General features: G+C 66.4%; 50 protein-coding genes (1 of these 50 cut by a window edge). 33 read left to right on the forward strand and 17 right to left on the reverse strand.

What is annotated here, in order from left to right; translation table 11 throughout:
- The 6 genes from NTD82_RS22635 to NTD82_RS22660 all read left to right on the forward strand — a co-directional run.
- On the forward strand, positions 1–513 hold a 513-nt coding region (locus tag NTD82_RS22635; RefSeq protein WP_262130333.1), incomplete at its 5' end, for a nitronate monooxygenase.
- Entirely contained in the window at positions 510–1,262 is a 753-nt protein-coding gene (locus NTD82_RS22640; protein ID WP_095158429.1) for an enoyl-CoA hydratase family protein, read from the forward strand. The genes NTD82_RS22635 and NTD82_RS22640, both read left to right, overlap by 4 nt.
- Before the next feature lie 9 nt (positions 1,263–1,271).
- On the forward strand, positions 1,272–2,435 hold the full coding sequence (locus NTD82_RS22645; RefSeq protein WP_262130334.1) for an acyl-CoA dehydrogenase family protein: 1,164 nt from the start codon (positions 1,272–1,274) through the stop codon (positions 2,433–2,435).
- A 9-nt stretch (positions 2,436–2,444) separates the two neighbouring features.
- Positions 2,445–3,503: an acyl-CoA dehydrogenase family protein gene (locus tag NTD82_RS22650; protein WP_262130336.1), complete on the forward strand. Its 1,059-nt coding sequence runs from the start codon at positions 2,445–2,447 to the stop codon at positions 3,501–3,503.
- Positions 3,504–3,506: 3 nt separating this feature from the next.
- Positions 3,507–4,658, forward strand: coding sequence for an acetyl-CoA C-acetyltransferase (locus tag NTD82_RS22655; RefSeq protein WP_262130337.1), 1,152 nt, complete (start codon positions 3,507–3,509; stop codon positions 4,656–4,658).
- 15 nt (positions 4,659–4,673) lie between these two features.
- Complete coding sequence (locus tag NTD82_RS22660; protein WP_262130338.1) at positions 4,674–5,552, forward strand: SDR family oxidoreductase; 879 nt, start codon at positions 4,674–4,676, stop codon at positions 5,550–5,552.
- A gap of 141 nt (positions 5,553–5,693) precedes the next feature.
- On the opposite strand, the gene NTD82_RS22665 is transcribed toward NTD82_RS22660, so the two are convergent.
- Both NTD82_RS22665 and NTD82_RS22670 read right to left on the reverse strand, forming a co-directional pair.
- Complete coding sequence (locus tag NTD82_RS22665) at positions 5,694–6,845, reverse strand: acyl-CoA dehydrogenase family protein (RefSeq protein WP_262130339.1); 1,152 nt, start codon at positions 6,843–6,845, stop codon at positions 5,694–5,696.
- 16 nt (positions 6,846–6,861) lie between these two features.
- Positions 6,862–7,947, reverse strand: a complete 1,086-nt coding sequence (locus NTD82_RS22670) for an enoyl-CoA hydratase/isomerase family protein (RefSeq protein WP_262130341.1) — start codon at positions 7,945–7,947, stop codon at positions 6,862–6,864.
- Between the two features lie 340 nt (positions 7,948–8,287).
- Here NTD82_RS22670 and NTD82_RS22675 point away from each other — a divergent pair, with 340 nt between their 5' ends.
- The 3 genes from NTD82_RS22675 to nahK all read left to right on the forward strand — a co-directional run bounded on the left by NTD82_RS22675 (position 8,288) and on the right by nahK (position 13,401).
- Positions 8,288–9,469: a porin gene (locus tag NTD82_RS22675; RefSeq protein ID WP_095158436.1), complete on the forward strand. Its 1,182-nt coding sequence runs from the start codon at positions 8,288–8,290 to the stop codon at positions 9,467–9,469.
- A 193-nt stretch (positions 9,470–9,662) separates the two neighbouring features.
- Complete coding sequence (gene nosP / locus NTD82_RS22680) at positions 9,663–10,826, forward strand: nitric oxide-sensing protein NosP (protein WP_095158533.1); 1,164 nt, start codon at positions 9,663–9,665, stop codon at positions 10,824–10,826.
- Entirely contained in the window at positions 10,756–13,401 is a 2,646-nt protein-coding gene (gene nahK, locus NTD82_RS22685; protein ID WP_262130343.1) for a hybrid sensor histidine kinase/response regulator NahK/ErcS', read from the forward strand. The genes nosP and nahK overlap by 71 nt, the downstream gene beginning before the upstream one ends.
- On the opposite strand, the gene NTD82_RS22690 is transcribed toward nahK, so the two are convergent.
- Together NTD82_RS22690 and NTD82_RS22695 are read right to left on the reverse strand one after the other, a co-directional pair.
- Positions 13,379–14,386 (reverse strand): aldo/keto reductase, encoded by a 1,008-nt coding sequence (locus NTD82_RS22690; RefSeq protein WP_262130344.1) that lies wholly within the window; start codon positions 14,384–14,386, stop codon positions 13,379–13,381. The two genes, nahK and NTD82_RS22690, sit on opposite strands and share 23 nt — an antisense overlap.
- 122 nt (positions 14,387–14,508) lie before the next feature.
- Positions 14,509–15,837 carry an MFS transporter gene (locus tag NTD82_RS22695; RefSeq protein ID WP_095158439.1) on the reverse strand — a complete coding sequence of 443 codons (1,329 nt, stop codon included), beginning with the start codon at positions 15,835–15,837 and terminating at the stop codon, positions 14,509–14,511.
- Positions 15,838–15,998: 161 nt separating this feature from the next.
- On the opposite strand from NTD82_RS22695, the gene NTD82_RS22700 reads away from it, so the two are divergent.
- Complete coding sequence (locus NTD82_RS22700; protein WP_262130346.1) at positions 15,999–17,096, forward strand: sugar diacid recognition domain-containing protein; 1,098 nt, start codon at positions 15,999–16,001, stop codon at positions 17,094–17,096.
- A 170-nt stretch (positions 17,097–17,266) separates the two neighbouring features.
- Positions 17,267–18,406 carry a glycerate kinase gene (locus NTD82_RS22705; protein ID WP_262130348.1) on the forward strand — a complete coding sequence of 380 codons (1,140 nt, stop codon included), beginning with the start codon at positions 17,267–17,269 and terminating at the stop codon, positions 18,404–18,406.
- 1 nt (position 18,407) lies between these two features.
- Here NTD82_RS22705 and NTD82_RS22710 read toward each other — a convergent pair whose 3' ends face one another.
- Together NTD82_RS22710 and NTD82_RS22715 are read right to left on the reverse strand one after the other, a co-directional pair.
- Positions 18,408–19,364: a site-specific integrase gene (locus tag NTD82_RS22710; RefSeq protein WP_262130349.1), complete on the reverse strand. Its 957-nt coding sequence runs from the start codon at positions 19,362–19,364 to the stop codon at positions 18,408–18,410.
- Complete coding sequence (locus NTD82_RS22715) at positions 19,361–20,254, reverse strand: LysR family transcriptional regulator (RefSeq protein WP_095158443.1); 894 nt, start codon at positions 20,252–20,254, stop codon at positions 19,361–19,363. Before NTD82_RS22715 ends, NTD82_RS22710 begins: the two co-directional genes overlap by 4 nt.
- 157 nt (positions 20,255–20,411) lie before the next feature.
- Between NTD82_RS22715 and NTD82_RS22720 the strand changes: the two genes are divergently transcribed.
- The 10 genes from NTD82_RS22720 (at position 20,412) to NTD82_RS22765 (ending at position 29,172) form a co-directional block, all read left to right on the forward strand.
- Positions 20,412–21,197 (forward strand): fumarylacetoacetate hydrolase family protein, encoded by a 786-nt coding sequence (locus NTD82_RS22720; RefSeq protein WP_262130350.1) that lies wholly within the window; start codon positions 20,412–20,414, stop codon positions 21,195–21,197.
- Between the two features lie 17 nt (positions 21,198–21,214).
- Positions 21,215–22,003, forward strand: coding sequence for a 2-oxo-3-hexenedioate decarboxylase (gene dmpH, locus NTD82_RS22725; RefSeq protein WP_095158445.1), 789 nt, complete (start codon positions 21,215–21,217; stop codon positions 22,001–22,003).
- Positions 22,004–22,024: 21 nt separating this feature from the next.
- Positions 22,025–22,216, forward strand: a complete 192-nt coding sequence (locus NTD82_RS22730; RefSeq protein WP_095158446.1) for a 2-hydroxymuconate tautomerase — start codon at positions 22,025–22,027, stop codon at positions 22,214–22,216.
- A 54-nt stretch (positions 22,217–22,270) separates the two neighbouring features.
- On the forward strand, positions 22,271–23,197 hold the full coding sequence (locus NTD82_RS22735) for an acetaldehyde dehydrogenase (acetylating) (RefSeq protein WP_262130353.1): 927 nt from the start codon (positions 22,271–22,273) through the stop codon (positions 23,195–23,197).
- Between the two features lie 129 nt (positions 23,198–23,326).
- Positions 23,327–23,632 (forward strand): 2Fe-2S iron-sulfur cluster-binding protein, encoded by a 306-nt coding sequence (locus tag NTD82_RS22740; RefSeq protein WP_095158448.1) that lies wholly within the window; start codon positions 23,327–23,329, stop codon positions 23,630–23,632.
- 29 nt (positions 23,633–23,661) lie between these two features.
- The gene (locus NTD82_RS22745; protein ID WP_262130355.1) at positions 23,662–24,585 is read left to right on the forward strand and encodes a catechol 2,3-dioxygenase; all 924 of its coding nucleotides are present in this window, start codon (positions 23,662–23,664) and stop codon (positions 24,583–24,585) included.
- An 11-nt stretch (positions 24,586–24,596) separates the two neighbouring features.
- On the forward strand, positions 24,597–26,057 hold the full coding sequence (locus NTD82_RS22750; RefSeq protein ID WP_262130357.1) for a 2-hydroxymuconic semialdehyde dehydrogenase: 1,461 nt from the start codon (positions 24,597–24,599) through the stop codon (positions 26,055–26,057).
- Between the two features lie 7 nt (positions 26,058–26,064).
- Positions 26,065–27,081, forward strand: coding sequence for a 4-hydroxy-2-oxovalerate aldolase (gene dmpG, locus NTD82_RS22755; RefSeq protein ID WP_262130358.1), 1,017 nt, complete (start codon positions 26,065–26,067; stop codon positions 27,079–27,081).
- 18 nt (positions 27,082–27,099) lie between these two features.
- Complete coding sequence (locus NTD82_RS22760; RefSeq protein WP_262130359.1) at positions 27,100–28,191, forward strand: hypothetical protein; 1,092 nt, start codon at positions 27,100–27,102, stop codon at positions 28,189–28,191.
- A gap of 93 nt (positions 28,192–28,284) precedes the next feature.
- Positions 28,285–29,172, forward strand: coding sequence for a transporter (locus NTD82_RS22765; RefSeq protein WP_262130360.1), 888 nt, complete (start codon positions 28,285–28,287; stop codon positions 29,170–29,172).
- A gap of 50 nt (positions 29,173–29,222) precedes the next feature.
- On the opposite strand, the gene NTD82_RS22770 is transcribed toward NTD82_RS22765, so the two are convergent.
- The 3 genes from NTD82_RS22770 to NTD82_RS22780 form a co-directional block, all read right to left on the reverse strand.
- Entirely contained in the window at positions 29,223–29,990 is a 768-nt protein-coding gene (locus NTD82_RS22770; protein WP_262130362.1) for a hypothetical protein, read from the reverse strand.
- Between the two features lie 88 nt (positions 29,991–30,078).
- Entirely contained in the window at positions 30,079–31,653 is a 1,575-nt protein-coding gene (locus tag NTD82_RS22775; protein ID WP_262130364.1) for an alkaline phosphatase D family protein, read from the reverse strand.
- A gap of 9 nt (positions 31,654–31,662) precedes the next feature.
- Entirely contained in the window at positions 31,663–33,948 is a 2,286-nt protein-coding gene (locus tag NTD82_RS22780) for a TonB-dependent receptor (RefSeq protein WP_262130366.1), read from the reverse strand.
- Positions 33,949–34,277: 329 nt separating this feature from the next.
- Between NTD82_RS22780 and NTD82_RS22785 the strand changes: the two genes are divergently transcribed.
- Entirely contained in the window at positions 34,278–35,354 is a 1,077-nt protein-coding gene (locus tag NTD82_RS22785; RefSeq protein ID WP_262130367.1) for a sigma-54 interaction domain-containing protein, read from the forward strand.
- Positions 35,355–35,397: 43 nt separating this feature from the next.
- On the opposite strand, the gene NTD82_RS22790 is transcribed toward NTD82_RS22785, so the two are convergent.
- The 7 genes from NTD82_RS22790 to NTD82_RS22820 form a co-directional block, all read right to left on the reverse strand.
- Positions 35,398–36,531, reverse strand: coding sequence for an LLM class flavin-dependent oxidoreductase (locus tag NTD82_RS22790; protein WP_095158457.1), 1,134 nt, complete (start codon positions 36,529–36,531; stop codon positions 35,398–35,400).
- Positions 36,521–37,534, reverse strand: a complete 1,014-nt coding sequence (locus tag NTD82_RS22795; RefSeq protein WP_262130369.1) for an LLM class flavin-dependent oxidoreductase — start codon at positions 37,532–37,534, stop codon at positions 36,521–36,523. Before NTD82_RS22795 ends, NTD82_RS22790 begins: the two co-directional genes overlap by 11 nt.
- 39 nt (positions 37,535–37,573) lie before the next feature.
- Positions 37,574–38,602, reverse strand: coding sequence for an LLM class flavin-dependent oxidoreductase (locus NTD82_RS22800; protein WP_262130370.1), 1,029 nt, complete (start codon positions 38,600–38,602; stop codon positions 37,574–37,576).
- Complete coding sequence (locus NTD82_RS22805) at positions 38,599–39,615, reverse strand: LLM class flavin-dependent oxidoreductase (RefSeq protein WP_262130371.1); 1,017 nt, start codon at positions 39,613–39,615, stop codon at positions 38,599–38,601. Before NTD82_RS22805 ends, NTD82_RS22800 begins: the two co-directional genes overlap by 4 nt.
- Entirely contained in the window at positions 39,612–40,550 is a 939-nt protein-coding gene (locus NTD82_RS22810) for a 5'/3'-nucleotidase SurE (RefSeq protein ID WP_262130373.1), read from the reverse strand. The genes NTD82_RS22805 and NTD82_RS22810 overlap by 4 nt, the downstream gene beginning before the upstream one ends.
- Positions 40,547–41,890 carry an LLM class flavin-dependent oxidoreductase gene (locus NTD82_RS22815; RefSeq protein ID WP_095158462.1) on the reverse strand — a complete coding sequence of 448 codons (1,344 nt, stop codon included), beginning with the start codon at positions 41,888–41,890 and terminating at the stop codon, positions 40,547–40,549. The genes NTD82_RS22810 and NTD82_RS22815 overlap by 4 nt, the downstream gene beginning before the upstream one ends.
- A 61-nt stretch (positions 41,891–41,951) precedes the next feature.
- Positions 41,952–44,372, reverse strand: coding sequence for a TonB-dependent receptor plug domain-containing protein (locus NTD82_RS22820; protein WP_262130374.1), 2,421 nt, complete (start codon positions 44,370–44,372; stop codon positions 41,952–41,954).
- Positions 44,373–44,679: 307 nt separating this feature from the next.
- Here NTD82_RS22820 and NTD82_RS22825 point away from each other — a divergent pair, with 307 nt between their 5' ends.
- Positions 44,680–45,684 carry a P1 family peptidase gene (locus tag NTD82_RS22825; protein WP_262130375.1) on the forward strand — a complete coding sequence of 335 codons (1,005 nt, stop codon included), beginning with the start codon at positions 44,680–44,682 and terminating at the stop codon, positions 45,682–45,684.
- On the opposite strand, the gene NTD82_RS22830 is transcribed toward NTD82_RS22825, so the two are convergent.
- Positions 45,671–47,038, reverse strand: a complete 1,368-nt coding sequence (locus NTD82_RS22830) for a tetratricopeptide repeat protein (protein ID WP_095158465.1) — start codon at positions 47,036–47,038, stop codon at positions 45,671–45,673. The two genes, NTD82_RS22825 and NTD82_RS22830, sit on opposite strands and share 14 nt — an antisense overlap.
- Positions 47,039–47,304: 266 nt before the next feature.
- Between NTD82_RS22830 and NTD82_RS22835 the strand changes: the two genes are divergently transcribed.
- The 10 genes from NTD82_RS22835 to NTD82_RS22880 form a co-directional block, all read left to right on the forward strand.
- A complete protein-coding gene (locus NTD82_RS22835) occupies positions 47,305–48,924 on the forward strand; it encodes an ABC transporter substrate-binding protein (protein ID WP_262130376.1) in 1,620 nt (539 codons plus the stop codon).
- Positions 48,921–49,913 (forward strand): ABC transporter permease, encoded by a 993-nt coding sequence (locus NTD82_RS22840; protein ID WP_262130377.1) that lies wholly within the window; start codon positions 48,921–48,923, stop codon positions 49,911–49,913. Before NTD82_RS22835 ends, NTD82_RS22840 begins: the two co-directional genes overlap by 4 nt.
- Complete coding sequence (locus tag NTD82_RS22845) at positions 49,910–50,758, forward strand: ABC transporter permease (RefSeq protein ID WP_095158468.1); 849 nt, start codon at positions 49,910–49,912, stop codon at positions 50,756–50,758. Before NTD82_RS22840 ends, NTD82_RS22845 begins: the two co-directional genes overlap by 4 nt.
- Positions 50,755–52,392, forward strand: a complete 1,638-nt coding sequence (locus NTD82_RS22850) for a dipeptide ABC transporter ATP-binding protein (protein ID WP_262130378.1) — start codon at positions 50,755–50,757, stop codon at positions 52,390–52,392. Before NTD82_RS22845 ends, NTD82_RS22850 begins: the two co-directional genes overlap by 4 nt.
- Entirely contained in the window at positions 52,389–53,612 is a 1,224-nt protein-coding gene (locus NTD82_RS22855) for an LLM class flavin-dependent oxidoreductase (protein ID WP_262130379.1), read from the forward strand. The genes NTD82_RS22850 and NTD82_RS22855 overlap by 4 nt, the downstream gene beginning before the upstream one ends.
- Positions 53,605–54,444 carry an alpha/beta fold hydrolase gene (locus tag NTD82_RS22860; RefSeq protein WP_262130380.1) on the forward strand — a complete coding sequence of 280 codons (840 nt, stop codon included), beginning with the start codon at positions 53,605–53,607 and terminating at the stop codon, positions 54,442–54,444. Before NTD82_RS22855 ends, NTD82_RS22860 begins: the two co-directional genes overlap by 8 nt.
- Before the next feature lie 255 nt (positions 54,445–54,699).
- Positions 54,700–55,308 (forward strand): helix-turn-helix domain-containing protein, encoded by a 609-nt coding sequence (locus tag NTD82_RS22865; RefSeq protein WP_256587834.1) that lies wholly within the window; start codon positions 54,700–54,702, stop codon positions 55,306–55,308.
- 38 nt (positions 55,309–55,346) lie between these two features.
- Positions 55,347–56,153, forward strand: coding sequence for a ubiquinol-cytochrome C chaperone family protein (locus NTD82_RS22870; RefSeq protein WP_262130381.1), 807 nt, complete (start codon positions 55,347–55,349; stop codon positions 56,151–56,153).
- A 36-nt stretch (positions 56,154–56,189) separates the two neighbouring features.
- Positions 56,190–56,330 (forward strand): hypothetical protein, encoded by a 141-nt coding sequence (locus NTD82_RS22875; RefSeq protein WP_177454471.1) that lies wholly within the window; start codon positions 56,190–56,192, stop codon positions 56,328–56,330.
- Between the two features lie 26 nt (positions 56,331–56,356).
- Positions 56,357–57,148, forward strand: the 5' portion of a protein-coding gene (locus tag NTD82_RS22880) for a hypothetical protein (RefSeq protein WP_262130382.1). 438 nt of this gene lie beyond the right edge of the window; only the first 792 of its 1,230 coding nucleotides appear in the window; it begins with the start codon at positions 56,357–56,359; its stop codon lies beyond the right edge, outside the window.

The raw sequence follows: 57,148 nt of genomic DNA on the forward strand, positions 1-57,148 counted from the left end.
ACCCGCGAATCACCCACGCCGAAAGCGACGCTGGAACGCTACCTGAAGGTCAACGACCCGCAACAGGTGCGGGTCACCACGGCGGTGGACGGCATGCGCCACCGCATGATCGAAAACCGCTTCATCAATCACCTCGAACAGGCCGGGCCCTTCGGCCGCCTGCGTATTGCCCTCGGCAGTGCCTGGCAATGGAAACAGCACACCGGCATGAGCCTCGGCCACATGGCCGGGGTGTTCCTGCGTGCGCTGCGGGAAGACCCCTCGGCGCTGTCGCAGGTGGTCATGGCCGCCAACCAGCCGGTGCTGTTGCAGCGCTCGATGGTCGACGGCCAGCCCGACGACGGCATCCTGCCCAGCGGCCAGGTGGCCGCTGCCATCGGTGAACTGCTCAGTTGCCAAGAGGTGATCGAAGGCATCGCCCGCGAGGCCGAACAGTGCTTCGACAGCTTGCTCGCCCGACAAGGCAGCCAACGTCCAGCGAATCAGCCCATCAGTATTGGAGAACCCCTGTGACCCAGGCATTCAGCACTCAGCTTCAACAGGGGATCGCGGAACTCGTGATCGCCAAACCCCCGGTCAACGCCCTCGACAGCCAGGAATGGAACGCCCTGGCCCGTGAAATCGACAGCCTTGGGGCCAACCCCGAGGTGCGGGTCATCGTCATCCGTGCCGAAGGCCGCGGCTTCTGCGCCGGTGTCGATATCAAGGAACTGGACGCCCATCCCGAGCGCATCGTCGAGGTCAACGCCGGCAACTACGCCACCTTCAAGGCCGTGCACCGTTGCCCGGTGCCGGTGATCGTCGCGGTGCACGGCTTCGTCCTCGGTGGCGGCATCGGCATCACCGGCGCGGCGGATATCGTCGTCGCCGCCGAGTGCGCGACCTTCGCCTTGCCGGAAGTGGACCGCGGCGCGATGGGCGGCGGCGCCCACCTGCAACGCTTGTTCCCGCTGCAGAAGGTTCGCTACCTGTTCTTCACCGGTGACACCATCGGCGCCCGCGAAGCCATGCAATACGGCTTTATCGAGCGCTTGGTCAGCAAGGAGCAACTGCGCGAAACCGCCCTGGAAATCGCCGCGCGCATCGCCGCGAAAAGCCCGGGCATGATCCGCATCGCCAAGGAGGCCCTTAACGGCATCGAGGACGGCAACCTGGAAGACAAGTACCGCTGGGAGCAGGGTTTCACCCTGCAGGCGTACACCAGCCCGGACTCGGCGGAAACCCGTCGCGCCTTCGTCGAAAAACGCGAAGCGAAGTTCTGAGGAGGCGCCATGGAACTGACCTATACCCCCAAACAACAAGCCTTCCGCGCCGAAGTGCGTGCCTGGCTGGCGAATAACCTGCCACGCGAACCGCTGGCCAGCTACGACACCCGCGAAGGTTTCGAACAACACCGGGCCTGGGAAGCGAAGCTGTTCGACAGCCGCTGGTCGATGGTGATGTGGCCGGCCGAACTCGGCGGGCGCGGCTGCGACCTGATCGAATGGCTGATCTTCGAGGAAGAGTATTACGGCGCCGGCGCGCCGATGCGGGTCAACCAGAACGGCCAATTGCTGCTGGGCCCGACCCTGATGGAATTCGGCACCGAGGCGCAGAAAAAACACTTCCTGCCGCGCATGTCCGCCAGCGTCGACATGTGGGCCCAGGGCTGGTCCGAGCCCAACGCCGGCTCGGACATGGCGGCGATCACCAGCAAGGCGGTGCGCGACGGCGATCACTACGTGATCAACGGCCAGAAGACCTGGTCCACCCGCGCCACCTTCGCCGACTGGCTGTTCGGCCTGTTCCGCAGCGAGCCGGGCTCCAGCCGCCACCATGGCCTGTCGTTCCTGATGGTGCCGCTGAATGCCGAGGGCGTGAGCATTCGCCCGATCAAGGCGCTGAACGGCAAGGACGCCTTCGCCGAAGTGTTCTTCGACGATGTGCGGGTGCCGGTGGGCAACCTGATCGGCGCCGAAGGGCAGGGCTGGCACGTGGCGATGGCCACCGCCGGTTTCGAGCGCGGCCTGCTGCTGCGTTCGCCCGCCCGCTTCCAGTACACCGCGCGCAAGCTGGTCGAACTGTTCAAGGCCGAGCCCGACGCCGCCGAGCGTGATCCGGGGCTGCGCGACGCGGTGCTGGAATGCTGGATGGGCGCCGAAGCCTATGCGCTGTCGGCCTACCACACCGTGGGCCGGCTGGGCCGCGGCGAGCAGATCGGCGCCGAGTCGAGCATCAACAAGATCATCTGGTCGGAACTCGATCTGAAGATGCACGAGACCGCCATGCGCCTGCTCGGCGCCCGTGCCGAACTGATTGCCGGCGCACCGGCCGCCGGCGACGCGGCGCACTGGCTGGAGGGCTTCCTGTTTGCCCAGGCCGGGCCGATCTATGCCGGCACCAACGAGATTCAGCGCAACATCATCGCCGAGCGCATGCTCGGCCTGCCGAAGTAAGGAGCGGCCATGGACTTCACTTTCAACGATGACCAGCTCGCCTTCCGCGAGGCCATCAGCCGTTTCCTGATGACCGAAGCCGCTCCGGAAATGCTCCGCGAGATCTGGGAAACCGACGCCGGGCGTTCGCCCGACCTGCGCAACAAGATTGCCGCCCAGGGCCTGACCGCCCTGTCGATCCCCGAAGAGGACGGCGGCCTGGGCATGGACGACGTGGCCTGGGCACTGATGACCCAGGAGCTGGGCTACTACGCCATTCCCGATTCCCTGGCCGATACCGCCTACGTCGCCGTCGGCCTGCTGGCCGCGCTCGACCCGGGTCATCCGGCCCGCGCCAGCCTGCTGCCGCGTATCGGCGAAGGCAGCCTGCGCCTGGCCATCGGGCATTCGATCAACCCGCTGGTCAGCGACGCGCAATTGGCCGAGGTGCTGATCCTGCCCCATGGCGATGAAATCCACCTGCTGCAGCGGGCGGCGGTGGACGTCGAGGCCAACCCGAGCATCGACGCCTCGCGCCGGCTCGGCCGAGTCACCTGGAACCCGACGCCGGCGACCTTGCTGGTCGGTGGCGCGAAGGGCAGGGCGGTGCAGGCGCAACTGCTCGATCGCGGCGCGTTGTCGGTGGCCGGGCAACTGCTCGGCCTGGCCCAGCGGATGCTCGACCTGTCGGTGGACTACGTGGCCCAGCGCAAGCAGTTCGGCAAGCCGATCGGCAGCTTCCAGGCGGTCAAGCACCACCTGGCCGACGTTGCGCGGCAGATCGAACAGGCCAAACCAGTGCTCTACCGCGCCGCCCACGGCCTGGCGCGCGGCGATGCCTCGGCCTCGCTGTGGGTGTCGCAGGCGCGCCTGGCCTGCTGCGAAGCCAGTTGGCTGGCGGCGCGCAAAGGCATCCAGGTGCATGGCGCCATGGGGTACACCTGGGAAGTCGACTTGCAGATGTTCATGAAGCGCGCCTGGGCCCTCGATGCGTCGTGGGGCGATCGCGGTTTCCATAAATCCCGTGTCGGCGAGTACCTGTTCGCCGATGCCGCCCGGCTGGGTCCGGGCCACACCTTCGAGGACTGAGCGATGCCAGAAGCCTATATCGTCGATGCCCTGCGCAGCCCCACCGGCAAGCGCAAGGGCGCGCTGTCCGAGGTGCACGCCATCGACCTCGGCGCCCATGTGCTTAAGGCGCTGGTGCAACGCAATGCGATCCCGGCGGAAGACTATGACGACGTGATCTTCGGTTGCGTCGACACCATCGGCGCCCAGGCCGGCGACATCGCCCGCACCAGTTGGCTGGCCGCCGGCCTGCCGCTGTCGGTGCCGGGCACCACGGTGGATCGCCAGTGCGGATCGTCGCAGCAGGCCGTGCATTTCGCCGCCCAGGCGGTGATGAGCGGCACCCAGGATGTGGTCGCCGTCGGCGGCGTGCAGACCATGACCCGCATCCCGATTTCCTCGGCGATGCTGGCCGGCCAGCCGCTGGGCTTCGCCGATCCGTTCTCCGGCAGCCACGGCTGGCGCGCCCGTTTCGGCGCGCAGCCGGTGGACCAGTTCTACGCCGCGCAGCGGATTGCCGATCACTGGGGAATCAGCCGCGAGCAGATGGAAGCCTTCGCCCTGGAAAGCCATCGGCGCGCCCTGGCGGCCCGGGACAGCGGACGCTTCGCCCGCGAGATCGTCGCCTGTGAAGGGCTGAGCGAAGACGAAACACCACGGCAGACCAGCCTGGCGAAAATGGCCGAGCTGCAACCGGTGGACCTGCGTTTCCCGTCGATCACCGCCGCGGTATCGAGCCAGACCTGTGATGCCTCGGCGGCGCTGCTGGTGGTGTCGGAGGCGGCGCTCAAACGCTATGACCTGACCCCGCGGGCGCGCATCCATCACCTGACGGTGCTCGGCGACGACCCGATCTGGCACCTCACCGCGCCGATCGCGGCGACCCGTCGCGCCCTGGCAAAGACCGGGCTGCGCATGAGCGACATCGACCGGGTGGAGATCAACGAGGCGTTCGCCTCGGTGGTCATGGCCTGGGCCAAGGAACTGGATTACGACCCGGCGCGGACCAACGTCAACGGCGGCGCCATCGCCCTCGGTCACCCCCTGGGCGCCACCGGTGCGCGGCTGATGACCACGCTGCTCAACGAACTGGAATGCAGCGGCGGTCGCTACGGCCTGCAAACCATGTGCGAGGGCGGTGGCCAGGCCAACGTCACCCTCATCGAACGTCTTTGAATCAAGGAGTCAGACATGGCTATCTGTAACGGCCGGACGGTGATCATCACCGGTGCCGGCGGCGGCCTCGGCCGCGCCTACGCCCTGGCCTTCGCGGCCGAGGGCGCCAATGTGGTGATCAACGACATCCGTGCCGAGGCGGCGCAGGATGTGGCGGGCGAAATCGTCGGCAATGGCGGCCGCGCCATCGCCAACAGCGACGACATCACCAGCCTCGACAGCGCCCAGCGCATCGTCGACGCGGCACTGGCGGCGTTTGGCGAAGTGCATGTGCTGGTCAACAACGCCGGCGTGCTGCGGGATCGCATGTTCATCAGCCTGTCGGAAGAAGACTGGGACCTGGTAATGCGCGTGCACCTGAAAGGGCATTACTGCCTGGCGAACATTCTTGGTCGGCGCTGGCGCGACCTGGCCAAGGCCGGCACGCCGGTGGCCGCGCGCATCATCAACACCAGCTCCGGTGCGGGGTTGCAGGGTTCCATCGGCCAGTCCAACTACTCGGCGGCCAAGGGCGGGATTGCCGCGTTGACCTTGGTGCAGGCGGCGGAACTGGCGCGTTACGGCGTCACCGCCAACGCCCTGGCCCCGGCGGCGCGCACCGCAATGACCGAAAGCGCCATGCCGGACGTGGTGCGCAAGCCCGATGACGGCAGCTTCGACGCCTGGGCCCCGGAAAACGTCGCACCGCTGGTGGTGTGGCTGGGCAGCGAACAGTCGGCGCATGTCAGCGGCCAGGTGTTTGAAAGCCAGGGCGGACGGATTTCGCTGGGCGATGGCTGGAGGACCGGCGTGACCCGGGACAAGGGCGCGTTGTGGCGAGTGGACGAGGTCGGGTCCGCGGTGAATGCCATTCTCGCCGAGGCGCCCAAGGCGCAGAAGGTGTGGGGGAGCTGAGGACGCTATCGCCGGCAAGCCGGCTCCCACAGGGATCTGCCCCGTGAGAGCTGGCTTGCCAGCGATGAGGCCATCAGCAACACCGCCGCTGATGGCGATTCGCGAGCAAGCTCGCTCCTACCGGGAGGGGGGAGGTCGTGGTCACAGCGGATAGTTTTTCAACTCCCGCGCAATCAACATCCGTTGAATCTCGCTCGAGCCTTCATAGATCTGGGTAATCCGCGCATCCCGGTAGTAACGCTCCACCGGGTAATCCTCCAGATACCCATAACCGCCATGCACCTGAATCGCCTTCGAGCAGACCCGCTCGGCCATTTCCGAGGCGAACAGCTTGGCCTGGGAGGCTTCGCTCAGGCAGGGTTTGCCGGCGCTGCGCAGGCGGGCGGCGTGGAGGATCAGCAGGCGGGTGGCGTTGATCTGCACCTGCATGTCGGCCAGCAGGTTGGCGATGCTCTGGTGTTCGTTGATCGGTTTGCCGAACTGGATGCGCTCGCGGGAATACACCAGCGCCGCTTCGAACGCGGCGCGGGCGATGCCCAGGGCCTGGGCGGCAATGCCGATGCGGCCACCCTCGAGGTTGGACAGGGCAATCGCCAGGCCTTTGCCGCGCTGGCCGAGCATGTTGGCCTCGGGAATGCGGCAGTTGTTCAGGGTCACCGCGCAGGTGTCGGAGGCGCGGATGCCCATCTTGTGTTCGCTGCGATCGACCACGAAGCCGGCATTGTCGGTGGGCACGAGGAAGGCCGAGATGCCTTTCTTGCCCAGGTCCGGGTCGGTCACCGCGAAGACGATGGCCAGCTTGGCCCGGCGGGCATTGCTGACGAACTGCTTGGCGCCATTGATGACCCAGTGGCCATCCTGCAGTTCGGCGCGGGTGCGCAGGTTGTGGGCTTCGGAACCGGCCTGCGGTTCGGTCAGGCAGAAGCAGCCGATCACTTCACCGCTGGCCAGGCGTGGCAGCCAGGTCTGTTGCTGTTCATCGCTGCCGTAGGCCAGCAGCGGACCGCAGCCCACCGAGTTGTGGATGCTCATCAGTGCGCCGGTGGCGCCGTCGCCGGCGGCGATTTCTTCCACCGCCAGGGCGTAGGCGACGTAGTCGGTGTAGCTGCCGCCCCAGTCTTCCGGCACCACCATGCCGAGCAGGCCCAGTTCGCCCATCTTGGCGACCACGCCATCGTCGATCCAGCCGGCCTTTTCCCAGGCCTGGGCATGGGGCGCGATCTCGCCACGGGCGAAGTCCCGCGCCATGTCGCGGATCATGATCTGTTCTTCAGTCAGTTCCAGGTCTTGCATGTGCGTACTCCAGCCTTCACAGGCCTTCGAAGAATTGGTCGACCCGCTGAGGCTTCAGACCGGCGACAGTGGCGGGGTTCCAGCGTGGCTGTTTGTCCTTGTCGATGAGCAGGGCGCGCACGCCTTCGATCAGGTCGCCGTGATCGAACCATTGCTGGTCCAGGTGCAGCTCCATTCTGAAGCACTCTTCAAGGCTCAAGCGCCGGCCCCGACGAAGCAGCTCCAGGGTCACCGCCATGCCCAGCGGCGAGCGGGTCTCCATCAGGTCGGCGGTCTTCAGCGCCCACTCATGGCTGTCGCCGACGGTCACGCTACGCAGTTGTTCGATCATGCTGGCGACATCGGGCAGGGCGAAGAAGTGGTCGATGGCCGGGCGCAGGTCGGCCAGCGGCGGATCGACCAGGGTCTGGGTGCCAAGGCTGGCGAGCACGCCTTGCAGGTCCTTGAGCGGGTATTCGCTCCACTTGATGCCATCGAAACCCTGGTCGAGGGCGCCCAGTTGGTCACTGTCGACGTACCAGTCGGCCAGGCCGCAATACAGGGCATCGGCGGCCTGGACCTGCACGCCGGTGACGCCCAGGTAAGTGCCGAGTTCGCCGGGAATGCGCGACAGGAAATAGCTGCCGCCGACATCCGGGAAGTAACCGATGCCGACTTCCGGCATCGCCAGGCGGCTGCGTTCGGTGACCACGCGCAGCTCGGCGCCCTGGGCCAGGCCCATGCCGCCGCCGAGGGTGAAACCGTCCATCAACGCCACGATCGGCTTGCGATAGTGATGGATGAACAGGTCGAGGTCGTATTCCTCGATGAAGAAGTCGCGGTGCAGCGTGGCGCCGCTTTTATAGCTGTCGTACAGCGAACGGATGTCGCCACCGGCGCAGAAGCCCTTGGGCCCCGCACCGCGCAGCACCACGGCGTGGATCTGCGGGTCGATGGCCCAGGCTTCCAGTTGCAGGCGCAGGCTGCGAACCATCTGCAGGGTCAGGGCGTTGAGGCCGGCGGGGCGGTTGAGGGTCAGGTGGCCGATATGGTTGCGGACATCGGCCAGTACCTGGGCGTTGTCGGTGTCTGAAGTGGCCGGTGCTTGAGCTTGCGCGGTCATCGCTGTCTCCCTGCTTTGTTATTGATTTTCCACGTGATTTGTCACGGTGTGGACGAGCGGTCAAGGATCGTCCGGATCGTAACAGTGCAAATTTGCCGAGTTCAATCCGCAAAACTGCAATAGCAATCTGCATTTTTGCATGTGCAACCGCGACCTTCGTCAGCGGTGTCGACACTTTAGCCTTGTGACCCGCTAGCACAGGGGATTAGTTCCCTCGGCCGGCGCGTTCCCGGCCCCGGCCAAAGCAGCGCCCGCTTGCGTCCAATGCAGCGTAGGGCACCGGCTGTCGGCTTTCGATAATCCCTCCCGTCAACCGTCCCCAACGTTCGCGGAGAGCGTCATGCACAACAATAAGAATGCCAATGCCCGTTTCCTGCCCTTTTTGGCTGGCCTCGCCACCTTTGGCCTGGTCCCGCTGGCTCAAGCCGAAATCATGCTGTACGACAAGGATGAGACGACCTTCTCCACCGACGGCTACGTCAACGCCTTCTACGTCAACAGCGATGTCGACCGTGATGGCGAGCAGTACGACCGTCGCCAGTCGCGGGTGAAGATGGGCTTCCTGCCCAACTACCTGGGTTTCAACATGACCAAGCAGATGGGCGACCTGAAGCTGGGCGGTCGCGCCTCCTTCTGGGTAACCATCAACGACAGCGAACAGAACGGCACCGACACCGCCATCGACGTTCGTCAGTTCTACGGCACCGTGGCCAACCCCGAGTGGGGTGAAGTGCTGATCGGTAAGGACTTCGGCCTGTTCGCCCGCTCCAACATCCTGCTCGACGAACTGCTGGCCGGTTATGGCCAGGTCAGCGACACCCTCGGCCTGGTGGACGGCGGCGGCGTGTCCTTCGGCAACATCGGCAGCGGCTACCCGTACCCGTTCCCGACGTCGCAGATCACCTACCGCACGCCCGTGATGGAAGGGTTGCGGGTCGCCGTGGGCATCATGGACCCGGTCGATACCAACGACGACAGCGCGGTCGGCAAGGCTTACCAGAAGAACCCACGCACCGAGAGCGAGATCACCTACCAGTTCGATCTGGGGGGCGCGAAGATCTATAGCTGGCTCAACGGCAGCTACCAGACCTCGGACAACACCGACCACAACGTTGACAGCGTGACCTCCAAAGGCGTGGGTTACGGCGTGCAGGCCAAGATGGGTGACTTCTCGCTGACCGGCTCTGGCTTCACCGCCAAAGGCATCAACCCGTTCTTCACCAACAACGCCGGCGAAGCCACGCTGCGCGAAGTGGACAGCAAGGGCTACCTGCTGCAGGGCTCGTACACCCTGGGCAAAAACCGCCTGGCACTGTCCTACGGCAAGACCAAGGATGACGGCAACGGCGCGGTGAACACCGGCGCCGACTACGAAACCCGTGGTATCGCGCTGTTCCACACCATCAACGACAACCTCAAGCTGGTGGCCGAGTACAACCAGTTCGAAATCAACGGCCATGAAGGCAACACGCAAAACGAAGACACCGACACCTTCGCCGTCGGTGCTGTTCTGACCTGGTAAACCCCACCACCGCGTGACAGGGCTTCAGCTCGGCAAGGCGCATCCTGCTGGCTGGAGTTCTGTCGCGCGGTGTTTTTCCTGGCCTGCGCTCTACAACCAATGCCACCACCACCCCCTACCCAAGTAGCATTCGGCCCCATCCCCTCGCTTCGTACACTGCCGGCATCCATTCCCAATACGCTGGAGGCTGCTTATGTCGCAGTCCAACGCCGAAGGCGTCCTCAGTGCTGTATCCCGTGCCATTGACGCCGAGGAGGCTGCCCAGGACCTCGCCCGGCAATTGATGCACCCGCACCTGGGCTTCGTCTTGTTCTTCTGTTCCGCCGAATACGACCTGCCGGCCCTGGCCCAGGCGCTGCAGGAAAGTTTTGGCGGGATCCGCCTGGCCGGCTGCACCAGCGCCGGTGAAATCACCCCGGAAGGCTATGGTCGCGGCTGCATCACCGCACTGGGCTTCGACCATCGGCAGTTTTCCATCGCCGCTGAACTGATCGCGCCGATGCACGACTTCAGCCTGATCGACGCCCAGCGCTGCGTCGAACGGCTGGTCAACGAGTGCCGTGGCAACACCCTGGCGCCGATCAAAGGCCACAGCTTCGCCCTGACCTTGCTCGACGGCCTGTCCAGTCGCGAAGAAATGCTCCTCGCTGCGCTCAACGCGGCCCTGGGCGACATCCCCCACTTTGGCGGCTCGGCCGGCGACGACAATTACCTCAATCGCACCCACGTCTACTACGACGGCGTCTTCCACAACAGCGCGGCGGTGGTGCTGCTGGTCAACACCTGGCTGGATTTCGAGGTGTTCACCACCCACCACATCCAGCCCCGCGCCGAAAAACTGGTGGTGACCCGCGCCGACCGCACCCTGCGCCGGGTCTACGAACTGAACGCCGAGCCCGCCGCCCTGGAATACGCGCAACTGATCGGCGTGCCGGTGGACCAGCTTGACCTGCGCACGTTCGCCGCCCACCCGCTGGCGGTGCGGATCAACGAGCGCTATTACGTGCGCGCCATCCAGCGGGTGCACGACGATTTCAGCCTGAGCTTCTACTGCGCCGTGGAGAACGGCATCGTCCTCACCGCCATGAGCCCCGGGCCGCTGGTGCCGAACCTGAATACCTTGTTCGACGGCCTCTGCGAGCGGCTCGGCGACCTGCTGCTGACCATCGGCTGCGACTGCTTCCTGCGCCGCCTGGAACTGGACGGCACGCCGCAGACCGACCACGTCGAGGCGATCCTGCGCAAGCACGCGGTGGTGGGTTTCAACTCCTACGGAGAACAGTTCAATGGCATGCACATCAACCAGACCTTCACCGGCGTTGCCATCGGACGGTCCCGTGCCCGGCGATTTGACTGAAGCGCGGTTGCTGATCGAGCAACTACGCCACGAAAACCACAAGCTCAGCCGCATCAACGCGGCGTTGATCGAGCGCCTGGAGTCGGGAGCGGCGCGCCCGGACGACTCCTACGCGGCGTTCCAGCACTCGGTGACCCTGGCCGAGCAGGTGCGCGAACGTACCGACGCACTCAACCAGGCCATGGCCGAACTCAAGGCCAGCAACCATCTGCTCAGCGATGCGCGGATGCGCGCCGAGACCGCGCACCAGTACCTGGTGGACGCCATCGAGAGCATTTCCGATGCCTTCGTGCTGTTCGACACCGACCTGCGCATCGTCCTGTTCAACCAGCGCTTCAAGGCGCTTTGGGCCAACAGCCGGATCCGCATCATCAGCGGCATGCACCTGTCGGAGGTGCGCCGGCTGATGCTGCGCACCGGGCTGTTCACCGAAGAGTCGCGCAATATCAACGACGAAAACCTGCTGTACCGGCTCAAGGACGGGCGCTGGCTGCAGGTCAGCGAACGCCCGACCCAGGGCGGCGGGCGCGTGGTACTGCTGACCGACATCACCGAGGTCAAGCACAGCGAAACCCAGCGCCGCGAGCAGGCGGTGGCGCAGAAATCCCACCTGTTGCAGCGCGCGGTGGACAACCTGTCCCAGGGCGTGGCGATGGTCAATGCCGACGGCGTGCTGGAGCTGTGGAACCGGCGCTTCCTGGAACTCAGCGGGCTGGCGCCGATCGCCGCGCACCGGCAGTTCGCCGACGTGATCGGCGACAGCGAGCTGGCCTTGCTGACCCCGGCCACCCGTGACTGCAACGGCCGGCCAACGCGGGAACTGGAGCAGCGCCTGTACGACGGACGCATGCTGGAAATCCGCACCCATCCGCTGCCCACCGGCGGCTTCGTCAACACCTTCACCGACATCACCGAGCGCTACCAGCACGCCGAGGCCCTGAGCGAAAGCGAGCGCTGGATCCGCCTGATTACCGACCAGGTGCCGGCGCTGATCGCCTACCTCAATGCCGATCTGGTCTACGAATTCACCAACAAGGTCTACGAGCAGTGGTACTGCTGGCCGCACGCGGCGATGCTCGGCCAGCGCCTGCGCGACGTGCACAGCGCCGAGCATTACCAGCGCCTGGAAACCTACATCGGCCAGGCCCTGGCCGGGGAGAGCGTGACCTTCGAGTTCGCCGAGACCAACGCCCACGGCCAGGAGCGCTACATGCTGCGCTCCTATGTGCCCAACAGCCTGCCCAATGGCGAGGTGGTCGGGATTTTCGTGCTGATCCGCGATATCACCGAACGTCGCCGCACCGCCGAGGCGCTGCACCAGGCATACCAGCACCTGGAGGTGCGGGTACGCGAGCGCACCACCGAACTGACTCAGCTCAACCAGCAATTGCTGAAGGAAATCGAGGAGCGCCGGCGCGCCGAGGCGCGGCTGCGCGATGCCAAGCAGGAGGCCGACCAGGCCAACCTGTCGAAAACCAAGTTCCTCGCCGCGGTCAGCCACGACCTGCTGCAACCGCTCAATGCCGCGCGCCTGTTCACCAGCGCCCTGCAGGAGCAGAGCAACAGCCCGGCGCTGGTGCGCAACGTCAGCAACGCGCTGGATGATGTGGAATCGCTGCTGGGCACCCTGGTGGACATCTCCAAGCTGGATGCCGGGGTGATCAAGGCCGATGTCGCCACCTTTGCCGTCAGCGACCTGCTCGACAACCTCGCTGCCGAATACGCCGCCACCGCCGCCAGCGAGGGCCTGCGCCTGCACTATGTGCCGACCGGCCTGCGGGTGCGCAGCGATATCCAGCTACTGGCGCGGATCCTGCGCAACCTGCTCAGCAACGCCATTCGCTACACCCCGCAAGGCCGCCTGCTGCTGGGCTGCCGGCGGCGCGGACGGCGTTTGTGGATCGAAGTCTGGGACACCGGCATCGGCATTCCGCTGGACAAGCGCGAAGAGATTTTCCAGGAGTTCAAGCGCGGCGATTCCCAGCGCCCGGACCAGGACCGTGGCCTCGGCCTGGGCCTGGCCATCGTCGAGAAAATCGCCGGGATTCTCGGCCACCGTATCCAGGTGCGCTCGACGCCCGGCAAGGGCTCGGTGTTTTCCATCGAAGTACCGCTCAGCCGCCAGGTGCCACGGGCCCGGGAGCCGGTGCCGGAGGTGATGCCGCTGCTGGAGCGTCTGGAAGGCGCGCGGATCTGGGTGCTGGACAACGACGCGGCCATCTGCGCCGGCATGCGCACCTTGCTGGAGCAATGGGGCTGCCGGGTCAGTACGGCGTTGAACGAGGAAGACCTGGCCGGGCAATTACCGGCGGACGAAGCCGAAGCCGGGCTGCTGATCGTGGATTACCACCTGGACCACGACCGCAACGGCCTGGAAGCGGTGGCGGCGATCAATGCGCGGCGGGTTTCGCCCTTGCCGGCATTGATGATCACCGCCAACTACAGCAACGAACTCAAGCAGCAGGTGCGTGAACTGGGCCATACCCTGATGCACAAACCGGTGCGGCCGATGAAGCTCAAGGCCGCGATCAGTCACCTGCTGGGCAGCGAGCTCAGCGTGGCAGGCGTCCACTGACGAAGTGGGCGACGTCGTTGAAACCGTGGGTCGACGGGTGGCCCGGAGTGACCAGCGAATCGATGAAGGCTTCGTCCTCGGCGCTGATCTTCACCTCCAGCGCGCCGCCGTAGGTGTCCCACTGGGCTTCGGTGCGCGGGCCGACGATCGCTGAACTGACCGACTGGTTGTTCAGCACCCAGGCGATGGCGAACTCGACGATGCCGACGCCTTTGGCCTGGGTGTAGGCCTGGATTTTCTGGGCGATGGCCAGGGACTCAGCGCGCCATTCCACTTCGAGGATGCGCTTGTCCTGCCGCGCCGCGCGGCTGCCGGCCTCGGGTTCGGCATTGGGCGCGTACTTGCCGCTGAGCACGCCGCGGGCCAGCGGGCTGAACGGTACCACGCCGAGACCATGAAACGCCGCCGCGGCCAGTTGCTCGGTCTCGACCTGACGGTTGACGATGTTGTACAGCGGCTGGCTGACCACCGGCTTCGGTACGCCGAGACGCTCGGCCAGGTTGCAGATTTCAGCGATGCGCCAGCCGCGGAAGTTGGACACGCCCCAATGGCGGATCTTGCCCTGGCGCAGCAGCTCGCCGATGGCCGAGACGGTGATGTCCAGCGGCGTGGCGTGGTCTTCGCGGTGCAGGTAATAGATGTCCAGGTAGTCGGTGCCCAGACGGGTCAGGCTGGCTTCGATGGCGTTGAAGATATGCTTGCGCGACAGCCCGCTGCGGTTCGGCACGCCGTCCGCCGGACCATAACCGACCTTGGTGGCGAGAACCCAGTCGTGGCGGTGGCGGGCGATGCCTTCGCCGACGATCTCTTCCGAGCGGCCGGCGTTATAGACGTCCGCCGTGTCGATGAAATTGACACCCTGGTCCCAGGCCTTGTCGATGATGCGCAGAGAATCCTCGGTACGGGTCTGCTCGCCGAACATCATGCTGCCCAGGGTCAGGGCGGAGACTTGCAGGCCACTGCGGCCGAGAGGACGGTAGATCATGGTCGAAAGCCCCTTCGCGGTATGGAAGGGGTGTTGTACAGGGGGAAAAGCATCGCTGGCAAGCCAGCTCCCTACCCGTGGGAGCCGGTCTTGCCGGCGATGAGGCTCTCCTGGATCAAACCCTACCGGGCAGTAACCGCCGCCCCTTGCCGATTCCGCGAAACCCGCAACGCCACCAGGCTGCCAAACACGATCAACCCCGCCAGCGAATACAGCGCCGCATCGGTCGAGCCCGTCTGGTCCTTGATCCAGCCCACCAGGTACGGGCTGAGGAAGCCGGCCATCTGTCCGACCGAGTTGATGATCGCCAGGCCCGCGACCGCGGTGCCGGCGCTGAGCAGGGCGGTGGGCATCGGCCAGAACATCGGCAGGCCGGTGAGGGCGCCCATGGTGGCGATGCTCAGGCCGAGGATGGCGATGACCGGGTTATGGGCGAAGTTCACCGCGATCAGCAGGCCGATGGCGCCCATCAGCATCGGCACCACGAGGTGCCAGCGGCGCTCGTTGCGCAGGTCCGCCGAACGGCCCACCAGCAACATGAACACGCCGGCCAGCAGGTAGGGAATCGCGCTCAGCCAGCCGATCAGCAGGGCATCGCTGAAGCCGAGGCTCTTGATGATCGACGGCAGCCAGAAGTTGATCGCGTAGACACCGCTCTGGATGCAGAAGTAGACGAAACCGAAGGTCCAGATCAGCGGGTTGGTCAGCACCGACATCAGGCCATCGCTGACCGTGCCCGGCTTGTTCGCCGCGTCCTGCTGCAGGTCGGCGGCCACCGCCTGGCGCTCGGCCGGGCTGAGCCAGCCGGCCTTGGTGAAGCCGTCACTGAGCAGGAACACCGCCATGCAGCCCAGCGCCACGGTCGGCAGGCCCTGGATCAGGAACATCCACTGCCAGCCGGCGAGGCCGCCCTGGCCCGCGGCGAAATGGTTGAGGATCCAGCCCGAGAACGGCCCGCCAAGCAGCCCCGACACCGGGATCGCCGACATGAACAGGGCCATGATGCGGCCGCGGCGCTGGGCCGGGAACCACTGCGAGAGGTACAGCACGATACCCGGGAAAAACCCGGCTTCAGCGGCGCCGGTGAACAGGCGCAGCACATAGAACTCGGTCGGCGTGGTGACGAACAACAGGCAGGTCGACAGCGTGCCCCAGGTGATCATCATCAGCGCGATCCAGCGCCGCGGGCCAAAACGGTTCAGCGCCAGGTTGCTGGGCAGGCCGCAGAGCACATAACCGATGAAGAAGATCCCGGCGCCGAGGCCGTAGATGGTTTCGCTGAAATTCAGGGCATCGAGCATCTGTAACTTGGCGAAGCCAACGTTGACCCGGTCGAGGTAGTTGAACAGGTAGCAGATGAAGATGAAGGGGATCAGCCGCAGGGTGATGCGCCGGTACAGCGCGTCGCGGTTGATGTCGTGGCCGTGGTCAGAGGCAGGGCTGGATGACATGATTCTCTCTCTGTTGTTATGGTTGTGCGGCATCCCGCGGCGAGGCGGGCGCTTCAACGAAGTCTCGACCAGCGCAGGAGCCCTGTCTTTGTGCTTTTGCACAGCATTTACGGCGCACTGCTGTGCTGCCGACCAACCTGTAGACCTTCAAGGAACCGCGCATGTTCGAACTGGACCATGACCTGGCGCAGGACATCGTCGACCGGGCGATGGCGATTCTGCCCCACAACGTCAATGTCATGGACAGCCAGGGCCTGATACTCGGCAGTGGCGAGCGCCAGCGCATCAACACCCGTCACGAAGGCGCGCAACTGGTGCTGGCCAACGAACGCATCGTCGAAATCGACAGCGTAGCCGCCAAATGCCTCAAGGGCGTGCAGCCGGGGGTCAACCTGCCGCTGATGCTCGATGGCCGGCTGATCGGCGTGCTCGGCATCACCGGCGAGCCGCAGCAACTGCGCACCTACGCCGAACTGGTGCGGATGACCGCGGAAATGCTCCTGGCCCAGCGTCACCTGCAAGTCGAACAGCAATGGCGCCGGCAGCGCTGCGACGACCTGCTGGCCTTGTTGCTGGGCGGCAGCGGCGACGCGCCGCGGCTGGTGGACGAAGCCCGGCAACTGGGCCTGAAACCGCAACTGCCGCGGATTCCCTGCCTGTTTGAACTGGACGAAGGTCCGGGCGCGGAAGCGCTGTCGGTGTGGCTGATGCAGCGTTACCCGGACAGTTGGTGCGTCAGCCCGGCGCGGCAATCGCTGCTCTGGTGCCGCCCGGCGACGCTGGTGGTGGATGAAGCGCGGCTGCTGGAAAAACTCCACGGCCAGGGCTGGCAGGTACAGCGCCTGGCAGTGGGCGGCGTCGCCGATGGCGTGGACAAACTCCGCCGAGGCTACCGCCGCGTGCGCGACCTGCTGGCCTACGGGCAAGACGTCGTGCCTGATGAGCGCCTGCTGACGTTGGCCCGTTTCCGCTTGCCGGCATTGCTCTGGCGCCATCGCCAGGATGACGCTCTGGATGAACTGCTGGAACCCTTGCAGCGCATCCGGGTCAAGGACGTCAGCGGCCAGTTGCTCGCCACCCTGCGCGCCTGGTGTGCCCATGACGGCCAGAGCCAGGCCTGCGCCGAAGCGCTGGGCATCCACCGCAACAGCCTGCGTTACCGGCTGGAGCGGATCGGCGAGTTGAGCGGGGTGGACCCGTTGCGGCTCGAAGGGATGTTGAGTTTGTATCTGGGGTTGCAGTTGTTGGCGGCGGAGTAAGCAGGGGGGCTTGTCAGGGTGTTTGCGTATCGCGAGCAAGCTCGCTCCTACACCTCAGGCAGCGGCTGTTGTCCAACTGACCAAACAACCACCGCCGATCTTGTGCACTCGACCGAGGCCCGCCACTGCGGCAACTGGCAGCATGCAGGCATCTGCAAAAGGAGTTCCTCATGAAAATCGTCATCGCCCCTGACTCGTTCAAGGACAGCCTCAGCGCCGAAGGGGTCGCCGCCGCCATTGCCGAGGGCATCGCCGCGGTGCTGCCGGGTTCACAACTGATCTGCTGCCCGATGGCCGACGGCGGCGAAGGCACCATGGACGCCATCGTTGCCGCCTGCCACGGCGAGCAGCGCGCGCTGAATGTTCGCGGCCCGCTGGGCTTTGAGGTCAGCGCGCACTGGGGCTGGCTGGCCGACAGCCGCACCGCGATCATCGAGATGGCCCAGGCCAGCGGCCTGCAATTGCTGACCCTGGAACAACGCGACGCCTGTCGCACCAGCACCTTCGGCACCGGCCAGTTGATCGGCGCGGCGCTGGATGCCGGCGCCGAGCGGATCATCCTGGCCATCGGCGGTAGCGCCACCAACGACGCTGGCAGCGGCATGCTCCGCGCCCTCGGCCTGCGAACCTTCGATGCCCAAGGCAGCGAGCTGGAGGAGGGTGGTCTGGCCTTGGCGCGGGTCGCTCGCCTGGATGCCAGCGGTCTTGATTCGCGTCTGGCCGGTGTGCGCCTGGAAGTGGCGGCGGACGTCGACAACCCGCTGTGCGGCAGCAACGGTGCCTCGGCGATCTTCGGTCCGCAAAAGGGCGCCAGTCCCGAACAGGTTGAGCTGCTCGACCACGCCCTCGGCCATTTTGCCGATCACTGCGCGCAATTGCTGGGCCGCGATGTGCGGGACTTCCCCGGCTGTGGCGCCGCCGGTGGCATGGGCTTCGCCGCCAAGGCATTTCTCGACGCGCAGTTCCGGCCGGGCATCGAGGTGGTCGCCGAGTTGGCGGGACTGGAAGACGCGGTGCAGGGCGCCGATCTGGTGATCACCGGTGAGGGCCGCTTCGATGCGCAGACCCTGCGCGGCAAGACGCCGTTCGGCGTGGCCCGTATCGCCCGTCGTCACGGCGTACCGGTGGTGGTGATCGCCGGCACGCTCGGCGAGGGCTATCAGGAACTCTATGGCCACGGCATCGACGCCGCTTTTGCCGTCACCAACGGCCCGATGAGCCTGCAACAAGCCTGCGCCAACGCCGCGCCGCTGCTGGCGGCCCGGGCGGGCGACATCATCCGCTTGTGGAGCAGCGCTCGGCGCGGTTGATTCAGTCCGGCAACTGGCTCAGCGCCGGCACCACCGGCGCTGACAGCTCAAGCTCACCGAACGAGGCGCTGGCGTCGACATAACGCAGCGCCGATTTCATGTCGCGCCAGCCGACGTGGCTCATCAGCGCCTTGGTGTCCCAGCCGTTGCTGCTGGCCCAGGTGGCGAAGCCGCGCCGCAACGAGTGGGCGCTGTAGGTCTCGGCGGGCAGCCCGGCGCCTTCGAAGATCCGCCGCAACAGCGCGATCAGGCTGCCGCTGTTCAGTGCTTCTTCACCGAGGTTGCCCCAGCGGTCGAGCTTGCGGAACACCGGCCCGCGGGCGATCCCCGCCACGCGAATCCATTCCAGGTACGCCTGCACCGGACACAGGCTTTTCAGCGCGGGCATGCGGTGGGTGACGCCGCGTCCCTGGCGATCGCCCTTGCTCTGCGCCAGGTACAGCAACATGCCGCCGCCGGCCTGGGCCTGGATGTGCTCGACGCGCAGGCGCGCCAACTCATCGCCACGAAAGCCGCGCCAGAACCCGATCAGCAAAAGCGCCGCATCCCGGCGGGCGCGCAGCAGCGCCGGCAACGCCTGCTCGCGCTGGGCCTGTTCGGCGCACTGTTGCAGGTGGCTGATGGTGCGTTGCAGATGGTCCAGGGTCAGCGGCGCGGCCTGGCGTTCCTGTGCCGGGTGCAGGGCGCGGATGCCCTTGAGCATCTGCCGCACCAGCGGCGCCTTGGTCGGGTCGGGAAAGCCCTGGCTGACATGCCACTGCCCCAGCGCGGCAAGGCGCTGGCGCAGGGTGTTGATGGAGTGTTCGCCGGCGAAATCCGCCAGGTAGCGGGCAATGCTGTCGGCGGTGGCGGGCAGAAAGCCGCCCCAGGTCACCTCGAAGTGTTCGATGGCCGAGCTGTAGCTGCGACGGGTGTTGTCGCGGACGGCGGCTTGCAGGTACTGGTCGATCGTGTTCATGGGGCGGTCTCGCGGAATTCACGAAGGATAGTCAGAAATGCCTGCAACACCGGCGACTGGTCGCCTTTGCGGTACAGGCAGATCAACTCGATCAGCGACGGCCGCCGACAGGCCAGCTCGCGATAAACCACCCCCGGCAAGCGCAGGTTGGTCGCCGCCCGTGGCACGACGCTCAGGCCCATGCCGCCGCCGACCAGGGCGATGGCGGTGGTGACGTCGGTGACTTCATGGGCGATGTGCGGCTGCGCACCGTATTCGCCGAACATCTCGCGGATCTGCAACGCCAGGCTGCTGCGCACGCCGCGCGGGTAGAGAATCATTGGCTGGTCGAGGATCTGCTCCAGGTCGATGCAGTCTTCGCCCGCCAGCGGGTGGCCTTCGCCGAGGGCCAGCATCAGCGGCTCCTGGCGCACTTCTTCCTGTTCGATATCCGGCTCGACCGGCACCAGGCGATTGAAGCCGATGGTCAGGCGCCGTTCGCGCAGGGCCTGGATCTGCGCGTCCTTGTCCATCGGGTGCAGCGAGATGTGCACGCTCGGGTAGGCCGCGGTGAAGCGCTTGAGCACCTGGGGAATCAGGTCGAGGATCGACGAACCGAAAATGCCGATGGCCAGGCTGCCGCGCTGGCCGGAGGAGAGCAGCCGCGATTCTTCGGCGGCGAACTGCAGCTCGCCGAGGATGCGCTGGGCATGGTGATAGAAGGATTCGCCGGCCTCGGTCAGCGCCACGCGCTTGGAGTTGCGCTCCAGCAACACCGCCGAGACGTTTTCTTCCAGTTGCTGGATCTGCCGGCTCAGGGCCGACTGGGAAAGGTGCAGGCGCTCGGCCGCACGGTTGAAATTGAGCGCCTCGGCAACGGCGACGAAGTAACGCAACTGCCTGATTTCCATCCGCAATGTCCCTGGCTGATTTATGCGACATTCAACAATGCATGAAACGCATCGTTCGGTGACTATACAGTATTGGACTGCATTGTTGCTCCACCGTACCTTGGCTTCACCGCCGCTGACCGCGGCAGGCCCAAAACGGCATCCATGGCAGGTACCCATGCAGTCAAATCAATTTGAATCCGTGAGTGACGAGCTGTACCGCGCACTCAAGCACAACCAGGCGATCGAGCCGCTCACCGCGCGCTTCCCGCAGATTACCCTGGAACAAGCCTACGCCCTGCAACTGCGGGTGTTGGCGCGGCGCCAGGAAGAAGACGGCGAGACCGTCATCGGCAAGAAGATCGGCGTCACCAGCGCGGCGGTGATGGCCCAGTTGAAGGTCGATCAGCCAGATTTCGGCCACCTCACCTCGGCGATGCTGCGCGAAGACGGCGCCGCCATCGAGGCCGCCAGCCTGATCGCACCGAAGGCCGAAGGCGAGATCGCCTTCCTGCTCAAGCACGACCTGTCCGGCCCGGGCGTGACCGTCGCCGATGTCCTGCGCGCCACCGAATGCGTGATGCCGTGCTTCGAGATCGTCGACTCGCGGATTCGCGACTGGAAGATCGCCATCCAGGACACCATCGCCGACAACGCCTCGTCCGGGCTGTTCGTGCTCGGTGACGCGGCGGTGTCGCCCCATGCCATCGACCTGTGCCTGACCGGCATGACCCTGGAACTCAACGGCGAAATCGCCCACACCGGCGCCGGCGCCGCGGCCCTGGGCCATCCGGCCAACGCCGTGGCCTGGCTGGCCAACACCCTGGGGCGCTTCGACATGGGCCTGAAGGCCGGCGAAGTGATCCTCTCCGGCGCACTGTCGGCCATGGTGCCGGTCAAGGCCGGCGACAACTTGCGCATGAGCCTGGGCGGCATCGGCTCGGCCAGCGTGCGATTCTTCTGAGCGACGGGGAAACCGACATGTCACTGAATACCCAGACCATCGAACACCTGGCGCGCCACCTGGAAAACGCCGAGCGTTCGGTCAGCGCGGTGCACAAGATCACCGACGATTACCCGGACATGGACTGGCAGGACGCCTATGCCATCCAGGACGCCATCCGCGCGATCAAGGAACAACGCGGCGTGCGCATCGCCGGCCTGAAAATGGGCCTGACCTCCCACGCCAAGATGCGCCAGATGGGCGTGATCGATCCGATCCACGGCTTTATCACCGACTACGGCTCGGTGCCCGAGGGCGGCACGATCGAGACCCGCGAACTGATCCACCCGAAGGTCGAGGCGGAAATCGCCTTTGTCACCAACCGGCCGCTGTCCGGGCCGGGCTGCCATATCGGCACGGTCCTGGCGGCCACCGAATTCGTCTTGCCCGCAGTGGAAGTGATCGATTCGCGCTATGAAAACTTCCGCTTCGACCTCAAGAGCGTGATCGCCGACAACACCTCCTCGGCGCGCTATGTGCTGGGCGGCCAGCCGCTGCCGGTGCAGGGCCTGGACCTGCGCAACCTCGGCGTGGTCATGGAGCGCAACGGGCGCATCGTCGCCACCGCCTCGGCCGCCGCGGTGCTCGGCCATCCGGCGCAGAGCGTGGCGATGCTGGCGAACATGCTCGGCGAGCGCGGCCGGGAAATTCCCGCCGGCACCCTGATCCTCACGGGCGGCGTCACCGAAGCGGTAGCGGTGGAAGCCGGCGACAACATCAACGTGCGCTTCCAGCATCTGGGTAGCGTGTCCATGCGGTTCGTTTGAATTCACGGGAGAGCATTCACCATGCCCATCATGCAGGTCCACCTTATTGCCGGACGCAGCGAGGAACAGAAGGCGCGCCTGATCGAAGCGCTGTCGGCGGCGGCGGTCGAGGCGCTGGATGCGCCGCTGGAGTCGGTGCGGGTCATCATCAACGAGATCCCCGCCAGCCACTTCGGCATCGCCGGGCAGACCGCCAAGCAACGCGGACGCTAGGGCTTTGAAATCCAGCCTCGCGGTTCCTGAACAATGACAACCACAGGGAATCCCATGAACGCAACCACGACACGCAGCAAAGTGGCGATCATCGGTTCGGGCAACATCGGCACCGACCTGATGATCAAGGTGCTGCGCCACGGGCATCACGTCGAGATGGCCGCGATGGTCGGCATCGACCCGGCCTCCGACGGCCTGGCCCGGGCCCGGCGCCTGGGCGTGGCGACCACCGACGGCGGCCTCGACGGTCTGCTCGCGCTACCGGGTTTCAAGGACATCGGCATCGTCTTCGACGCCACCTCGGCCCAGGCCCATGCCCGCCATAACCAGGTGCTGCAGGCCCACGGCGTGCGGGTCATCGACCTGACGCCGGCGGCGCTCGGCCCTTACGTGATCCCGGCGATCAACCTGGACGACCAGCTCGACGCCGGCAACCTGAACATGGTGACCTGCGGCGGGCAGGCGACCATCCCCATCGTCAAGGCGGTGTCCCAGGTCACGCGGGTGCATTACGCCGAGATCGTCGCCTCGATTTCCAGCCGCTCTGCGGGTCCCGGCACCCGGGCCAATATCGACGAGTTCACCGAAACCACCAGCCGCGCCATTGAGCAACTGGGCGGGGCCGAGCGCGGCAAGGCGATCATCATCCTCAACCCGGCCGAGCCGCCGCCGATCATGCGCGACAGCGTGTTCGTGCTGTGCGAGCCGGCGGACCGCGACGCGATCAGCGCCAGTGTCCAGGCCATGGTCGAGCGGGTGCAGGGCTATGTGCCGGGTTACCGGCTCAAGCAGGCGGTGCAGTTCGAGGACCTGGAGGTGCCGGTGAACGTGCCGGGGCTGGGTTGGCGGCAGGGGTTGAAAGTGTCGGTGTTCCTCGAAGTGGAGGGCGCCGCACATTACCTGCCGGCGTATGCCGGTAACCTCGACATCATGACCTCGGCGGCGCTGGCGTGCGCCGAGCGGATTGCCGCAAGTATTTGAATAACCTGCCCCCCCCCTGTAGGAGCGAGCTTGCTCGCGATGGCGCCAGATCAGACGTCACGCTCATCGCGAGCAAGCTCGCTCCTACAGGACCCACAACCATAACGACAACACGGTGGAGACACGGGCATGGACGACGGCTTTCAGGTGCGCCTGGCCAGTGGCGAAAGCTTCCGGGTGCAACCGCAGGAATCGCTGCTCGGCGCCATGGAGCGCCAGGGCCGGCATTGCATCGAAGTCGGTTGCCGCGGCGGGGGCTGCGGCGTGTGCAAGATCCGCGTGCTCGAAGGCGAGGTCCATCGCGGCCCGACCAGCACCGCGCGGGTCACCCCCGAGGAACGCGAGCAGGGCTATGCGCTGGCCTGCCGGACTTATCCGCGCAGTGACCTGCTGATTGAACAGACGGCTGACCCGGTACGCCGGGTCGCCAGGTGAATTCATAACAACGACAACAGGTGTTCATCATGAAGAAAGGCGTATTACGTCCCGGCCACGTCCAGTTGCGGGTATTGGACATGGCCCAGGCACTGGAGCACTACATCAACCTGCTCGGTCTGATCGAGACCGGGCGTGACGAGCGGGGCCGGGTCTACCTCAAGGCCTGGACCGAAGTGGACAGATTCTCCGTGGTGCTGGTGGAAGCCGACGAGGCCGGCATGGATTTCATGGCCTACAAGGTGAGCGACGAAGCGACCCTGGAAAGCCTCGAAGGCGAGCTGCGCGCCTGGGGCTGCACGGTGCGCAACCTGCCCGCCGGCGACCTGCTGGGCTGCGGGCGGCGGGTGCAGTTCGACCTGCCGTCCGGGCATGTCTTCGAGCTGTACGCGGACAAGGAATACACCGGCAAGTGGGGCGTCTCCGACTTCAACCCGGAAGCCTGGCCTCGCGGCCTGAAAGGCATGCGCGCGGTGCGTTTCGACCACTGCCTGCTGTACGGCGGCGAGCTGCAGGCCACCTACGACCTGCTGGTCCAGGTGCTCGGTTTCTACCTCGCCGAGCAAGTGGTGGACGACCAGGGCAACCGCATTGCCCAGTTCATGAGCCTGGCGACCAAGGCCCACGACGTCGCGTTCATCCAGCACGCCGAGCAGGGCCGCCTGCACCACGTGTCGTTCTACCTGGAAACCTGGGACGACGTGCTGCGCGCCGCCGACCTGATCTCCATGACCAATTCGTCGCTGGACATCGGCCCGACCCGCCACGGCCTGACCCACGGCAAGACGGTGTACTTCTTCGACCCGTCCGGCAACCGCAACGAGGTGTTCGCCGGGGGTGACTACAACTACCCGGACCACAAGCCGCAGACCTGGTCGGCGGATGAACTGGGCAAGGCGATCTTCTACCACGACCGCATCCTGAACGAACGCTTCCTGACCGTACTGACCTGAGGACTGTCCCCATGCAAGAGATCAAGCATTTCATCGACGGCGCTTATGTCGCCTCGGCCAGCGGCCGTACCTTCGACAAGCTCGACCCGAGCACCGGCGAGGTCTTCGCCAAGGTCCATGAAGCCGGCGAAGCGGAAGTGGACGCCGCCGTGCGCGCCGCCCGCGCCGCCCTCAAAGGCCCTTGGGCGCGGATGAGCGTGGCCGAGCGCGGCGCGATCCTGCACAAGGTCGCCGACGGCATCCTCGCCCGTTTCGAGGAATTCCTCGCCGCCGAGTGCCGTGACACCGGCAAGCCGCGCTCGCTGGCCAGCCATATCGACATCCCGCGGGGCGCGGCCAACTTCAAGGTGTTCGCCGACTCGGTAAAGAACGTCGCCGCCGAGACCTTCGAGATGGACACCCCCGATGGCACGGGCGCGCTGAACTATGCGGTGCGGCGCCCGCGGGGCGTGATCGGGGTGATCAGCCCGTGGAACCTGCCGCTGCTGCTGATGACCTGGAAAGTCGGCCCGGCGCTGGCCTGCGGTAATACCGTGGTGGTCAAACCGTCGGAAGAAACCCCGAGCACCGCCGCGCTGCTGGGTGAAGTGATGAACGCCGCCGGCGTGCCCAAGGGCGTGTACAACGTGGTGCAGGGCCTGGGCGGCAATTCCGCGGGCGCCTTCCTCACCGCGCACCCGGATGTCGACGCCTTCACCTTCACCGGCGAAACCGGCACCGGGGAAACCATCATGCGCGCCGCGTCTCACGGTGTGCGCCCGGTGTCGCTGGAGCTGGGCGGCAAGAACGCCGGGATCGTCTTCGCCGACTGCGACCTGGACAAGGCGGTGGAAGGCACGCTGCGTTCGGTGTTCGCCAACAGCGGCCAGGTGTGCCTGGGCACCGAGCGCCTGTATGTGCAGCGGCCGGTGTTCGACGCCTTTGTCGCACGCCTGAAAGCGGGTGCCGAAGCGTTGGTGATCGGCGCCCCGGATGACCCGAAAGCCACCCTCGGGCCGCTGGTCAGCCTGACCCACCGCGAGAAGGTCCTGTCCTATTACCAGCAGGCCCGCGACCAGGGCGCGACCGTCATCACCGGCGGCGGCGTGCCGGACATGCCGGCGGCGCTGGCCGGCGGTGCCTGGGTGCAGCCGACGATCTGGACCGGGCTGCCGGACGATTCGTCGGTGGTCACCGAGGAAATCTTCGGCCCGTGCTGCCACATCCGTCCGTTCGACAGCGAGGACGAAGCCGTCGCCCTGGCCAACGACACCCACTACGGTCTCTCGGCCACGCTGTGGACGGAAAACCTCGGGCGCGCCCACCGTGTCGCCGGGCAACTGGAGGCGGGGATCATCTGGGTCAATAGCTGGTTCCTGCGTGACCTGCGCACCGCCTTCGGCGGCAGCAAGCAGTCGGGCATCGGCCGCGAAGGCGGGGTCCATTCGCTTGAGTTCTACACCGAGCTCAAGAACATCTGCGTGAAACTCTGAGGCGCCCATGAACGGCAAGAAACTCTATATCTCTGACGTCACCCTGCGTGACGGCAGCCATGCCATCCGCCATCAGTACACCCTCGACAACGCCCGGGACATCGCCCGGGCGCTGGACACGGCCAAGGTCGATTCCATCGAGGTGGCCCACGGTGACGGCCTGCAAGGCTCCAGTTTCAACTACGGCTTCGGCCGCCATTCCGACCTCGAATACATCGAGGCGGTGGCCGATGTGGTCCGCCACGCGAAGATCGCCACGCTGCTGTTGCCGGGGATCGGCACCGTCCACGACTTGAAGGCCGCCTACGACGCCGGCGCGCGGGTGGTGCGCGTCGCCACCCACTGCACCGAGGCGGACGTGTCCCGCCAGCACATCGAATACGCCCGCGAGCTGGGCATGGACACCGTCGGTTTCCTGATGATGAGCCACATGATTCCGGCCGAGCAGTTGGCGGCCCAGGGCAAGTTGATGGAAAGCTACGGTGCCCAGTGCATCTACATGGCCGACTCCGGTGGCGCGATGAACATGCAGGACATTCGCGAGCGCATGCGCGCCTTCAAGGCGGTGCTGAACCCGCAAACCCAGACCGGCATGCACGCCCACCACAACCTCAGCCTCGGCGTGGCCAACTCCATCGTCGCCGTGGAGGAGGGCTGTGATCGCATCGACGCCAGCCTCGCCGGCATGGGCGCGGGCGCCGGCAACGCGCCGCTGGAAGTGTTCATCGCCGCTGCCGAACGCCTCGGCTGGAACCACGGCACTGACCTCTACACACTGATGGATGCGGCGGACGATATCGTCCGGCCGCTGCAAGACCGCCCGGTGCGGGTCGACCGGGAAACCCTCGGCCTGGGTTACGCCGGGGTCTACTCCAGCTTCCTCCGGCATGCCGAGGCCGCCGCCGCGCGCCACGGCCTGAAGACCCTGGACATCCTGGTGGAGTTGGGCAAGCGGCGCATGGTCGGCGGTCAGGAAGACATGATCGTCGACGTGGCGCTGGATCTCTTGAAAAAGGCCGGTTGAGGCCAACGGGAAACGCACATGAACAACAAGAACAATATCGATGTGGCCGTTGTAGAAAACCCCGGGGCGGCCGCCGTGCCGTCCCGCCAGCCGCTGACAGGCCTGCTCGGGCTGGCGCTGGTGGTGCTGGTGTCGTGGGCGGCGATCGGCAGTGTCAGCGCCGGATTCTTCGCCACCTGGGCGACGTTTTTCCTGGTCTGTTGCGTGCCGCCGCAAATCGTTTTGGCGATGGTCTGGCGCAACCAGTATCCGGGCTGGCTGAACGGGCTGGGCCAGCCGTGGCGGGGGCTCGCGCAACTGGCGCTGACCCTGCTCGCGGCGGCGCTGATCGCCGGCCTGGTGTTCGTCACTCAGGCGCAACAGGTCGGCCCGCCAACGCCATTCACCCTGATGTACGTGATTTTCTGCGTGCTGGTGACCTTCTGGCTGGTGCTGGTCTGGGAATGCTGGCCGCTGGCGGCGCTCGTGCGTCAGCCGTTGACGCTGGGGTTGGGCATTCTCGTCGTGGCGTACTTGCTGGGCTACGGGCTGTTCAGCCTGCTGTTCGACTTCTCGGCCCTGGCCGGGGCGCCGTTCTACCTCGATCGCCTTGATCCGCATGGCGCGTTGCCGGCGCTGGAGATACTGGCGTTCTCGGTGACCACCGTGGCCGTGACCTTCGCCTGCCTGTTGCTGGGTTTCTGGCCGGTGTCGCGGATCAGCGGACAACCCTGGGCCGGGCTCGCCCGCAGCGTCTGGGTGCTGCTGGTCAGCGCCGCGCTGTACTTCGCCGGCACTCGCGGGCTGGGCATCGAGCCGGTGCCGTTCATGGCTCGCGGGGCGATTGCCTTGCTGTTCGGGGTGCTGGTGCCGCTGCTGATGTTCGAGGGGCAGTTATTCGCCGGTCGGCCAGGGCGCGGTGTGCTGCAACTGCTGGTGGCGATTGTCGCCGGGGCGCTGCTGTCGTCGCTGTATTGGGCGTTGGCGCCGTGGCTCAGCGGACCGCTGGATAGCGGCGCGCCAGGTTACGCCCGGGAGTTCTGGCTGGCCTCGGCCTTGCTGGCGCTGACCTTCCCGCTGCTGGTGGTGCTCAGCCAGTTCCTCGATTTCTGGCCGCTGCGCCGGCGCTGATTCCGCGCTTTCCCATTTCCTCCTGAACGCCGTGGTGCACAGCCGCGCGGCTTGCGCGTGGGCGGCGTTCGCCCTGAATAAAGGACTCACCTCATGAACAACAAGATCCTGATCGCTGTTTCTGCATCGCTGCTGAGCGTGGCTACGCCGGGCTGGGCCACCGAGGGCGGTGGCTCGTCGTACCCGATGGGCGCGGAAAACTACATGTCCGGCGCCTTGCCGCCGCCGGGCTGGTACGCCCAGGTCTATGCCCAGCACTACGCGGCGGACGACCTGATGGGCAACGACGGCCACGCGCTGCCGCTGGACTTCCGCCTGCGCGCCAACGTTGTCGCCCCGCGCCTGGTGTGGGTGACCGAGGAAACCGTGTTGGGCGGCAGCCTGGCGTTCCAGACCATCGCTCCGCTGGTGGACCTGAGCGTGACCGTCAACGGCAACCGCGACCACCGTCGCGGCCTCGGCGATGTGATCTTCGGCCCGGCGCTGGGCTACCACTACAGCGACAAATTCCATGCCGTGTACGCGCTGGACATCATCGCCCCGACCGGCAGCTACGACCGCGACCGCCAGACCAATATCGGCCGCAACTACTGGGTGGCCGAACCGGTGGCGGCGTTCAGCTATGTCGACCCGAACGGGCCGAATCTGGACCTGAAACTGATGTACGACTTCAACGGCCGCAACCGCGATACCGACTACCGCTCCGGGCAGGAAGCGCATGCCGACTACGCACTGGGCTGGGGCTTGGGCAATGGCTGGGTGGTGGGGGTTGGCGGCTACATCTACCAGCAGGTCACCGATGACCGGCAGCACGGCGACCGGGTCGAAGACAACAAGGGCAAGGCGTTCGCCATCGGGCCCTCGATCAAATACAGCGATGCCTCGGGGTGGTTCATCACCGCCAAGTGGCAGCATGAAACCGATGTGCGCAATCGGCCTGAGGGGGATGCGTACTGGCTGAAATTGACGATGCCGTTGTAGAGAGCCGAGGCTTTCGCGACGGTTCGGGGCGCCGAACCATCGCGAAGTCGTCACTGTATGCCTACCGTCCAAGGTGCATATTCCAACGAAAACATCCCCTGCGCTTTCCCCGGTTCAAACCCCGGCATCTGGCTGAGGTCAAGCTTCATGCAGGCGCTGTTGAGCCGGCTTTGCAGGTCGCCGTCCAGCTTGAAGTCGTTTGGCCGCACTTCAGCGGGGATCAGGTACACCAGGCAACCGGTGGTCTTGCCCTTGGCGTCGGCCTGGTAGCTGGCCACCGCCACGCCAACGCTGTTCACCCGCTCGTTGCCGAGCAATTGCTTGCGGAAGTACGCGCGTTGCGCATTTTGCTGCAACCATGGCGCGGGCTGTGTGCTGCTGAAAGACACGCCTACCGGGGCAACCACTTCGACCTGGCCTTTTTCGTCGTACAGCGCGTCCGGCGCTGGGGGGAAGATCGCCCGCGAGCATTGCTGTTCGATGAACTGATCAAACGCCGCGCGGTTGGTGAACGGTATTTGCCCGGACATGCCTTGCGCCACTTTGGGACTGGCCGGCAAGGTCTCGCAGGCGACCGCGCGCCCTTCGCGGTTGACGATCAGACGCAGGCGCGTGGTGCCCACCTGATCCTGCAGAACGTTGTTGGCAATGGTCCGGCGCAGCGCGGTCTGGAAATCGCTCTGGAATTGCTGCATCACTTTCGGATCGACCTCCACCTTGGGTTTATCGGGGGAGGTGCTGCAAGCGCTGAGCAGAGTCAGGCCAAGGGCGAGGGGAATAAGGGCGGGGCGGTAGAAGCGGGACAGGCTGTTCGACACGAAACATCCTTGATAAGTACGCGGAAACGGTTGTGCAGGATACCTGTTTTTGCGGCCCATGGCTGGCCATGGACCGCTGGCCTGCCCATCACTCCTCCAGCACCTGCGGGCTGCCGCTTTCCACCACGAACCGCTTGAGGGTCGAGACGCTGGCCCGCGGGTCCAGCCGGTCCGAAATCGCCTGCATCTTCACCTCCAGCCGCTCCCGGTTCAGGTCCAGCGACAGGTAGCCCCGCGGCCGACTGTCGTAGAAACGAATCTGCGGATTGGCCGGCAGGATCGACTGGATCGCCTCGTAGCTCGGCCCGTTGGAGGTAATGGAGGTGCCGACGAATTCCGCCGCCACCAGCCGCGACGCCGGGTCTTCCGGCCGTTCGTACAAGTGGTTGGCCCAGAACGAGTGATAGTCGCCGCTGAGCACCACCGGGTTGGCCACGCGGCTGTCGCGCAGGTTTTCGATCAGGCGGCCACGGGCAGCCTGGTAGCCGTCCCAGTTGTCGGTCCAGTAGCGTGCTTCGCCGCTGTCCGGGCGCTGCGCGCGCAACGGTGCCACCAACAGGTTCTGCGCCAGCAGGTTCCAGCGTGCGTCGCTGCGCTTGAGGCCGTCGTACAGCCAGCGCTCCTGCTCGAAGCCGAGCAAGGTGCGTTTGGGATCGGCGAGGTCGAGGCAGCTTTCCACTTCCATATGGCCCTTGCCGAAGTTCGGCGCCTGGTAGCACGGCTGTTTCGAGCGGTACTGGCGGCCATCCAGCACCGGCAGGCTGGCCAGATCGCCCCAGGCGAAGCGGCGGTAGATCAGCGGGCTGCCATTGCTGCCCAGCCGTGGTCGGCGCAGCGGCAGGTTTTCCAGGAACGCCTGATAGGCCGCGGCGCGACGTTGCTGGAAACGGGCCACGTTGATGGCCGGGTCTTTGGAGTAGATCGACGAATAATCGTCCTGCACTTCATGGTCGTCCCACGTGGCGATCCACGGTGCGGCCGCGTGCAATTGCTGCAAGTCCGGGTCGCTGTGGTGCAGGGCGTAGCGGTAGCGATAGCCGGCCAGGTCGGTGGCTTCCGGCGCGTTGTACGAGCGGGCCAGCCCCGGTGTGCCGGGGGCGTTGCTGTACTCGTAGATGTAGTCGCCGAGAAACATCACCAGGTCCGGCCGTTCCTCGGCCATGTGCCGATAGGCGCTGAACAGGCCGCGCTCGTAATGGGCGCAGGAGGCCACGCCGATGCGCAAGCGCTCGGCAGGCGCGCCCAGCGCTGGCAGGGTCAGCGCCCGTCCCGCCGGGCCGCGCTCGCCCAGGGCGATAAAGCGGTACCAGTACTCGCGTCCGGGAGCCAGCCCACGCAGTTCGACATGCACGGCATGGCCGTTGAGGGCCAGGGCGTGGGTGCGGCCACGCTGGGCGATGCGGCGAAAATCCGCGTCGAGGGCGACTTCCCAGTCCACCGGAATGCTCGACGGCAGGTTCTGCTCGTTGCCGGGAACGGGCAGCCCCGCACTGAGACGGGTCCAGATGACGAAGCCGTCCGGCCAGGGATCGCCACTGGCGACCCCCAGGCTGAAAGGCGCGCTCACGCCGGCCAGGGCCCGGCCATAACGCAGCAGCAAGGGCGCCGCAGCGACGCCGGCCAGCAGGCGCAAGGCCTGCCGGCGGTGCAGATCACGGGTCATGAGTTCTCCTCAGAAGCTGTAGCCGGCCTGGACGCCGACCGAGCGCGGATCGCCGGGGGTGGCCATTTGCGCGTTGGAGAGGAACGAGCCGTGGTACAGGTCGTATTTCTTGTCGAACAGGTTGCGTGCCCACAGCGCCACCGACCAGTTGCCGCCCACCGGTTTCAGGCCGAGACGGGCGTTGGCCAGCCAATACGCCTCGGTGGTGGTGCCGTTACTGCCGGCGATGCTGTCGTGGTACGAGTAATCGCTCTGGGCGCTGAGGATGAAGCCGGGAATCTCCCAGACATACTCCACCTGGCCGCCGTAGCTGGTTTCGGGGAAGTTGCTCAGGCTGGAACCGGAAAAATCGGTGAACACCGGGTAGGCAAAATTGACCGCGCGGGTGGCGGTGCTGTTGAGCCCTTCGTAGTCGATGTACTTGCCTTTCTTGGTGCCGAAGTACTGGCCGATGGTCAGGCCCGCCAGGGGTTCCCATTGCAGCTCCAGCTCGTAGCCGTAGATCTTCGACTTGGGAATATTCACCAGGCGACCGACGTTGCCCACCTGCTGGCTGATCCACACCTGCGACTGGTATTGCTGGTCACGGTAGTCGTAATAGAAAGCCGCCGCGTTGAGCCGCAGGGTGTTGCTCAGGTCACTCTTGAAGCCCACTTCATAGGCCAGCAGTTTCTCCGGTTTGACCGGGGCGATCTGCTCGACATAGCTGGAGTTGTAGGCGGTGAAGCCGCCGGACTTGATGCCGCGGCTGACGGTGGAATAGACCAGGGTCGAGGGCGTCAGTTGATATTCCAGGCCGAGCTTCCACGAGGTGGAGTTGCTGTCCAGGTCGCTGTCGGCGGCGGGGAAGGTGCTCGGCCCGTAGCTGTAGGCGCCGTTGTTGACCAGGATGCGCCGGGTGCTGAAGTCGTTCAGTTCGCGGTTCTCCTTTTCCTGGCGCAGGCCGACGATCAGCTTGAGGTCATCGGTCAGGCGGTAGTCGCCCTGAGCGAACACGCCGTAGGTCTGCGAGCGTTGGCCGTAGGAGGTGAAGGTGCCGTAGCCGAGGTTGGCGCTGAAGTCGGAGTAGAACTCTTCGTCCAGGCGGTCCTTGGCGAAGTACAGGCCGGTCTGCCAGTTGAAGCGCTCGTTGCCGTGGGAAGCGAGGCGCAGTTCCTGGGAAAACACCTCGACCTGGGAATCGAAGAACTCGTCGGATTGCGGGATCTCCGATGCGTCCCAGTCGATGTATTCGCGGCGGCTGAACCTGTCCGAGGCGGTGACGCTGGTGAGGGTCAGGTGGTCGTCGAGGTCGAAGGTGCCGGTCAGGGCGAAGCCGGTGTTGTCGTTGTCGCGGTGCGGCTTGTCTTTCACCGACAGCCCGGTCAGCCCGGCGAAGCCCGGGGTCAGGCCCCAGCCGGTGTTCTTGCCGTTGTTTTCCGGGGCGATGGTGGCGTAGCGTCCGCCGTAGGTGGCGTTGGGTTTGAGGCCCTGATACAGGTACGAACCGCGGCTGTCGGATTTGTCCTGACCGCCGTGCACGGTGAGGTTGAAGTTGACGCTGTCGCTGGCGTCCCAGTCCAGTTGCCCGCGCAGCGAAGTGGTGTCCTTGTCGCCAAGGCTCTGCCCGGTGACGCGGTTGTCCTGCCAGGCGCCGCCCTGTTCGGTGATGAACGACAGGCGCCCGCGCAGGGTGTCGCTGAATGGCCCGGAGATGAAGCCTTCGACGCTGCCGGCATCGTAGGAGCCGTAGTTGCCGGTCAGGCCGCCGTGCAGTTCGCGGGTCGGCTTGTTGGTGATGAAGTTGATCGCGCCGGCGGTGCTGTTGCGTCCGTACAGGGTGCCTTGCGGACCGCGCAGAACTTCCACCCGCTCCAGGTCGAAGAGCTGGCCTTGGGTCTGGATCGGGTAGGGCAGCGCCACCTGGTCGAGGTAGACGCCCACGGTGGAGGTGTTGTTGCTGCCGTAATCCTTGAGGCCGACGCCGCGAATACGGAACAGCGGGTTGCCGCTGCCGTACTGCGGGGCGATGTCGAGGTTGGGCACGTAGTTCTGCAACTGGTTGACCGCGGTGACGCCCTTGTCCTGCAGGTCCTGGCCGCTGAGGGCGGTCAGCGCGATGCCGATGTCCTGGGCGGATTCTTCGTGGCGCTGGGCTGTGACGGTGACGCTCGGCAAGGCGGTGGTGGTTTCGGCATCAGTCTGCTGGCCGAAGACATCGCTGGCCAGCAGCGACAGCAGCGGCGCGCTGGCGAGCAGTAACGGGCGACGGCCGAGTGGGCGAAGTGGATGACGGTTGCGTAGCAGTGTGGGCATGGCGGGTATCCCTTGAAAAATGCGAGGCGAACGCCGGCTTCAGGGCCGGATCGCGTAAGGGCCGCTCTGTGAAGAGTAAGCAGACGAGCCAATAGCAAGCGCTATGCCATCATCGTTTTGTCATGATTCTGAAAGAATTTTTGCCAATTGGCGGGACGTGGAGCGGGGCGCGCGGTTGATTAGCAACAGTGCCCGGCGCAGGTTGTTGCGGAATCAGCAGGCTGTTCAAGCGGTTATTTTCTAATGCTTTTTTAATATTTCTGGCTATAAGCAAGCGCCAGTAGAGTACAGCCTTACCCACCAGACGCTGACACCGGGACATATTTGCCATGAGCGGTTCTCAGGGACATCTGAACCCCATCCTGACCTTGCCCCAGGGTGAGAAGGACCCGTTGTCGATCCGCGCCAAGGCGCTGGTCTTCGCCGATCCGCGCTCGCGCCAGTTGCTGGAATACCTGCAACGGGTCGGCCCGAGCGACGCGCCGGTGCTGATCAATGGTGAGACGGGCACCGGCAAGGAGTTGGTGGCGCGGTATATCCATGCCGCCAGCGGGCGCAAGGGCGCGTTCATTGCCGTCAACTGCGGCGCCATCAGCGAAAACCTGGCCGAGAGCGAGTTCTTCGGCCACGAAGCAGGCTCCTTCTCCGGGGCCACCGGCCGGCGTGCCGGCTGGTTCGAGGAGGCCGACGGCGGCACCCTGTTCCTCGACGAAATCGGCGACCTGCCGCTGCCGTTGCAGGTGAAACTGCTGCGGGTGCTGCAGGAGCAGGAAGTGGTGCGGGTCGGCTCGCGCAAGCCGGTGAAGATCGACATCCGCCTGGTGACCGCCACCAACGTCAACCTGGAACAGGCGGTGGAGGCGGGTAACTTCCGTCTCGACCTGTTCTACCGCATCAATGTCGCCCAGGTCGCAGTGCTGGCGCTGCGCGAGCGGCCGCTGGACATCCTGCCGCTGGTGGAGCACTTCCGGAAGCTCTACAGCGCGCGGCTGAAAATCAACGAACCGATGCTGTCGGAATCAGCGGCCCAGGCGCTGCTGGATTACCCGTGGCCGGGGAATATCCGCGAGCTGGAGAATGTCGTGCACCTGGCCTTGCTGGTGGCGGGCGACAAACCGATCCGGCCCGAGCACCTGAAATTCTCGGCGGGGCTCAGCGCCCTGCAGGCAGGGCCTTCAGGCGCGCCGAAGCTGCCGCAGGAAGTGATTCGCGAACAACTGCTGCGCCTGTTCGAAACCCCGGGGGACTCGTTGCTGCACGATATCGAGGACCTGATCGTGCGCGAGGCGTTTGCCCATTGCGGTTTCAACCAATTGCGCACGGCAGAATTGCTGGGGATTACCCGCAATGCCATGCGGACCTTGTTGGTGAACCATGGGATGTTGAAGGGGCGCTCCTCGAGCTGAGGTTGTTTTTGAGGGCGATGACGCCCTCAAGGCTGTCGAAGAATCACCCCTTGCGCCGCGCCCGTCCCGCCCCCAGCCGCCGCAACTGCGGCAACAATTCCGCGCCGAGGTGGATCGCTTCTTCCAGATGGGGAAACCCGGACAGGATGAAGCAATCGACGCCCAACTGATGGTATTCCTCGATCCGCTCCGCCACCTGCTGGTAGCTGCCCACCAGCGCGGTGCCGGCGCCGCCGCGCACCAGGCCGACGCCGGCCCAGAGGTTGGCCGACACTTCCAGTTCCCGCGCCCGTCGTCCACGGCCTTTGACCAGTTCGGTCTGGCGTGACTGACCCACCGATTCATACGCCGCCATCTGCACCTGGGCGCGGTCGATGGCTTCCTTGGGGATTTCGTCCAGCAAGCGCTCGACATGGCTCCACGCCGCGTCATCGGTGGCGGCGGCGAACACGTGCACGCGCAAGCCGAAGCGCAGCGTGCGGCCACCGGCCGCGGCCAGTTCGCGCATGTGGCGGATGCGTTCGGCGATCATCGCGGGCGGCTCGCACCACATCAGGTAGGTCTGGGCATGGGCGGCGCCGACCTGTTCGGCGGCACTCGATGCACCACCGAAATAGATCGCCGGCGCCTGCGCCCGCGGGTCGATCGGGCTGTCGCCGGCGCAGCGGTAGTAGCGCCCGTGATGGGGCTGGCGACGCCCGGCCCAGACCGCCTGGAAGGCTTGGAGAAATTCGGCGGTGCGGGCATAGCGTTCGTCGTGTTCGAGAAAATCGCCGAGGGAGCGCTGCTCGAAACGGCTGGAGCCGCTGACCACATGCAGGTCCAGGCGGTTGTCGCTGAGCAGTTGCAAGGTCGCCGCGCGGTGGGCGCTCCAGGCCGGCAGTTCGAGGCCCGGGCGCAAGGTCAGGAGAAAACGCAGGCGCCGCACTTCCTGGGCCAGCACCGCGGTGATCAACCAGGGGTCTTCGAAGCCGCTGGCGGTCGGCACCATGATGCCGTCGAAGGCGGACAGCTCGGCGGCGCGGACGATCTGCCGCAGGTAATCCAGGGTCGGCGTGCGTTCACCCTGCTGGAACAGGCCGACCTTGGGCAAGCCGCTGCTGGTCAGGTGGCGACCATCGCCGTTGGTGGGCAGGAACCAGTCGAGTTCGATCGGCGGGCGGCGTTCACTGGCCATGGTTCAGGCGCTCCTTGCGCAGGCCCTGCTCATGCAGCAGGGGCAGGATCCGTTCGCCAAAGCGCAGCACTTCGCTGACCGCCGGCTGACCCTGGATAACGATGTGTTCGATGCCCAGGCCATGCAGTTCCTGCAAGCGGGTCGCGATTTGCTGCGGCGTACCGACCAGGTACAGCGGCTGGCCGGGGTGCAGTTGCAGCAGGTTGGGGTGGATTTCGAAGCGGCGCAGCGGATGACGGTCGCGGGACAACCTCGGCAGCGCGGCCGTGGCCGGCAGCGCCTGGACATCCACCGCCAGGTGTTGGGCGGCGGCCTCCCAGGCCAGTGCTTCGCTGTCGCCCTGGATCAGGCCGAAGGTGCAGGCGAAACCTAAGGCCGGTTGTGCGCCGCGCAGGCGCTGGATTTCCTGTTCCAGCCAGGCCGGCGCCGACGGGCGCAGCAGGCAGGTGCCGGCATGGGCGGCGATCAGCGCGGTGTTCTGGCTGTCGTCCAGCAGCAGCGGTGGGGCCGGCAGTTCGCGGCGGGCGAAGCCGGCGTTCTCCAGTTGAAAGTAGCGCCCGCTGTAGTTGAAACCGGCTTCGCCACCGCCGAGCAGGCGCTGGAGAATGTCCAGGTATTCGCCGATCCGCTCGCTGCGCTGGTCGCGGTTGAGCCATTCGCCGAAGGCGTGGCGCAGGCTGTCGCGTTCGCTGTCAGGCAGGTGCAGGCGCACGCGGTTGGCGCTGATCGATTGCAGGCTCTGCAGTGTGGCGGCGAGTGCCGCCGGCAGTACCACTTCCGGCGGCACGCTAACGGTCAGGTGCAGGTGACGGGTATGCGCGCACAATGCCGCCGCCACGCCGAGGCTGTCGGCGCAGGGCGCGCCGCCGGGGATCCACAGGCCGTCGATGCCGGCGTACTCCACCGCCTGGGCCAACTGGATCCACTGGCCCGGCCGCGCGCCCCAGTCGCGGGCGCCATCTGGCCCGCAGAGCGGCAATTGCCAACTGAACTCAAGGGCCATGCACGGACTCCGCGAGGGTGAAGGAAACAGGGTGGGCCATCATCCCACCGCCGTCGGGGTCTGGGTAGCGCGGGGTTGCCAGCCCAGCGCCGGGGCGATCTCCCGGGCGATGATTTCCAGGCGCTTGAGCACCTGGGCCTGGGTCGAGCTTTCCGCCTGCACCACCACGATCAGGTAGTCGGCGTAAGGCAGCAGCGACGGGTCCTGGCGCAGGCTGTCGATCACCTCGTCGGGGTGGCCGTGGTGCACGTTCATCAGGCGCAGGTGTTCCTCCAGGTCGATGGCTTCGTCGATCAGGCCTTCGCGTTGCAGGCGCGGGATATGCCGCTCGATGTCCGGCGCCAGCTCGGCCTGGGCCGTGGCGCGGTCGTTGGCCGGGAACACCGCGCGCACCACGCCGATTCGCGGGGCGCGGTGAGGATGGTCCCAGGCCTGCAGATAGGCCTCGGCCAAGGGTTTTTGCACGGTCAGCGGATCGTGGGTGGCGGTGCCCAGCAGCAGGCCGTTGCCTTGTTGCGCGGTATAGGCCGCGCCTTCGACGCTGCCATGGGAATGCCACAGGCGCTGGCCCAGGCCGGGGGCGGGCGGTTGCAGGGTCTGCTCGCTGTCAGGGCTGGCGGGCTGGCCTTCGAGCAAGCGTTGCAGGCGCTGTTGATCGGCGCTGAAGCGCTGTTGCCGCTGTTCCGCGTCGCGGCCAAAGGCGCTGAAGCTGTCCAGGTTGGCGCCGCCGCTGCCCAGCCCCAATTGCACCCGGCCGCCGCTGAGTTGGTCGAGCACGCTGGCGTCTTCGGCCAGGCGCACCGGGTCTTCGAAGGGCAGCACGATGACCCCGGTGCCCAGCTCGATATGGCGGGTCCGTTCGGCCACTGCGGCGAGGAACAACAGTGGCGACGGCAACCGGCCGAAGCCGTTGCTCAGGTGGTGCTGGGCGATCCAGCCGCCGTCGAAACCGAGGGCTTCGGCGACGTCGAATTGCTCCAGCAAGTCGTTGTAGACCTGCTTCGGCTCTTCGCCGAAGGCGTGGGTGAGAAAGCCCAGCTTGAGCGGGCGTGAACGGGCGACGGTCATGACAGGGCAGCTTCCTTGACGGTGGTTGCGGCAGCGCGGCGCCAGCCCAGGGCCGGGGCGACCTGCTCGCTGATGATTTCCAGGGCGCGGATGGCGTCGCGCAGCGGCGTGCTCGCGCTTTGCACCTGGACGATCAGGTGGTCATGCACGCCCAGTTGCGGGCCGCCGCGCAGGCCGTCGACGATCGACTGCGCCGGGCCATGCAGCACGCCGAGGCGCGTGAGGGTTTCGCCGAAGTCAGCGTCCAGCGGGCCGTGGTAGACGCCGATGCTGTGCTGACGCTGGAGGTAGGTGTGGATATCGCGGCGCAGGGCGCTGTCATCGCCGCCGATGCCGGCGGTGGGGAACACCCCCTGGACCCGCGCCACCCGCGGCGGCGTGCCGTTGTCGCCGGTCCAGGCGGCGCGGTAGCGCTGCACCGCCTCGATACTGGCTTCGGCCGGCAGGTGCGGGTTGGGCGCCATGATCAGGCCGTTGCCGCGGGCCGCCACCAATTCCACCCGCGAGGTCGCTTCCCAGAGCCGGCCACCGAGGCCGGGGGACAGCGGTTGCAGGCGCAGCCCTTCGGCGTTCAGCGGCGCATTGCCGAGGGCCGCCTGCAGCACTTGCAGGTGGTTTTCATAGTCGCGGTGGCGTTGTTCGTGAGGCAGGCCGAAGGCGCGGAAGCTGTCCGGGTCGAAGCCCGCGCCGAGGCCCAGTTCCAGCCGGCCATTGCTGAGCAGGTCGAGCACCCCGGCGTCTTCCGCCAGGCGCAGCGGCAATTCCTGCGGCAGTACGATGATCCCGGTGCCGAGGGCGATGCGCCGGGTGCGCTGGGCCACCGCCGCGAGCAGCACCAGCGGCGAGGGCAGGCGCCCCTGTTCGCTGGCGAAGTGGTGCTGGGCGACCCAGCCGCTGTCGAAGCCCAGCTCTTCGGCGACCTGGAACAGCTCGAGGGTCTCGCGGTAGACCTTGGCGTCGAAATGCGGGTGATAGACCCGGTTGAGAAAGCCCAGGGAAAATCCGCCACTCATGGTCGCTGCTCCTGCGGGATCAGCGGCAAACCGGCCAGGGCCTTGGCCGCACCGGCCTGATCGCTGGACTCCAGCAGGCCGTTGAACGGGCTGATGGTCAGGTAACCCTTGGCCAGCCAGACCGCTTCGTCGTCTTGCTGGGCCGGGGTGGCCGGCGCGCTGTATTCGAAGCTGATACCGGGCTTGCCGGCGAGTTTCGGGAACAGTTTGCCGAGGTCGTCGGTGTAGCGCGTGTCGAAGCCTACGTAGCTGCCGATGCGGGTCAGGCGCACGCCTTTGAGGCTGGTGTCGGCGGGGAAGTTGATATTGAGGCCGAGGCCGGCCGGCAGCAGTTTGCCGTCGGGCTGGCGATGGCGGTCGAGGGCATCCACCAGCTTCACCACCTGGGCGGCGACGCGCTGCGGGTCCTTGTCCTTGAGGTCGGTGCTCACCGCCAGCGCCGGGTAGCCGGCGCGCACCGCGAAGCTGGCGGCGTTGAAGGTGCCGGAGGCGCTATTGATCGCGCCGACATTGTTGCCGGGGTTCGGCCCGACGATCACCAGGTCCGGTTGCGGCTGCACCTTTTTCAGGCCCATCAGCAGCGCCATGACCGGCGTGCCGCTGATCTCGATCTGCACCTCTTGCCCGGCGCAGGCGGCGCTGCTGCACAGGCCGGTTTCGTGGGTGCTGATGTAGTAGCTGTCGGGGTACGCCGGGTCGTCGTCGCGGCCGACGGTGACTTCCCGGCCATAGATAAAGGCGCCGCCACGGGCGCTTTGTTCGCTTTGCGGAGCGGCAATCTTCACTTGGTGGCCGGCGCTTTTCAGGGCGCTGTAGAGCGCGCGGATATTCGGGTGGCGATAGCCGTCGTCGTTGCTCAGCAGGATGTTCAGGGCGAAGGCCGGGCTCGCGGCCAGGCCGCACAGGGCCAGGACCAGGCAGGGCAGCTTGTTCATGCGCTGACCTCCGTCGCCGCGCTGAAGCGGTTGGCCGGGCGCGGCAGGCCGAGGTTTTCCCGCAGGGTGCGGCCCTCGTATTCGCGGCGGAACAGCCCGCGGGCCTGCAACAGCGGAATCACCTGATCGACGAAGGTGTCGATCGACCCCGGGAAATACGGGAAGAACACGTTGAAACCGTCGCAAGCGCGGGCCTGGAACCAGGTTTCGAAACTGTCGGCGATGTCCTCGGGCGTGCCGATCACCGGGTTGCCGCCGGCCAGGCGCAGGTACAACTGGCGGATGCTCAGGTTGTCGCGGCGGGCCAGTTCCAGCACGTGGTCGCGACGGCTGCCGCGCTGGCCGGGCGGGGTTTCCGGCAGCGGCCCGTCGAGGTCATGGCCGGACAGGTCGATGTCTTCGCCGAGGGTGTCGGCCAGCAGGCGCAAGCCCAGCACCGGGTCGATCAGCGCCTGGAACTCGTCGAACAGCGCTTGGGCCTGCGCGCGGGTTTCGCCGATGAAGGGGGTGACGCCGGGGAGAATCTTGATGTGCTCGGGGTCGCGACCCAGTGCCGCGGCGCGCTGCTTGATGTCCTGGTAGAAGGCTTGCGCCGCCGGCAGTTCGTGGTGCGAGGCGAAGATCACTTCGGCGACCCGCGCCGCCAGGGCCTTGCCCGGCTCCGAAGCGCCGGCCTGGACCAGCACCGGATGGCCCTGTGGCGGGCGGGCGACGTTGAGCGGGCCGCGCACGGCGAAATGCGCGCCGCGGTGATTGAGGGTGTGCAGCTTGTCCGGGTCGAAGTACTGGCCGCTGGCTTTGTCCCGCGGGAAGGCGTCGTCGTCCCAACTGTCCCAGAGGCCCTTGACCACGTCATGGAATTCTTCGGCGCGCTGGTAGCGGTCGGCGTGCTCGATGTGGGTTTCGCGGCCGAAGTTCCAGGCCTCGTCGGAGACCACCGAGGTCACCAGGTTCCACGCCGCGCGGCCTTTGGACAGGTGGTCGAGGGAGGCGAACTTGCGGGCGATATGGTACGGCTCGTTGTAGCTGGTGGTGGCGGTGGCGATCAGGCCGATGCGCTCGGTGACCGCGGCCAGCGCCGCCATCAGGGTCAGCGGCTCGAAGTGCTCGCCGCGGGCGGTGCGGCTCAGGGCGTCGAGGTGGTGTCCCCAGAGGGCGACCACGTCGGCGACGAACAGCGCGTCGAACTTGCCGCGTTCGGCGCTGCGGGCGATGGCCTTGAAGTGGTCGAAATCCAGGCTGGCATCGGCCTGGGCCAGGGGATGGCGCCAGGCCGCGACGTGATGGCCGCTGTTGGCCAGAAACGCGCCCAGCTTGAGTTGATCGGTACGGCGGGTCATGGAATCGGCTCCCGTGTTGCGACGAAAGCCCCGCCGGCGACGACGCCGGCGGGGCGGCGGGTCAGAAGTTGTAGCTCAGGCCGGTGTACCAGTAGCCACCGGTGGTGCCGTAGGGCGAGAAGTTGCCGTAGGGGAAGGCGCCCGAACTGCTCGGCAGGTTGGTGCGCTCCGGGTATTTGTTGAACAGGTTGTTGGCGCCGGCGGTGAGGGTCAGGGCCGGGGTCAGGTGGTAGTCGAGATTGAGGTCGGTGATCCACGCCGGCGAGAAGGTGCGGTCGTAGATTTCCACGGTGCCGTACTGGGTGTATTCGCCGTAGCGGGTCAGGTTGAGGCTCAGGTCGATCTTGTCGAAGGTCCAGGTCGCGCCCAGCAACAGCTTGGATTCCGGCAGGCCGTGCTTGAGGTTGCCCTGGCGCTGGCGGTCGTAGCCCCCGGTCGGGCCGAGCGCTTGCTGGGCCACGGACGAGGCGTGGATGTCGTCGATTTCGGTGGTGTTCCAGTTGAAGCCGAGGGTGTAGCGCAGGCCGCCCCAGGCGCCGAGGTTCTGCCGGTAGTCGCCGACCAGGTCGATGCCGCGGGTGGTGGTGTCGAGGGCGTTAGTGAAGTAGGTCACTGACTGGTTGGTGGCCAGGCCGGCGGCGGCGAGGATGGCGTTGATCTGCGGCGTGCCGCCGAGGTAGCCGGTCTGGGCGATGCGGTCCTTGATCTTGATCTGGTAGGCATCGAGGGTAACGCTGGTGGCGTCGCTCGGCTGCAGGGTCAGGCCGAAGCCGATGTTGGTGGATTTCTCCGGTTTCAGGGTGGTGGCGCCGAGGGCCTTGGCCACGGCGGAATCGACGGCGACGTTGCGGTAGTCGATCAGGTTGCCGTTGACGTTGCTCTGCGAGGTCGAGCTGTAGATCTGCTGGGCCAGCGACGGCGCGCGGAAGCCGGTGCTGAAGGTGCCGCGCACGGCGAGGATCGGGGTCAACTGGTAGCGGGTGGAGAACTTGCCGTTGCGGGTGGTGCCCGAGCCGTCGTTGTAGTCCTCGTAGCGACCGGCCAGGTCGACATGCCATTTGTCGGTCAGGTCCTGGCCGATCTCGGCGTAGGCGCCGAGGCTGGTGCGGCCTTTTTCGGCGGCGTCGGCCGGGGTGGTGCCGGCACCGGAGATGGTCCCCGGCGCGATCGGGTTGCCGCTGGCGCCGGTGGTGAACGGGCCGCTGGCGTAGGAGGCGTAGTCGCCCTTGCCGATCTTGTAGTTCTCGTAACGGTGCTCGAGGCCCCAGGAAATCTGCGTGGGTTTGTCCAGGCCAAGGTCGAAGGCGCGGGTCAGGTCGAGGTTGTTGGTCCACTGGCTGAAGGTTTTCACCCCGGTGTCCACCGAGGTCGGCGAGTTGGCGCCGTAACTGAGGTTGTAGGTGTGGCGCAGGGTGGCTTCGGCGTGGTCCTGGCCGTAAGTGGTGGACAGGTCATAGTCCCAGCCGGCGACATTGCCCTTGCCACCAAAGGCCACCTGGAAGTCGTTTTCGATGAAGCGCAGGGTGTCTTCCACGCCTTCCGGGAACGGCGTGGCGATGCCGTCGAAGCTGGCCGGCTGGTGGAACGCCAGCGGCTTCTCGGAGTTGCGCCGGGTGTAGGTGGAGAACGAATACAGGCTCAGGGCGTCGCTGACCGGCAGTTCGGCGTTATAGCCGAGGCTGAAATTGCGCGCTTCCGGCAGGCCGGTGCCGTAGTAGGTGTGTTGCAGGCTGGTGTTGCCGGCGCTGTCGGTGTACGGCGCCTTGTCCGAGCGGTCGGAGATCTTTTGCTGTTTCACATCCAGGGCGAGGTTGATGAAGCCGTCGTTGGGCAGGGCCAGGCCGACGTTGCCGGTCTGCCGCGTGGTTTCGCCGTCGCCGTTCTCGTAGTTCTGGCCGTAGGTGGTGGACACACTGCCGCCGTGGTCGGTCTGTTTCAGCACGATATTGACCACGCCGCCGATGGCGTCGGAGCCGTACTGGGCCGAGGCGCCGTCGCGCAGGACTTCGACGTGGTCCACCAGCGCGGTGGGGATGGTGTCCAGGTCCACCGGCTGCGAGCCGGAATTGAGGTAGGTGCCGTTGTTAAGCAGGGCGCTGTTGTGCCGGCGCTTGCCGTTGACCAGCACCAGCACCTGGTCGCCGTTCAGCCCGCGCAGGCTGATGGGGCGCACCACCGACGTCGAGCCGAAGCCCGACGAGGCCGGCTGGTTCAGCGATGGCAGCACCCGGCTGAGGGCACGGGTCAGGTCGCCCTGGCCGGTGGCGAGCAGTTGCTTGGAGGAAATCACATCCACCGGCGCCGGGCTTTCCGCCAGGGTGCGGGCCTGGCCGCGGTTGCCGATCACCACCACCGTGTCCAGCGGGTTATCGCTGTCGGCGGCCAGCACCGGGGTTGCCGCGTCGCTCAGGGCGAGGAACAGCAGGCTGAAGGCGAAGACTTTGTGAGGCGGCCGCAATCCGCCGAAATTCGAGGAACGCATGAGGGGCTTACTCCGATGAGGTCAGTAGGGGCGGCTTGTTGGGGCAAGCTCTGGTGATGGGGCAGGAGCAAGGGCTGTGCCAGTCGGGAAAGGGCTTTTAAAACAGGGGGTTGAGGCGGGGCGGCGAGGGTGGTTGGTGATTTTTCAGCGGTGGCGGGGGCAGGGTGTTGGTTTTTCTACAGTGATCAGGCCAGCGCGGACGTGTCGGGGCGCCGAGCCATCGTGATGAGCTGCACACCTGTCCCACATGGCATATGACTTGCTGAGGACCTTGGCACCACCACATCGATTTTCAGGATTCCCGCTTATGCCGCTCCCCGGTCCCCGCAACGCCCTCACTGACATTCCCGGCCTGACCGTCGGCCACGCCACCGATCCGCGGGTCGACACCGGGGTCACGGTGATCCGCACCGATAGCGTCTGGACCGCCAGCGTCGATATTCGCGGCGGCGGGCCGGGCGGGCGGGAGACGGCGGCGCTGGAACCGGAAAACATGGTCGGGCAACTGCATGCGCTGGTGTTCGCCGGCGGCTCGGTGTTCGGCCTCGGCGCGGCGGATGCCGTGGCCGCGGCGTTGTCGGTCGACGGCGTCGGCCTGCACCTGAAAGCCGGCGCGCCGGCGATCCCTATCGTCCCAGCCGCGGTGCTCCACGACCTGGCCAACGGCGGCGACAAGCACTGGGGCCTGGAGCCGCCATACCGCCGCCTCGGCTTTGAAGCGCTGGGCAACAGCGCCAATGACTTTGCCCTCGGCGCCGTCGGTGCCGGACGCGGCGCCATGGCCGGGGTGCTGAAAGGCGGCCTCGGATCCGCGTCGCTGGACCTCGGCGACGGCCTGATGGTCGCCGCGCTGGTGGTCGCCAACCCTATCGGCTCGGTGTACATGCCCGACGGCGAAACGTTCTGGGCCTGGCCCTGGGAAATTGCCGGCGAGTTCGGCGGCGCCCGACCGCAAGGCGACCAGGATTGCAGCGACCCGATCCCGGAGCTGTCGCGGCTGGATTCCATGGGCCGCCTGCAAGCCGGGGCGAACACCACGCTGGTGGTGGTGGCCAGCACCGCGCGGCTGAACACCGCCGAATGCAAGCGGGTGGCGATCATGGCCCAGGACGGTATCGCCCGGGCGGTGCGTCCGGCGCACCTGCCGTTCGATGGCGACACGGTGTTCGCCCTGGCCTCCGGCGCGGTGGAACTGGGCAGCGGCGCCCAGCGTCAGGTGCGGATCGGCAGCATTGGTTCGGCCGCCGCCGATTGCGTGGCCCGGGCGATTGCCCGGGGCGTGTACGAAGCGCGGCGGGCTAACGCTGGCTGAGCACCTGCTCGACCCGGTCCTCGGCCTGCCGGGCCAGGGCCGGCAAGGCCAGTTCGCGGTAGACCCGCGCCAGGCTGCGGTTGGTCGGTACGTCGAGGGCATCGTAGCGACGGCGCAATTCCAGGGTTTGCTGGGCGACTTCCCATTCACCCGCGCGCAGCCGCGCATCCAGCTCGATCTGCGCGAACAGGTCGCGTTGGGCATGGCTGCCGCCAATCTCGTTGAGCCGCGGCAGGCTGCCGGCGAGCAGCCGCGCCGCCCGCGGGAAATCGCCACGGGCATGGGCCAGCAGCGCTTCCGCCACCGGCAGGGTAACGTCGGCCCAGACCGCCCGGCTGAAGACCGGAGCCTGATGGGCGTGGAGCCGCAGCGCTTGCAGCAGCAGGTCCGCCTCGGGTTTTTCGGCCCGGGCCAGGCCGTAGAGGTATTGCAGGCTGAGGAACGGCTGCACGGTATCGGCGTGGCGTTTCTGCAGCCAGGGCGCCAGTTCCTGCCAGCGCTCGCCGACATTGATGCCGGCCAGTTCCAGCCGGGCCAGCAGCGACACCGCGCCGATCTGGTCCTGGGAGTACTCGGGGAGGATGCCCCAGACATGCCGGTCATAGATTTCCAGCACCCGCGCATCCTCACCCCGGGCCAGGTAGAACAGCGCCAGGTGCCACCAGTTGTGGGTGTACATGAACGAATTCAGGCCCTGCCAGTGCGCTTTCACGTCTTCGAGAAAGGCTATGCCTTCGTCGATGCGGCCCTCGGTCAGCATCACATGGGCCAGCGCATGCTGGGCCCAGGGCTCGCTCGGTTGCAGGGCCAGGGCCTGGCGCGCGCTGGCTTCGGCCTCGTCGAGCAGGTGGCATTGCTCGTAGGCGAAGGCCAGCATGCCGTGGCTCTGGGCGATGTCCGGCGCCGCCGCCACCGCGCTCAGGCCGACGCGCAGCAGCGCCGGCCAGTTACCACGGTTGAATTCCACGTACTGGTTGAGCTTGGCGGCGAACAGGTCGCGGGGGTACTGCGCCTGCACGCGCCCGGCGAGCAGCAGCACGCGGTCGAGGTCGTCGGCGATCCACGCCTGCAACAGCGCCAGGTACAGCGCCGCCCGTGGGTGCAGTGGCTCGACGCTGGCCGCCCGCTGCCGATAACGCTCGGCCAACACCGGGCCTTCCGGTGATTCGACGAACATCAGCAGGATCCCCGCCAGGGCGTTGCTCAGGGCGGATTCGGGGTGGCGGTCGGCGCTGGCGAGGATGGCTTCGGCGCGGGGCTGGTAGCCGATGAAGCCGGCGATGAAATCATCCAGGCCCTGACGCGCGTCGTGGTCGTCGGTATCGATGGGGTTGCCCAGGTAGTCCAGTGACATGGCGCTCACATTTTCAATGGTTCGAAGTCAGCAAACAGGGCAAACCCTGTGCCAGCGCGGCCAGGCCCGTGTTGCGCGGCCCTTCGCGGGCGGGCCGGCACCGGCACTGTTGCTTTTTCCACAGCGGCCAGCCGCAGGTGTGGCTTTTTCATCAGTCCGGCGCCGGCAACCCGGCGTAGCGCCAGGCTTTACGGGGTGCGGAGGCCGTGGCACAGCGCTTGCTAAAACCCTTGGCACAGTCGCTGGACCATTGCCAAGGAGTCACCATGCCCAGTCACCCTCATCGTCAGTCACCCCGGGTCGGGCCACGTCATCGGCTCAAGGGGCTGGGCGTCACCCTACTGGCCTGCGCCGCGCTGCTCGCCGGCAGCGCCCACGCCGAACCCCGCGACGGCGGCGTCCTCAACCTGGTCGCCCAGCCCGAGCCGCCCTCGCTGATGCACGGCGTGGTCACCCATGTTTCGACTCAGTACGTCAGCGGCAAGGTGCTGCAAGGGCTGTTGACGTTCGACACCGCGCTGACGCCGCAGCCGGTGCTCGCCAAATCCTGGAACGTGTCGGCGGATGGCCTGACGTACACCTTCGAGTTGCAGCCGGACGTCAAGTGGCATGACGGCAAGGCGCTCAGCGAGCAGGACGTGCTGTTCAGCTTCAACACCTTCTACCCGGAGGTGGACAAGCGGGTGGCGAGCATCTTTGAGCAGTACGTGGCGTCGATCGATTCGAGCGCGCCGCTGCACGTCACCTTCCACCTGAAAAAGCCCTTCGCGCCCTTGCTCTCGCTGCTGGGCAGCGGCCTGCGTCCGGTGGTGCCGAAGCACCTCTACGAAGGCACCGATTTTCGCGCCAACCCATACAACCTGAAACCGGTGGGCACCGGGCCGTTCGTCTTCCAGGAATGGAAGCGCGGCGCCTGGATCAAGCTGGCGAAGAACCCCGACTACTGGAAAAAAGGCCTGCCGCACCTGGACGCGGTGATTTTCCATGTGATCCCCGACGGCTCGTCGCGGGCCGCGGCGTTCGAGCGCAATGACGTGCAGGTGCTGCGTGGCGGCGACGCCGATTATTCCGACCTCAAGCGCCTCAGTGCGCTGCCGGACGTGACCGCCTCCGATAAAGGCTGGGAGCTGTACGCCGGGCTGGCGTTCCTGCAGATCAACACGCGCAAGCCGCCGCTGGACAACCCCAAGGTGCGCCAGGCGATCCTCTACGCGCTGAACCGCGACTTTATCGTCAACAACATCTTCTTCGGCGCCGGCCAGGTGGCCCAGGGGCCGTTCGCCGCCGCGTCGCCGTACCACGACCCGCAACTGCCGCAATACGCCAATGACCTGAAAAAAGCCAAGGCGCTGATCGCCGAGTCTGGCGTCGATGTCGGCGCGGTGCGCATCCGCCTGCTCAATGGCGAGAAGGGCGGCGCCTGGGAGCGCCTGGCCGAGTACACCAAGCAGGTGCTGCAGCCGCTGGGCTTCAAGGTCCAGGTGGTGACGTCCGACGCCGCGACCTGGTTCCAGCGGGTCAGCGACTGGGACTTCGACCTGACCTACAACTTCATCTTCCAGATCGGCGACCCGTACCTGACCAACGCCTACCTGTACCGCACCGACTACATCCTCAAGACGTCGCCGTTCGCCAATGTCGGCGGCTACAGCAACCCCGAGGTGGACCGCCTGTGGAACCAGGTGGCGGATACCGCCGAGGGTCCCGAGCGGCAGAAGCTCTACGGCCAGCTCGAGCGCGTGCTGAACGACGAGTTGCCGATCGCGCCGATCTTCGAGATGCGCTACCCGACGCTGTTCCACAAGCAGGTGCACAACCTGCTGCGCACCGCCACCAGCCTCAATGAAGACTACGAGAGCGTCTACCTCGACGCCCCGGCGCCATGAGCGCGCTGCTGTTCCTCGGCGCGCGCCTGGGCCGCGCCGGGTTGATGGTGCTCGGCGTGCTGGTGCTGGCGTTCCTGCTGATCCGCCTGGCGCCGGGTGATCCGGCGCTGCTGATGGCGGGCGAGGCCGGGGTCGATGACCCCGCGTTCATCGCCAACCTGCGCCAGGAGATGGGCCTCGATTTGCCGCTGGGCCAGCAGTTGCTGATCTACCTGGGCAACGTGGCGCACCTGGACCTCGGTTATTCCTACCGCAACCAGACCCCGGTGTGGACGCTGCTGGCCGAGCGTCTGCCGGCGACCTTGAGCCTGATGGGTTCGGCATTCTTGCTGTCGTCGCTGCTGGGTGTGAGCCTCGGTGTGCTGGCGGCCCGCGCGCGGCAGCGGCGGCACTGGCTGGACGGGGTGATTTCCCAAGGCGCGTTGTTGCTGTATGCGATCCCGACGTTCTGGCTGTCGATGCTGCTGATTTTGCTGTTCTCGGTGAGCCTCGACTGGCTGCCGGCGTTCGGCATGGAAACCGTGGCCCGCGAGTTGCACGGCGGCGCCTGGCTGGCGGACCGCCTGCGCCATCTGCTGTTGCCGTGCCTGTCGCTGAGTTTTCTGTTTCTTGCGCTGTACATCCACCTGACCCGCGCCGCCACCCTCGAAGCGATGAACCAGGAGTACGTCTACACCGCCCGGGCCAAGGGCCTGGCGCCGCGACGGATCCTGCTGGTGCATGTGCTGCGCAATGCGCTGCTGCCGGTGGTGACCTTCGCCGGCCTGCAACTGGGCCAGCTGGCCAGCGGCATGTTGCTGGTGGAAGTGGTCTATTCCTGGCCGGGCATCGGCCGGCTGATGTACGACGCCCTGGCTCAGCGGGACTACGGCGTATTGATGGGAGGTTTTCTGGTGATTTCGTTGCTGGTGGTCGGCTTCAACCTGCTGACCGACCTGGCCTGCCGCCTGCTCGACCCGCGCATTGGCGCCGGAGGGCAGGGCGCATGAGCCAGTCGAGCGTGACGCGACGTTTTCTCGCGCAACCGTCGGCGCTGATCGGCGCCGCCTGGCTGCTGCTGGTGGCCGTGCTGGCCGTGGCGGCGCCATGGATCAGCCAGGGTTCGCCCTGGGAAATGAACGCCCAGCCGATGCTCAAGCCGTTGCAGGACGCCGGCCACTGGCTGGGCAGCGACCTGCTCGGGCGCGACCTCGGCAGCGGCCTGTTGTACGGCGCCCGGGTGTCGCTGGCGGTCGGTGCGCTGGCCAGCCTGGCGACCCTGCTGACGGGCCTGCTGGTCGGCGCGCTCGCCGGTTATTTCGGCGGTTGGCTGGACGCGGTGCTGATGCGCCTCGCCGAGTTCTTCCAGATCATTCCGCAACTGGTGCTGGCGGTGATTCTGGTGGCGGTGCTGGAGCCATCGCTGGGTTCCATCGTCCTGGCGATTTCGCTGGTGGCCTGGCCGGCGGTGGCGCGGCTGGTGCGCGCTGAATTCCTCAGCCTGCGCCAACGCGAGTTCGTGCAGGCGGCGCGGGTGCTCGGGCAGTCGCCGCTGGCGATCGTGTTCCAGCAGATCCTGCCGAATGCCCTGGCGCCGCTGCTGGTGACCATGACCTTCGTTATGGCCACGGCGATCCTCACCGAGGCGGCGCTGGCTTTTCTCGGCCTCGGTGACCCCGAAGCCATGAGCTGGGGCTACATGATCAACGCCTCCCGCGGCCTGCTGCGTGAAGCCTGGTGGATGAGCCTGCTGCCGGGCCTGGCGATTCTGTTGTGCGTGCTGGCGGTCAATCGCGTCGGCGAGGGCCTGCGGGTCGCGTTCGAACCCGCCCGCCGGCCAGGAGATTCTGTATGAGCGAGGCCCCCTTGCTGAACATCGAACACCTGCGCATCGCGCTGCCGGCCGGTGCCGACCGCAGCCATGCGCTGTATGACCTGTCGCTGACGCTGCAACGCGGCGAATGCCTGTGCGTGGTCGGCGAGTCCGGTTCGGGCAAGTCCATGCTGGCCAAGGCGCTGTTGCGCCTGCTGCCGCCGCCGTTGCGGGTGGAGGGCGGGCGCGTGCTGTTTCGCGGCGAGGACCTGGCCGGCCACGCTGAAGACGCCATGCGCCAGTTGCGCGGCCGCGATATCAGCATGGTCTTCCAGGAGCCGATGAGCGCCCTCAATCCGTTGCTCAGCGTCGGCCGGCAGATCGACGAGACCTTGCAGGCCCATGGCGTGAAGAACGCCCGCGCCCGCCGCCAGCGGGTGATCGAGCTGCTCGGTTATGTCGGCCTGCCAGACCCGGAGCGGCTGCGCCATGCCTATCCGTTCGAGCTATCCGGCGGCCAGCGCCAACGGGTGGTGATCGCCATGGCGCTGGTGTTCGATCCGGCGCTGCTGATCGCCGACGAACCGACCTCGGCGCTGGACGTCACCACCCAGGCGCAGATTCTCGCGCTGCTACGGCGGATCCAGCGCGAGAAGGGCATGGCGATGCTCTTCATCACCCACGACTTCGGCGTGGTCCAGGCCATCGCCGACCGTGTGCTGGTGCTGGAAAAGGGCCATCTGGTGGAGCAAGGCACGGCCCGCGATGTTCTCGATGCGCCGCGTCAGCCGTACACCCGGCAACTGATCGCGGCGGTGGCGGCCAGCCCGCTGGAAGCCCGGCCCGTGCTGCACGAAGCACCCGTGGTGTTGCAGGCGCGGGCGCTGGAAAAGAGCTTCGCCAGCCGTGGCGGCTGGTGGAAACGCCGACGTACCCGGGCGCTGGCTGGCGTCGATGTGCAACTGGTGGAAGGCGAGACCTTAGGCATTGTTGGCGAATCGGGTTCCGGCAAATCGACCCTGGGCCGTGCTCTGGTGCGGCTGTTGCCGGTGGAATCCGGCAGCATCGAGTGGCAGGGGCGTGAGGTCGCGCACTTGTCCCAGCGCCGGCTGCGCGGTTTGCGCAGCGAGGTGCAGATGATCTTCCAGGACCCGTTTGCCTCCCTCAATCCACGCCAGCGCATCGACACCCTTCTGATGACCGGGCCACTTGCTCAGGGCGTGGGCAAGGCCGAGGCGGCGCGGCGCGCGCGGCAGGTGCTGGAACTGGTGGGCCTGCCGGCGACCGCGCTGGAGCGTTTTCCCCACGAGTTTTCCGGCGGCCAGCGCCAGCGTATCGGCATCGCCCGGGCGCTGGCGGTGGAGCCGAAGGTCCTGATCGCCGACGAATGCGTGTCGGCCCTCGATGCGGTGATCCAGGTGCAGATCCTCGAATTGCTGGAATCGCTGCAGCGGCGGCTGAAACTGAGCATCGTCTTTATCACCCACGACCTGCGGGTGGCGGCGCGGCTGTGCGACCGCATCGCGGTGATGCAGGGCGGCCAGGTGGTCGAGCAGGGCGCCACGGCGCAGGTGCTGACCCAGCCGCGGCACCCTTACACCCGCGCGCTACTCAGCGGCGTGTCGCTGGCATTGCCCGCCGCCAACCGCCCGAGCGGCGCGGAGGTGGCGTCATGAGCCGTGGAATGATGAGCCTGAACGCCTTTCTCATGGCCACAGGGCACCATGTCGCCGGCTGGCGGCACCCCGGCGCCCAGGCCGATGGCGGCCTGGATATCGAGCATTACCGGCGCCTGGCGCAGACCGCCGAGCGCGGCTGTTTCGACGCGCTGTTCCTCTCCGACACCCTGGCGATGTTGCCGGGCAACCTCGACGCCCTGAGCCGCATGGCTCGCACCGAGCATTTCGAACCGCTGACCCTGCTGGCCTCGCTGGCGGCGGTGACCGAGCGCATCGGCCTGGTGGCGACGGTCACCACCTCGTACAACAGCGTCGATACCGTGGCGCGCGGCTTTGCTTCGCTGGAAGCCCTGAGCGGCGGGCGCAGCGGCTGGAACCTGGTGACGTCGAGCAATGCCGAGGAAGCCTTCAACTTCGGTCGCCAGACCCACTTCGAACACGCCCGGCGCTATGGCCTGGCGCGGGAATTCCTGGGCAAGGTGCGCGCGCACTGGAAAGCGCGCAAAGTCGCGCCGGTGCAGGTGCTGGCCGGGGCGTCAAAGGCCGGTTGCGAACTGGCCGCGGCCCACGCCGAGATGGTCTTCACCGCCCAGCCGGAACTGGCCGGCGCCCAGCAGTTCTACCGCGAACTCAAGGGGTTGCTGCCGCGTTATGGCCGGCATGCCGGGCAACTGAAGATCATGCCGGGGTTGCTGCCGGTGGTTGCCGACAGCCAGGCCGAAGCAGAGGCGCTGTACCAGCAATTGCAGGCGCTGGTGCAACCGCAGGTGGGCTTGTCGCTGCTGGCGGATATCGCCGGCGGCAGCGACCTATCGGCCTATCCGCTGGACGGACCATTGCCGGAACTGCCGGCGACCAACTCCGGGGTCAGCCGCCGCGACCTGCTGATCGCCGTGGCCCGCCGCGAGAACCTCAGCATCCGCCAGTTGTACCTGCGCATGGCCGCAGCGCGCGGTCATCTGGTGGTGGTCGGCACGCCGTCGACGATTGCCGACCGCATGGAACAGTGGTTCAGCGAAGACGCCGCCGACGGTTTCAACATCATGCCGCCGTTCCTGCCCGGTGGCCTGGAGCGCTTTGTCGACAGCGTCGTCCCCGAACTGCAACGGCGCGGGCTGTTCCGCCGCGCCTACCAGGGCCGCACGTTGCGCGATCACCTGGGCCTGTCGCGGCCCGCTTACCTTGAATCCGAAGAGGCCCTGACTGCCCATGGCTGATGCACCTGCATTTTCCGAACTGCCGCGGGTTCGCGGCGAACTCCTGGAAGTCCGGCCCGGCCGGCGCCTGAGCGTGGCTTATCAACCCGGCGCCGAGCGGGCCGACACCGTGGTGTTTTTCGCCCATGGCGGCGGTGGCAACAAGGACCAATGGCGCGAGCTGTGGCGCAGCCTTGGCGAAGAAGGCTACAGCCTGGTGGCCTGGGACATGCTCGGTCACGGCGACAGCGACAAACCACGCGCGGCGGCGGCTTATGCCTGGTCCGAGCTGGTGGCGGACCAACGGGAAATCGTCCGCCGCCATGCCGGCGCGCGCAATCTGGTGGTGGCGCATTCCTTTGGCACCGGCGTGAGCCTCAGTGCGTTGCTGGAGCCGGCACAGGTCACGATCGACGGCGCCTTGTTGCTGGGCTCGCAGTTGCACCGGCCGTTGGCCCGCGGCGGATTGCTCAACCTGCCGGCGTGGGTACTGGAGATCATCCGGCCGTTGCTGTCGAAGGGCTTTCGCGAAAAGGCCTGGCATCCCGAGGCCGATCAGGCGCTGGTGGCGTATGAAGAAGGCCTGACCCGGCGTAATCGGCTGGATGTGTTCAAGGCGCTAGTGGCGAATGCGCAATGGCCGGAAGCGGATGCCGTGGCTGGGCTGGCGTTGCCGGTCCGGGTGCTGTCGGGTGACCGCGATGGCCTGACCCCCGCCAGCGGCGGCGAAGCGTTGGCCCGGCAGTTGCCGCGAGGTGAATTCGAGTTACTGGAGCGGTGTGGGCATCAGTTGATGTTGGAGAAGCCGGGGGAGGTGTTGGCGGCGTTTCGTGCCTTGGCGGCCGGCACCTAACAGCGCCTCGCGAGCAAGCTCGCTCCTACAGGAGGATGAGCCGCGCAATTCTGTAGGAGCGAGCTTGCTCGCGAAAACCCAGCACTGCTCGTCCCCCTGTTGGAGCGAAACGCGGCCCTTCGCTCCAGATATGGAGCGCACAAGCTCCACAATTTGCAAAATTCAAAATTTCATGTAGCGCCAACACTCCATTAATAGTTTGAAACACCCAAAACCCTGGTTAAAGTGCCATCACCTAATAGCAGGATGATGGCTATGCAATTTCATTCCCTTCAACCCGATCCTTCCCCGACGCTGGGCCAATGCTTCAGCGCAAACCTCTCGGCGGTGCTGGCAGTGGCCGGCGCGCCGCGCGACGGCGACAAGCCGGGGCCGTTTCCGGCGGCGCGCATGCAGCGCGAAACCGGCATTGCCCGCAGCACCTTGCGTGCCTTGAAGGCGCCCGGTGTCGATGCCAACCCGGACCTCGCCACCATCAGCCGACTCGCCGACGCCCTCGGCGTCCCGCCTGCGTTCCTGCTGATGCGCCCGCAGGACTGGGCGGACCTGGCGGCGGCCGTGGCCGACAGCCGCGATTACCTGACGGCCGCGGAAAAGCTGCGCCGGGAAGGCAAGCCCTCCGATATCAACGTGGTCGAGTTGGTCCTGCGCGAATGCAAGGTCCACCCGGACGTCCATCCCCGAGGGGCCAGCGCCTCGCCGGAAGTGCTCCGGGCCAAGGCCCGCGATGAGTGGCGCCGGCGCGCCTGCCTGAAGCTCGATGCGCTGATGCTGGGCCATGCCAGCTCGGTTTACCTGCGTCCGCTGTTGACCGCGATCGCCGGTGCCCTGGTCACCCGTTCCACGCCCAACGACCCGTCCTGAACAAACCGGACCCCACTTTTCTCCAGAGGATTCGAAGGATGCCGATCATCCACGACCCCGATCTCGCCGATGTGCTGATGAGCGCCAGTACCGATGACCTCGGCTTGCTCATCGATGTGATCACCGACAACGGCAATGGCCGTATCTCGCTGTCTTCGTCGGTGTGCCGGCAATTGACCGAGGCCAAGAGCAACGGCGCCAATGACGCCAGCCGCGCCATGCTCGCCGAGGAGCTGACCCGTTATGGCGGCAACTCGCTGATGAACCTGTTCCGTGGCGGCAGCGGGGTGGCCTACCGCGAGCTGTTGAGCGATGTCGCCAGCCATGTGAGTGCCGCCACCACGGCGAGCACGTCCTGCGCCGAGATGGAAATGGCGATCATCGCCAAGGTGTTCACCCAGTCGCTGGGGCGCATGAGCGATGCAGACCGCTCGACCCTGTTCGAGTCCCTTGGCGCCGCCTATAAACCGGGCATGGGCCCGGCGGCGCTGGCGGCCTGGCTCGCGTCGCTGGGTGCGTCGGGGCTGGCGTCCTACAACCTGGCGGCCATCGTCGCCAGCGCGACCATGAGCAGCCTGGTCGGACGCGGCGTCGCGCTGGCCGGTTCCGCCACCCTCGGCCGCGGCCTGGCGGTGCTCGCCGGCCCGCTGGGCTGGGCCATCACCGGCATCTGGACCGCCTTCGACCTGGCCAGCCCGGCCTACCGCGTGACCGTGCCGTGCGTCATCCAGATCGGCCACATGCGCCAGAAGATGTTGCTCAAGTCCATCTGCCCCGGTTGCCACTCGGTGATCAGCCCCGGCAGCAATTTCTGCGGCAAGTGCGGCACGCGCTTGAACGGCTGAGACAGCCGCCTTTTGTCGATCTTCAGGAGCCTATCCATGAACCACACGATTTCTCCCCTCGAATTTCTGCTGGTCAATGCCATCTGTTTCGCCGCCGGCGCGGCAACCGTGGTCGCGCTCAAGCTCGCGGCGAAAGCCACCTATGCCGCCGGCAAGCGCTCCGCGAAAGCCGCCTGACGCCTCCAGGAAAAGGAAACACAGCCGTGTACAGGAACAATCACGCCAGCAGGCTCGTTGCCCTGAGAGGGGAAACCGACCGGATCACCTCCACCCTTGACCACCTGCGCAGCGACCTGCGCTGGTTCGAGGCATTTGACAACGCCGCCGGCCATTCGCGGCTGGCGCAGCTCAAGCGCGACACCGGCAGCGCTCGCGAACAATTGGAACAGCTCGAAAAGAGTGTGCGCAGCAGTAAAACCGAACTGCTGGAGGCCCGCGGCACGGCTGCGGCCGGTTGGTCGCCGGTGCACTGGATCTCGACTGAACGCAGCGTTGCCAAGCGTCAGGTGACCACCCTCGAAGGGCGCCTCAAGCAGTTCCAGCGCACCCAGGCCGCCGTGGCCTCCGAGCTCAGCGAGAACGAGCGTCTGGCGCAAGACGTCAGCCTGCAACTGCAGCGCTACCGGGATTTCGATCCGTTGCAGGCGCAGGCGGTGGCCGGGCAGCTCAGCGAAGAGCTGCAACGCCTGCGCGACACCCTAGAGCGGACGTACCGCGAGAGTCAGCGCTGGGAAGCCAAGGCCGGCGAAGTGTTCCGTCACTGGAGCCACGTCAGGCAGCAGTTGCAGGGGCTGGAGCAGGACATCGTCGACGCCGAGTGCTTTATCGACGCGCTGGACAATGCGCAAAGCCCCAGGGACAGGGCGATCATTCATGGCCAGTGCGAACGGCGCTTTGGCGCGGGCAAGGGGCGTCCGGCCCCGGTCCTCAGGGAGGCGCAAATGAACCAGCGTCGACTTGCCCGGGACGAGGAAAAGCTCAATCGCCGGCTGCGC

The organism is Pseudomonas sp. 5P_5.1_Bac1 (genome assembly GCF_025466015.1).
Classification (GTDB): domain Bacteria; phylum Pseudomonadota; class Gammaproteobacteria; order Pseudomonadales; family Pseudomonadaceae; genus Aquipseudomonas.

Coding starts and splice junctions, on each gene's coding strand:
- NTD82_RS22645 (WP_262130334.1), top strand. CDS start 1,272: ATGGAACTGACCTATACCCCCAAACAACAAGCCTTCCGCGCCGAAGTG.
- NTD82_RS22650 (WP_262130336.1), top strand. CDS start 2,445: ATGGACTTCACTTTCAACGATGACCAGCTCGCCTTCCGCGAGGCCATC.
- NTD82_RS22655 (WP_262130337.1), top strand. CDS start 3,507: ATGCCAGAAGCCTATATCGTCGATGCCCTGCGCAGCCCCACCGGCAAG.
- NTD82_RS22660 (WP_262130338.1), top strand. CDS start 4,674: ATGGCTATCTGTAACGGCCGGACGGTGATCATCACCGGTGCCGGCGGC.
- NTD82_RS22665 (WP_262130339.1), bottom strand. CDS start 6,845: ATGCAAGACCTGGAACTGACTGAAGAACAGATCATGATCCGCGACATG.
- NTD82_RS22670 (WP_262130341.1), bottom strand. CDS start 7,947: ATGACCGCGCAAGCTCAAGCACCGGCCACTTCAGACACCGACAACGCC.
- NTD82_RS22675 (WP_095158436.1), top strand. CDS start 8,288: ATGCACAACAATAAGAATGCCAATGCCCGTTTCCTGCCCTTTTTGGCT.
- nosP (WP_095158533.1), top strand. CDS start 9,663: ATGTCGCAGTCCAACGCCGAAGGCGTCCTCAGTGCTGTATCCCGTGCC.
- nahK (WP_262130343.1), top strand. CDS start 10,756: ATGGCATGCACATCAACCAGACCTTCACCGGCGTTGCCATCGGACGGT.
- NTD82_RS22690 (WP_262130344.1), bottom strand. CDS start 14,386: ATGATCTACCGTCCTCTCGGCCGCAGTGGCCTGCAAGTCTCCGCCCTG.
- NTD82_RS22695 (WP_095158439.1), bottom strand. CDS start 15,837: ATGTCATCCAGCCCTGCCTCTGACCACGGCCACGACATCAACCGCGAC.
- NTD82_RS22700 (WP_262130346.1), top strand. CDS start 15,999: ATGTTCGAACTGGACCATGACCTGGCGCAGGACATCGTCGACCGGGCG.
- NTD82_RS22705 (WP_262130348.1), top strand. CDS start 17,267: ATGAAAATCGTCATCGCCCCTGACTCGTTCAAGGACAGCCTCAGCGCC.
- NTD82_RS22710 (WP_262130349.1), bottom strand. CDS start 19,364: ATGAACACGATCGACCAGTACCTGCAAGCCGCCGTCCGCGACAACACC.
- NTD82_RS22715 (WP_095158443.1), bottom strand. CDS start 20,254: ATGGAAATCAGGCAGTTGCGTTACTTCGTCGCCGTTGCCGAGGCGCTC.
- NTD82_RS22720 (WP_262130350.1), top strand. CDS start 20,412: ATGCAGTCAAATCAATTTGAATCCGTGAGTGACGAGCTGTACCGCGCA.
- dmpH (WP_095158445.1), top strand. CDS start 21,215: ATGTCACTGAATACCCAGACCATCGAACACCTGGCGCGCCACCTGGAA.
- NTD82_RS22730 (WP_095158446.1), top strand. CDS start 22,025: ATGCCCATCATGCAGGTCCACCTTATTGCCGGACGCAGCGAGGAACAG.
- NTD82_RS22735 (WP_262130353.1), top strand. CDS start 22,271: ATGAACGCAACCACGACACGCAGCAAAGTGGCGATCATCGGTTCGGGC.
- NTD82_RS22740 (WP_095158448.1), top strand. CDS start 23,327: ATGGACGACGGCTTTCAGGTGCGCCTGGCCAGTGGCGAAAGCTTCCGG.
- NTD82_RS22745 (WP_262130355.1), top strand. CDS start 23,662: ATGAAGAAAGGCGTATTACGTCCCGGCCACGTCCAGTTGCGGGTATTG.
- NTD82_RS22750 (WP_262130357.1), top strand. CDS start 24,597: ATGCAAGAGATCAAGCATTTCATCGACGGCGCTTATGTCGCCTCGGCC.
- dmpG (WP_262130358.1), top strand. CDS start 26,065: ATGAACGGCAAGAAACTCTATATCTCTGACGTCACCCTGCGTGACGGC.
- NTD82_RS22760 (WP_262130359.1), top strand. CDS start 27,100: ATGAACAACAAGAACAATATCGATGTGGCCGTTGTAGAAAACCCCGGG.
- NTD82_RS22765 (WP_262130360.1), top strand. CDS start 28,285: ATGAACAACAAGATCCTGATCGCTGTTTCTGCATCGCTGCTGAGCGTG.
- NTD82_RS22775 (WP_262130364.1), bottom strand. CDS start 31,653: ATGACCCGTGATCTGCACCGCCGGCAGGCCTTGCGCCTGCTGGCCGGC.
- NTD82_RS22780 (WP_262130366.1), bottom strand. CDS start 33,948: ATGCCCACACTGCTACGCAACCGTCATCCACTTCGCCCACTCGGCCGT.
- NTD82_RS22785 (WP_262130367.1), top strand. CDS start 34,278: ATGAGCGGTTCTCAGGGACATCTGAACCCCATCCTGACCTTGCCCCAG.
- NTD82_RS22790 (WP_095158457.1), bottom strand. CDS start 36,531: ATGGCCAGTGAACGCCGCCCGCCGATCGAACTCGACTGGTTCCTGCCC.
- NTD82_RS22795 (WP_262130369.1), bottom strand. CDS start 37,534: ATGGCCCTTGAGTTCAGTTGGCAATTGCCGCTCTGCGGGCCAGATGGC.
- NTD82_RS22800 (WP_262130370.1), bottom strand. CDS start 38,602: ATGACCGTCGCCCGTTCACGCCCGCTCAAGCTGGGCTTTCTCACCCAC.
- NTD82_RS22805 (WP_262130371.1), bottom strand. CDS start 39,615: ATGAGTGGCGGATTTTCCCTGGGCTTTCTCAACCGGGTCTATCACCCG.
- NTD82_RS22810 (WP_262130373.1), bottom strand. CDS start 40,550: ATGAACAAGCTGCCCTGCCTGGTCCTGGCCCTGTGCGGCCTGGCCGCG.
- NTD82_RS22815 (WP_095158462.1), bottom strand. CDS start 41,890: ATGACCCGCCGTACCGATCAACTCAAGCTGGGCGCGTTTCTGGCCAAC.
- NTD82_RS22820 (WP_262130374.1), bottom strand. CDS start 44,372: ATGCGTTCCTCGAATTTCGGCGGATTGCGGCCGCCTCACAAAGTCTTC.
- NTD82_RS22825 (WP_262130375.1), top strand. CDS start 44,680: ATGCCGCTCCCCGGTCCCCGCAACGCCCTCACTGACATTCCCGGCCTG.
- NTD82_RS22830 (WP_095158465.1), bottom strand. CDS start 47,038: ATGTCACTGGACTACCTGGGCAACCCCATCGATACCGACGACCACGAC.
- NTD82_RS22835 (WP_262130376.1), top strand. CDS start 47,305: ATGCCCAGTCACCCTCATCGTCAGTCACCCCGGGTCGGGCCACGTCAT.
- NTD82_RS22840 (WP_262130377.1), top strand. CDS start 48,921: ATGAGCGCGCTGCTGTTCCTCGGCGCGCGCCTGGGCCGCGCCGGGTTG.
- NTD82_RS22845 (WP_095158468.1), top strand. CDS start 49,910: ATGAGCCAGTCGAGCGTGACGCGACGTTTTCTCGCGCAACCGTCGGCG.
- NTD82_RS22850 (WP_262130378.1), top strand. CDS start 50,755: ATGAGCGAGGCCCCCTTGCTGAACATCGAACACCTGCGCATCGCGCTG.
- NTD82_RS22855 (WP_262130379.1), top strand. CDS start 52,389: ATGAGCCGTGGAATGATGAGCCTGAACGCCTTTCTCATGGCCACAGGG.
- NTD82_RS22860 (WP_262130380.1), top strand. CDS start 53,605: ATGGCTGATGCACCTGCATTTTCCGAACTGCCGCGGGTTCGCGGCGAA.
- NTD82_RS22865 (WP_256587834.1), top strand. CDS start 54,700: ATGCAATTTCATTCCCTTCAACCCGATCCTTCCCCGACGCTGGGCCAA.
- NTD82_RS22870 (WP_262130381.1), top strand. CDS start 55,347: ATGCCGATCATCCACGACCCCGATCTCGCCGATGTGCTGATGAGCGCC.
- NTD82_RS22875 (WP_177454471.1), top strand. CDS start 56,190: ATGAACCACACGATTTCTCCCCTCGAATTTCTGCTGGTCAATGCCATC.